The organism is Prauserella flavalba (assembly GCF_003202235.1).
Taxonomy (GTDB): Bacteria; Actinomycetota; Actinomycetes; order Mycobacteriales; family Pseudonocardiaceae; genus Prauserella_A; species Prauserella_A flavalba.
On the sequence record NZ_MASU01000036.1, the window covers coordinates 1 to 47191 of the forward strand.

Annotated in this window: 46 protein-coding genes and 3 pseudogenes; 29 read left to right on the forward strand and 20 right to left on the reverse strand. The window is 69.5% G+C overall.

The genetic code is table 11. The features are described 5' to 3' along the window. A partial coding sequence (locus BA062_RS39120; RefSeq protein WP_110344197.1) for a chromate resistance protein ChrB domain-containing protein occupies nucleotides 1-326 on the reverse strand: 326 nt, incomplete at its 3' end. Then, entirely contained in the window at nucleotides 323-829 is a 507-nt protein-coding gene (locus BA062_RS39125) for a Chromate resistance protein ChrB (protein WP_110344198.1), read from the reverse strand. The genes BA062_RS39125 and BA062_RS39120, both read right to left, overlap by 4 nt. Before the next feature lie 96 nt (nucleotides 830-925). On the opposite strand from BA062_RS39125, the gene BA062_RS39130 reads away from it, so the two are divergent. Next, nucleotides 926-1966, forward strand: coding sequence for a YncE family protein (locus BA062_RS39130; RefSeq protein WP_110344164.1), 1041 nt, complete (start codon nucleotides 926-928; stop codon nucleotides 1964-1966). A 21-nt stretch (nucleotides 1967-1987) separates the two neighbouring features. Here the strand turns inward: BA062_RS39130 and BA062_RS40395 are convergent, their stop codons facing one another. Both BA062_RS40395 and BA062_RS39145 read right to left on the reverse strand, forming a co-directional pair. Continuing rightward, nucleotides 1988-3499: a DUF1259 domain-containing protein gene (locus tag BA062_RS40395; protein ID WP_210407126.1), complete on the reverse strand. Its 1512-nt coding sequence runs from the start codon at nucleotides 3497-3499 to the stop codon at nucleotides 1988-1990. Between the two features lie 65 nt (nucleotides 3500-3564). Continuing rightward, entirely contained in the window at nucleotides 3565-3891 is a 327-nt protein-coding gene (locus tag BA062_RS39145) for a PepSY domain-containing protein (protein ID WP_210407127.1), read from the reverse strand. 149 nt (nucleotides 3892-4040) lie between these two features. Between BA062_RS39145 and BA062_RS39150 the strand changes: the two genes are divergently transcribed. The 6 genes from BA062_RS39150 to BA062_RS39175 all read left to right on the forward strand — a co-directional run bounded on the left by BA062_RS39150 (nucleotide 4041) and on the right by BA062_RS39175 (nucleotide 9958). Next, on the forward strand, nucleotides 4041-4736 hold the full coding sequence (locus BA062_RS39150) for a response regulator transcription factor (protein WP_110344166.1): 696 nt from the start codon (nucleotides 4041-4043) through the stop codon (nucleotides 4734-4736). A gap of 62 nt (nucleotides 4737-4798) precedes the next feature. Next, entirely contained in the window at nucleotides 4799-6130 is a 1332-nt protein-coding gene (locus tag BA062_RS39155) for a sensor histidine kinase (RefSeq protein ID WP_168214221.1), read from the forward strand. Further along, nucleotides 6127-6807 (forward strand): ABC transporter ATP-binding protein, encoded by a 681-nt coding sequence (locus BA062_RS39160; protein WP_110344168.1) that lies wholly within the window; start codon nucleotides 6127-6129, stop codon nucleotides 6805-6807. Before BA062_RS39155 ends, BA062_RS39160 begins: the two co-directional genes overlap by 4 nt. Next, nucleotides 6804-7583, forward strand: a complete 780-nt coding sequence (locus BA062_RS39165; RefSeq protein ID WP_110344169.1) for an ABC transporter permease — start codon at nucleotides 6804-6806, stop codon at nucleotides 7581-7583. The genes BA062_RS39160 and BA062_RS39165 overlap by 4 nt, the downstream gene beginning before the upstream one ends. A gap of 32 nt (nucleotides 7584-7615) precedes the next feature. Beyond that, nucleotides 7616-8833 (forward strand): chromate efflux transporter, encoded by a 1218-nt coding sequence (gene chrA / locus BA062_RS39170; protein WP_210407128.1) that lies wholly within the window; start codon nucleotides 7616-7618, stop codon nucleotides 8831-8833. 54 nt (nucleotides 8834-8887) lie between these two features. Beyond that, on the forward strand, nucleotides 8888-9958 hold the full coding sequence (locus BA062_RS39175) for a Cj0069 family protein (RefSeq protein WP_110344170.1): 1071 nt from the start codon (nucleotides 8888-8890) through the stop codon (nucleotides 9956-9958). Between the two features lie 146 nt (nucleotides 9959-10104). Here BA062_RS39175 and BA062_RS40155 read toward each other — a convergent pair whose 3' ends face one another. Then, entirely contained in the window at nucleotides 10105-10422 is a 318-nt protein-coding gene (locus BA062_RS40155) for a hypothetical protein (RefSeq protein WP_168214222.1), read from the reverse strand. Nucleotides 10423-10729: 307 nt separating this feature from the next. On the opposite strand from BA062_RS40155, the pseudogene BA062_RS39190 reads away from it, so the two are divergent. Further along, nucleotides 10730-11260: pseudogene (locus BA062_RS39190) on the forward strand (transposase); the annotation flags it as partial. Nucleotides 11261-11351: 91 nt separating this feature from the next. Beyond that, nucleotides 11352-11753, forward strand: coding sequence for a hypothetical protein (locus BA062_RS39195; protein ID WP_110344173.1), 402 nt, complete (start codon nucleotides 11352-11354; stop codon nucleotides 11751-11753). Here the strand turns inward: BA062_RS39195 and BA062_RS39200 are convergent. After that, on the reverse strand, nucleotides 11725-14097 hold the full coding sequence (locus BA062_RS39200; protein ID WP_110344174.1) for an MMPL family transporter: 2373 nt from the start codon (nucleotides 14095-14097) through the stop codon (nucleotides 11725-11727). The two genes, BA062_RS39195 and BA062_RS39200, sit on opposite strands and share 29 nt — an antisense overlap. A 104-nt stretch (nucleotides 14098-14201) precedes the next feature. Here BA062_RS39200 and BA062_RS41145 point away from each other — a divergent pair, with 104 nt between their 5' ends. Then, nucleotides 14202-14801 carry a TetR/AcrR family transcriptional regulator gene (locus BA062_RS41145; protein WP_281271684.1) on the forward strand — a complete coding sequence of 200 codons (600 nt, stop codon included), beginning with the start codon at nucleotides 14202-14204 and terminating at the stop codon, nucleotides 14799-14801. Between the two features lie 30 nt (nucleotides 14802-14831). Continuing rightward, nucleotides 14832-15590, forward strand: a complete 759-nt coding sequence (locus BA062_RS39210; protein ID WP_110344175.1) for a patatin-like phospholipase family protein — start codon at nucleotides 14832-14834, stop codon at nucleotides 15588-15590. 101 nt (nucleotides 15591-15691) lie between these two features. Here BA062_RS39210 and BA062_RS39215 read toward each other — a convergent pair whose 3' ends face one another. Together BA062_RS39215 and BA062_RS39220 are read right to left on the reverse strand one after the other, a co-directional pair. After that, nucleotides 15692-16192 (reverse strand): PaaI family thioesterase, encoded by a 501-nt coding sequence (locus BA062_RS39215; protein ID WP_110344176.1) that lies wholly within the window; start codon nucleotides 16190-16192, stop codon nucleotides 15692-15694. Continuing rightward, the gene (locus BA062_RS39220; protein ID WP_110344177.1) at nucleotides 16185-16865 is read right to left on the reverse strand and encodes a TetR/AcrR family transcriptional regulator; all 681 of its coding nucleotides are present in this window, start codon (nucleotides 16863-16865) and stop codon (nucleotides 16185-16187) included. The genes BA062_RS39215 and BA062_RS39220 overlap by 8 nt, the downstream gene beginning before the upstream one ends. A 130-nt stretch (nucleotides 16866-16995) precedes the next feature. Here BA062_RS39220 and BA062_RS39225 point away from each other — a divergent pair, with 130 nt between their 5' ends. From BA062_RS39225 to BA062_RS39235, 3 genes are read left to right on the forward strand one after another with little or no spacing between them, the layout of a single operon-like run. Then, nucleotides 16996-17862 (forward strand): SDR family oxidoreductase, encoded by an 867-nt coding sequence (locus BA062_RS39225; RefSeq protein ID WP_110344202.1) that lies wholly within the window; start codon nucleotides 16996-16998, stop codon nucleotides 17860-17862. Further along, the gene (locus BA062_RS39230; RefSeq protein ID WP_110344178.1) at nucleotides 17859-18908 is read left to right on the forward strand and encodes an LLM class flavin-dependent oxidoreductase; all 1050 of its coding nucleotides are present in this window, start codon (nucleotides 17859-17861) and stop codon (nucleotides 18906-18908) included. The genes BA062_RS39225 and BA062_RS39230 overlap by 4 nt, the downstream gene beginning before the upstream one ends. An 11-nt stretch (nucleotides 18909-18919) precedes the next feature. Further along, nucleotides 18920-20380 (forward strand): cytochrome P450, encoded by a 1461-nt coding sequence (locus BA062_RS39235; RefSeq protein WP_110344179.1) that lies wholly within the window; start codon nucleotides 18920-18922, stop codon nucleotides 20378-20380. 155 nt (nucleotides 20381-20535) lie between these two features. On the opposite strand, the gene BA062_RS39240 is transcribed toward BA062_RS39235, so the two are convergent. From BA062_RS39240 to BA062_RS39275, 8 genes are all read right to left on the reverse strand, one after another. Further along, nucleotides 20536-23304, reverse strand: a complete 2769-nt coding sequence (locus BA062_RS39240; protein WP_110344180.1) for a TetR/AcrR family transcriptional regulator — start codon at nucleotides 23302-23304, stop codon at nucleotides 20536-20538. A gap of 426 nt (nucleotides 23305-23730) precedes the next feature. Next, nucleotides 23731-24630 carry an LLM class flavin-dependent oxidoreductase gene (locus BA062_RS39245; RefSeq protein ID WP_210407129.1) on the reverse strand — a complete coding sequence of 300 codons (900 nt, stop codon included), beginning with the start codon at nucleotides 24628-24630 and terminating at the stop codon, nucleotides 23731-23733. Then, on the reverse strand, nucleotides 24624-25397 hold the full coding sequence (locus BA062_RS39250; RefSeq protein WP_168214223.1) for an SDR family NAD(P)-dependent oxidoreductase: 774 nt from the start codon (nucleotides 25395-25397) through the stop codon (nucleotides 24624-24626). The genes BA062_RS39245 and BA062_RS39250 overlap by 7 nt, the downstream gene beginning before the upstream one ends. Next, on the reverse strand, nucleotides 25394-26038 hold the full coding sequence (locus BA062_RS39255; protein WP_168214224.1) for a TetR/AcrR family transcriptional regulator: 645 nt from the start codon (nucleotides 26036-26038) through the stop codon (nucleotides 25394-25396). Before BA062_RS39255 ends, BA062_RS39250 begins: the two co-directional genes overlap by 4 nt. A 56-nt stretch (nucleotides 26039-26094) precedes the next feature. Then, nucleotides 26095-27282 carry an acyl-CoA dehydrogenase family protein gene (locus BA062_RS39260; RefSeq protein ID WP_110344183.1) on the reverse strand — a complete coding sequence of 396 codons (1188 nt, stop codon included), beginning with the start codon at nucleotides 27280-27282 and terminating at the stop codon, nucleotides 26095-26097. Further along, nucleotides 27279-27689 (reverse strand): Zn-ribbon domain-containing OB-fold protein, encoded by a 411-nt coding sequence (locus BA062_RS39265; protein ID WP_168214225.1) that lies wholly within the window; start codon nucleotides 27687-27689, stop codon nucleotides 27279-27281. The genes BA062_RS39260 and BA062_RS39265 overlap by 4 nt, the downstream gene beginning before the upstream one ends. Before the next feature lie 24 nt (nucleotides 27690-27713). Next, the gene (locus BA062_RS39270) at nucleotides 27714-28532 is read right to left on the reverse strand and encodes an enoyl-CoA hydratase/isomerase family protein (RefSeq protein WP_110344185.1); all 819 of its coding nucleotides are present in this window, start codon (nucleotides 28530-28532) and stop codon (nucleotides 27714-27716) included. Next, on the reverse strand, nucleotides 28532-29044 hold the full coding sequence (locus BA062_RS39275) for an acyl-CoA thioesterase (protein ID WP_146240153.1): 513 nt from the start codon (nucleotides 29042-29044) through the stop codon (nucleotides 28532-28534). The genes BA062_RS39270 and BA062_RS39275 overlap by 1 nt, the downstream gene beginning before the upstream one ends. Before the next feature lie 105 nt (nucleotides 29045-29149). On the opposite strand from BA062_RS39275, the gene BA062_RS39280 reads away from it, so the two are divergent. The 6 genes from BA062_RS39280 to BA062_RS39305 all read left to right on the forward strand — a co-directional run bounded on the left by BA062_RS39280 (nucleotide 29150) and on the right by BA062_RS39305 (nucleotide 36421). Further along, nucleotides 29150-30298 (forward strand): thiolase C-terminal domain-containing protein, encoded by a 1149-nt coding sequence (locus BA062_RS39280; RefSeq protein ID WP_110344187.1) that lies wholly within the window; start codon nucleotides 29150-29152, stop codon nucleotides 30296-30298. A 13-nt stretch (nucleotides 30299-30311) separates the two neighbouring features. Continuing rightward, a complete protein-coding gene (locus BA062_RS39285; RefSeq protein ID WP_110344188.1) occupies nucleotides 30312-31346 on the forward strand; it encodes an NAD(P)H-dependent flavin oxidoreductase in 1035 nt (344 codons plus the stop codon). Continuing rightward, a complete protein-coding gene (locus BA062_RS39290; RefSeq protein WP_210407130.1) occupies nucleotides 31343-32377 on the forward strand; it encodes an LLM class flavin-dependent oxidoreductase in 1035 nt (344 codons plus the stop codon). Before BA062_RS39285 ends, BA062_RS39290 begins: the two co-directional genes overlap by 4 nt. Nucleotides 32378-32461: 84 nt before the next feature. Further along, nucleotides 32462-33973 carry an alpha/beta hydrolase gene (locus BA062_RS39295; RefSeq protein ID WP_168214226.1) on the forward strand — a complete coding sequence of 504 codons (1512 nt, stop codon included), beginning with the start codon at nucleotides 32462-32464 and terminating at the stop codon, nucleotides 33971-33973. Between the two features lie 60 nt (nucleotides 33974-34033). After that, nucleotides 34034-35590: a class I adenylate-forming enzyme family protein gene (locus BA062_RS39300; RefSeq protein WP_110344190.1), complete on the forward strand. Its 1557-nt coding sequence runs from the start codon at nucleotides 34034-34036 to the stop codon at nucleotides 35588-35590. A 30-nt stretch (nucleotides 35591-35620) separates the two neighbouring features. Then, a complete protein-coding gene (locus tag BA062_RS39305) occupies nucleotides 35621-36421 on the forward strand; it encodes an enoyl-CoA hydratase-related protein (RefSeq protein WP_110344191.1) in 801 nt (266 codons plus the stop codon). Nucleotides 36422-36721: 300 nt separating this feature from the next. On the opposite strand, the gene BA062_RS39310 is transcribed toward BA062_RS39305, so the two are convergent. Beyond that, the gene (locus tag BA062_RS39310) at nucleotides 36722-36913 is read right to left on the reverse strand and encodes a hypothetical protein (protein ID WP_110344192.1); all 192 of its coding nucleotides are present in this window, start codon (nucleotides 36911-36913) and stop codon (nucleotides 36722-36724) included. A 406-nt stretch (nucleotides 36914-37319) separates the two neighbouring features. On the opposite strand from BA062_RS39310, the gene BA062_RS39315 reads away from it, so the two are divergent. The 7 genes and pseudogenes from BA062_RS39315 (at nucleotide 37320) to BA062_RS40935 (ending at nucleotide 43427) form a co-directional block, all read left to right on the forward strand. Beyond that, a complete protein-coding gene (locus BA062_RS39315) occupies nucleotides 37320-38150 on the forward strand; it encodes a transposase (protein ID WP_210407131.1) in 831 nt (276 codons plus the stop codon). Next, entirely contained in the window at nucleotides 38057-39049 is a 993-nt protein-coding gene (locus BA062_RS39320; protein ID WP_210407136.1) for a tyrosine-type recombinase/integrase, read from the forward strand. Before BA062_RS39315 ends, BA062_RS39320 begins: the two co-directional genes overlap by 94 nt. 35 nt (nucleotides 39050-39084) lie before the next feature. Continuing rightward, the gene (locus BA062_RS40405) at nucleotides 39085-39255 is read left to right on the forward strand and encodes a hypothetical protein (protein ID WP_210407132.1); all 171 of its coding nucleotides are present in this window, start codon (nucleotides 39085-39087) and stop codon (nucleotides 39253-39255) included. 39 nt (nucleotides 39256-39294) lie between these two features. Further along, the gene (locus tag BA062_RS39325; RefSeq protein ID WP_210407133.1) at nucleotides 39295-40866 is read left to right on the forward strand and encodes a tyrosine-type recombinase/integrase; all 1572 of its coding nucleotides are present in this window, start codon (nucleotides 39295-39297) and stop codon (nucleotides 40864-40866) included. 68 nt (nucleotides 40867-40934) lie between these two features. Further along, nucleotides 40935-41966 carry a Mu transposase domain-containing protein gene (locus BA062_RS39330; RefSeq protein ID WP_110344194.1) on the forward strand — a complete coding sequence of 344 codons (1032 nt, stop codon included), beginning with the start codon at nucleotides 40935-40937 and terminating at the stop codon, nucleotides 41964-41966. A 50-nt stretch (nucleotides 41967-42016) separates the two neighbouring features. Further along, nucleotides 42017-42532, forward strand: a pseudogene (locus tag BA062_RS40930) (ATP-binding protein); the annotation flags it as partial. A gap of 91 nt (nucleotides 42533-42623) precedes the next feature. Continuing rightward, nucleotides 42624-43427 (forward strand): NsdA family TPR-like regulatory protein, encoded by an 804-nt coding sequence (locus tag BA062_RS40935; protein ID WP_484266826.1) that lies wholly within the window; start codon nucleotides 42624-42626, stop codon nucleotides 43425-43427. Nucleotides 43428-43456: 29 nt separating this feature from the next. Here the strand turns inward: BA062_RS40935 and BA062_RS40940 are convergent, their stop codons facing one another. Further along, on the reverse strand, nucleotides 43457-43726 hold the full coding sequence (locus tag BA062_RS40940; RefSeq protein ID WP_245960250.1) for a hypothetical protein: 270 nt from the start codon (nucleotides 43724-43726) through the stop codon (nucleotides 43457-43459). Between the two features lie 115 nt (nucleotides 43727-43841). Here BA062_RS40940 and BA062_RS40945 point away from each other — a divergent pair, with 115 nt between their 5' ends. Next, complete coding sequence (locus BA062_RS40945; protein WP_245960252.1) at nucleotides 43842-44318, forward strand: phosphotransferase family protein; 477 nt, start codon at nucleotides 43842-43844, stop codon at nucleotides 44316-44318. A gap of 226 nt (nucleotides 44319-44544) precedes the next feature. On the opposite strand, the gene BA062_RS39350 is transcribed toward BA062_RS40945, so the two are convergent. Both BA062_RS39350 and BA062_RS39355 read right to left on the reverse strand, forming a co-directional pair. Continuing rightward, entirely contained in the window at nucleotides 44545-45123 is a 579-nt protein-coding gene (locus tag BA062_RS39350; RefSeq protein WP_110344195.1) for a kinase, read from the reverse strand. A gap of 57 nt (nucleotides 45124-45180) precedes the next feature. Beyond that, on the reverse strand, nucleotides 45181-45576 hold the full coding sequence (locus tag BA062_RS39355) for a hypothetical protein (protein WP_146240154.1): 396 nt from the start codon (nucleotides 45574-45576) through the stop codon (nucleotides 45181-45183). A gap of 342 nt (nucleotides 45577-45918) precedes the next feature. On the opposite strand from BA062_RS39355, the pseudogene BA062_RS39360 reads away from it, so the two are divergent. Continuing rightward, nucleotides 45919-47191: pseudogene (locus tag BA062_RS39360) on the forward strand (IS701 family transposase); the annotation flags it as partial.

Below are 47191 nucleotides of genomic sequence, written 5' to 3' on the forward strand. Positions count from 1 at the left end.
AATAGGCCCCGTAGGGCGACGTCGAGGCCGGGGGCTTCGGGTGCGTCGTAGCGTTCGTCGTCGAGGTCGGCTTCGTGGATGATCTGGGCGATGCGCCACAGCACGGGGTCGTCGAGGTGGTAATGGCGCAGGATCGTTTCGAAGCTGCAATCGCCCTGGTGGTGGCCAAGCTCGACGCCGCGCATGTCGAATGCGGTGGCGTTGGCGGGCACCTCGGCGGGATCGGTGACGAAGACGAACTCAGCGTCGGGATCGATGTGGCGGCGGATGAGCCAGGCGCAGGCGGCGCGGTCGATGTGGATGCTGGCGCGGGTGGCCCACTTCACGACGGTTGTTCCTCCGGGTGCGGGATGGGCTGGGTGAGTGCGTTGACGGCGGCGTTGGCCTGGTCACGCTCTGCGGGCGGAAAGTAGTCGCGGCGGTGGATGCGGCGCAGTTCGGCGCGTAGGCGCCGGGCCAGCGACAGCCGGGAGGTCTCGTCGCGGCCTGCCGCGGCGGTGGCTTCGGTGATGACTTTGGTGTATTCGGCGGCGCGGGCGGTGGCCATCGCGGTGGCCAGGTCGCGTTCGGTGGCGGTGGTGCCGGGGTGGGCGATCCAGACGGAGGCGTTGCCGCCGGCGTCGAGGATCTCGTCGGCGATCCAGTCCAGGTGCTCGCGGGTGCGGGCGTCGGCCGGCAGGGCAACCAGGCCGTCGGAGATCTGGGCGACGCCGAGCCGCTTGAGCTTGCGCCAGATCGTGATCCGGGGTGTCGAAGGCTCTCGAGGGATCCGGTAGGACAGCAGCACCCACTCGCCGGGCGCGCCCGGCCGGGATGGCTGGACCGTCATGACCACCACCTCCACGCAACACACCGGGACACCACCACATGCACTGTAACCTTGGTTGCTCTGAGTCTGGCGACCTTGGTAGGAGAGGCAGGTGCGATGCCGCTGTCCGCGCGGTCCCGCTGGCTGCTGGCAGCGGCAGGTGCCCTGGTCGTGGCGCTGGTGGTGACGCTCGTGGTGATCACCCGGAGCGGCGGTGGCCAGCCGTCGGCGGCGACATTGCCGTTGCGACTAGCTGGTGAGGTGGCGTTGCCGGGTGATTCCTCGCGGTTCGACTACGCGAGCCTGGACGCCGATCGCGGCCTGCTGTTCGTGGCGCACCTGGGCGCCGGCGAGGTCGTCGAAGTCGACATCCGCGCGCACCGGGTTGTGCGCACAATCCCGAACCTCGCGCAGGTGCACGGGGTGCTGGTGGTGCCCGCGCTGCACCTGGTGTTCGCGACCGCGACCGGCGCGAACCAGATGGTCGCACTGGACGAGGACACCGGCGCAGTGCTCACGCAGGCGGCGACGGGTGACTACCCGGACGGGCTGGCCTACGACCCGCGGCGGGGCGCGATCTGGACAACGAATGAGTCCGGCGGTTCGGAGACCGTGATCGACGCCACCACCGGCGCGGTGCGCGGCACCGTGACGTTGGGTGGCGAGGTCGGCAACGTCGTCTACGACCCGACGAGCGACCGGATACTGGTGGCGGTCCAGGGCCACAATGAACTCGCCGTGATCGACCCAGCCTACCTGGTCGTCGAGCGACGGGTGCCGTTGCCGGGCTGCGAGCACGATCACGGCCTCGCCCTGGACGCGACTGACCGGCTGGCGTTCGTCGCGTGCGACGGCAACGCGACCCTGTTGACGATCGACCTGACCGGCTGGCAGGTGACCGGGACCGATCGGGTCGGTGAGGATCCGGATGTGCTGGCCTACGACCAGAGCGCGCATCGGTTGTATGTCGCCGCGGAGAGCGGCACAGTGACTCTGTTGGACCTGAGCGAGCGCCGGTTGACCGTGGCGGGCTCGACGCACCTGGCCGACGGCGCCCACGTGGTGGCGGTCGACCCGACCACACACCACAGCTTCTACCCAGTGCCGACGGGCACGGGCGGTCGTCCCGCGCTGCTGGAGCGAGAACCCGCCCCGTAGGTGCCGGGCTGGGTTGTCGGCTCAGTAGAGGTAGATGTCGACGAGGAGCGCGACGGCTCCAGTGGCCATCGACAGGTTGGCCACGTCACGCGCGGGCTGGTTGCGCATCGGACCGAAGGTGAGCAGGAGCGAGCGCACCGTGTAGGTGGCGATGCCGCTGCCGGTGTCCTGCCAGCTGATCGGGAATATCTTCAAGGGCAGGTCGGTGTAGAACTCGTAGGAGTGGGTGAGTTTCAGCACGATCTGCCAGCCGGCCGGGACCAGGAATCCGATGGCCGCGGTGGTCGCGATGAGACCGGGCCGGCGCCATTTGGGTACGGCCAGCATGAGCAGGACTTCGAGGACCGCGGTCATGGTTGCGCCGCCGAGCAGTTCGGGGTAGCTGAGCGGGGTGAGCACGCGACGGGCCTTTCGTGGGGTTCCGTACGGGTGGCGGCCGGTACGGTGCGGACGGTTCGCGCGGAGGTTCCGCACAGCTGACCTGAGCTGATATCGCGGCGACTGCCCGGTTCCCGCTGTGGCACGGGCAGCCGCCGCGGGGACCGTGAGATCAGCTGGGGGGTTGGAGATTGGTGGCGTCCAGCGCGGGCCGCAGCGCCTTGGCCAGCGTGACACCGTCGTCGACGGCCCAGAAGTGGGCGTAGAGAAGTGGGCGTAGAACAGCCGGGGTTGTTCGGTGAAGCTGTGGTTGTGCACCTCGACCAGGGAAATGCCGCCCTTGCGCAATGCCTGGATCACCTGCTGCACCTCGGGTGCGGTCATGACGAAGTCGCCGTTGATCGCCGCTTTGCCGCCGCCGACGGGCTGGAAGTTGATGCCGGTGGTCACGCCGAACGTGGGCGGCAGGACGTGCCCGTCGTCGGTGATGGTCTCCTTGCGGGCGACGGTGAACTTGTAGAGCCCACCGTCGGCAGTTCCCTTGCGCCCCAACACTTTGTCGATACCGGCGGTGTCCAGGTCGACCGGCGGCTGCTGACCCGGTGGCGCGGCGGCGGGCGGGATCGCAGTGGCATCCAGCGCGGCCTTCACCCCTTGGGCAAGCGCTGCGGGGTTGTCGCCCATGGCGTGGATGTGGGTCCACCAGATCGGCGGGTCCTGCTGCAGCAGGTGCTTGTGCAGCGCGGTCTGCTCGATCCCGTGCGCCTGCAGCGCGTCGGTGACCTTGGGCAGCTCGGCCTCGGTGACGACCAGGTCGCCCATGAGCATGACCCCGTCGTGGTACTTGGCGAAGGCGGCGTACCCGCCGAGCGACAGGCCGGGTTTGATCGCGACCCCGCCGGAGGTGACCCGCAGATCGTTGCGGGGCAACGGGATCCGGTACACGGTGTTGCCGTCGCCGAACTTCCCGGTCCGGCCCAGGGCGTCGGTGACTGGTTTCCAGTCCGCCTCGGTGGTGGGAATCGGCTGGTGACGGCCATGGGTGGTGTCACTGTCGGTGTCTGCGCCGGGGCCGGCCGCGCTGGTGGGGGTACCACAGGCGGCCAACGCCACCAGCAGCAGCGCAGCCAGCGGCGCGACCGCGCGCCGGGCCACGCCGGCGGTGATGAACGGCATGTCTGGTGTGCTCCTCGGATGTCGTCGGTCAGATGATCGTGGGGTCAGCCGTCGTCGCCGTCGCGGTCCTGGTCTGGGGCTTGGGTGCCCAGGACGTGGAAGTCCTTGTCCAGGTGGACCTCGACCGCGCTGCCGTCGGGCTTGGTGACGGTGACGCCGTAGACGGCGGCGCCCTCGTTGGTTTCGGCGTCGACGGCGCCGGCCTTTCCGCCGGGAACCGCTTGCACGGCGGCGGCGCGTGCCTGGTCGGCGGTGCTACCGCTGACCTCGTCGCCGTCACCACCGACGGCGGAGGCGATGCCGATCGCGCCGCCGGACAGGACCAGGACGCCGGCGGCGATCCCGATCCCGATCTTCGTCTTGTGGTTCACCGGTCTCTCCTGTTCAACTAGCGTGTAACCGTGGTTGCCTGAGCATGAGTAGTCCGTGGAGATGAAGCCACGATGAAGACGCCGCGGAATTCACCCGCCGGTGGTGCGACGCTGCCGCTGGCGGGTGCCGGATCGGAGGTGTCGGACGGGTGCGGGTGCTGGTGGTGGAGGACGAGCCGAAGATGGCCGGCCTGCTGCGCCGCGGCCTGGAAGAGGAGGGCTACGCCGTCGACATCGCGACTGACGGGGCCGAGGGGTTCGGGGCGGCCATCAGCCGGGACTACGACGCGGTGGTGCTGGACGTGATGCTGCCCAGGCTGTCGGGATTCGAGGTGTGCCGACGGCTGCGCCGAGACGGGGTGTGGGTGCCGGTGCTGATGCTCACCGCCCGTGACGCCGTCCCCGACCGGATCGCCGGCCTCGATGGCGGCGCGGACGACTACTTGACCAAGCCCTTCCATCTCGACGAGCTGTTCGCCCGGCTGCGCGCCCTGACCCGCCGCGGCCCCCTCGCGCGTCCCACTGTGCTGGGCGCTGGGGATCTGCGGGCGGATCCGGCGAGCCGCCGGTGCTGGCGCGGTGAGACCGAGATCGTGCTGACGGCCAAGGAGTACGCGCTGCTGGAGATGTTCCTGCGCCGGCCGGGAGCGGTGCTCACTCGCGAGATGTTGCTGGAGCACTGCTGGGACTTCGCCTACGAGTCCCATTCCAATGTGGTCGAGGTCCACATCCGCGCGTTGCGGGAGAAGATCGACCGGGCGTTCGGCGTGGTGTCGCTGGAGACCGTGCGCGGGGCCGGCTACCGGCTGCGCGCCGAGGGCGGACGAACGGACCCGCGGCCGTGAGGCCGTGGCGCTGGCCGACGCGGATCCGGCTCACGACGGCGTTCATCGTGTTGATGGCGGTGGTGCTGCTCGGCGTCGGGTTCGCGACGGTGTCCCACACGCGGTCCTCACTGGACGCCTCGATCACCGAAGCACTGACCTACCGGCTGAGCGACCTGCAGCCGATTGCGGCTACGGCCACGCCGGTGCTGTCCGGGGTCAGCCGCGACACCGGCCAGCAGGTGCTTGACCTGACCGGTCACCTCGTCGCCGCGTCGCCGGAAGTCCCAGAGCCGCTGCTGACTCCGGCGGAGCTGGCCTCGGCCCAGCGCGGCCGCGTGCTGGTGGATCACGCGGCAGCCGGGATGCTGGACGGGCCGGTGCGCATCGGCGCCGCCCCCACCGGCGATGGCAGCCGGATCGCGGTCGTCGCGGTCACCCTGTCCGACCGGGACGCCGCGGTAGCGGACTTGCGCCAGGAACTGCTGATCGGGCTCCCGCTTGCGCTGCTGGCTTCGGCCGTCGGGGCCTACCTGCTGGCCGCCGCCGCCCTGCGTCCGGTAGAACGGATGCGGGCCCGCGCCGCCGCGATCACCGCCGAAGCACCGGACCAGCGACTGCCCGTGCCCGCCGCGCGAGACGAGATCTCCCGCCTGGGGATCACCTTCAACGATCTGCTCGACCGGCTGCACGCCGCTCTGGAACGGGAACGGCAGTTCGTCGCCGACGCCAGTCACGACCTACGCACCCCGCTGAGCTTGCTGACCACCGAACTCGAACTCGCGCTGCGCCGCCCCCGCACCGCACGAGAGCTGACCGCCGCGCTTGGCTCGGCGTTGGAGGAAACCGGGCGCCTGTCCCGCCTGGCGCAAGACCTCCTCCTGCTGGCCCGCACCGACCAGGCGAGCATCGATCATGTCGGCATCACGAGCCGCTCGCCCGAGGTCGTCGAGGTGCGGCCAGTAATCGAATCGGTGATCGCCCGCTACCGCACCAGCACGGGTGAGCGCGAGGTGATCCTGGACAGCGCGCCGGGGCTCTCCGTGCGTACCGACGCGGACGATCTCGACCGCGCCATGGCCAACCTGATCGACAACGCCGTGCAGCACGGCCGGCCACCGATCATCATCACGGTCCAGCCCGCCGCCACGACCAGGTCGCAGGGCACGATGACCGTCGAAGTCCGCGACCACGGTCCGGGCTTCGACCCTGACTTCCTGCCCCGCGCCTTCGACCGTTTCACCCGCGCCGACGACGCCCGCACCCGCGGCGGCACCGGCCTCGGCTTGGCCATCGTCGCCGCACTCGCCCGCCGCAACGGCGGCCGGGTCACTGCCACCAACCACCCCGACGGCGGCACCACCGTCACCCTCACCCTGCGCGCCGCACCCACACCGATTCCGGCTTCCGGGTGACCACGAACAGCGGCTTTCTCCTCGACCAGGTCACGGTGACCCGCGGCGAGACCCGGCTGCTCGACGCGGTCAGCGCCCACCTGCCCGTCGGCCATTGCACGGCAGTGGTCGGTCCCAGCGGGGCTGGCAAATCCACCCTGCTGCGCCTGCTCAACCGGCTGGACGACCCCGGCAGCGGCCAGATCCTGCTCGACGGCATCCCCATCTCCGACCTTGACGTGCTCGACCTGCGCCGCCGCGTCGGCCTGGTCGCCCAACAACCCGTCCTGCTCACCGACCGCGTGGCCGGCGACCTGCGCCTCGGACAGCCCACACTCGGCGACCACCGCATGTGCGAGCTTCTGGAACGCGTCGGGCTGCCCGCCGGTTTCGCGCAGCGCCGCACGAGTGAACTGTCCGGCGGCGAGGCACAACGGGTGTGCCTCGCGCGGGCGCTGGCCGTCGAACCCGAGGTGCTGTTGCTGGACGAACCCACCTCTGGGCTGGACGGCGTGAGCAGCGGCGTGATCGTCGAGGCCGCCCGCGATCACGTCGCCGCAGGCGGGACCGTGGTGCTGGTCAGCCACGACCTCGCCGTCGTGCGCGGCATCGCCGACACCGTGCTGGTCCTCGAGCACGGCCACCTGATCGCGCACGGGCACCCCGACGAGATCGACTACCTGGAGGCCGGGCGATGACCGGACTGGCCGAACTGGGTTGGGGCGGTGTCGCCGCTTCCCTGGTCCTCGTGGCCCTCGCCGCCGCAGTCGCTTGCCGGCAGCGCCTGCACCTGACCCGCGAGCTGATCATCGCGTCCATGCGCGCCGGGGTGCAGTTGATCGCGGTCGGCGCGCTGCTGCTGGTGATCTTCGCCCACGCCGGGCTGCCCGGCGGGTTCGCCTGGGTCGTCATCATGATCCTCGTCGCCGGGCAGGTCGCCGGCCACCGTGGCACCGGCCTGCCCCGCGCTCGGATAGCGGCCACCGCCGGAGTCGCCACCGGCAGCGTCGTGACCCTCGGCGCGCTGCTGGCTCTCGGCGTGATCTCCGCCGAAGCCCGTGTGGTGGTCCCGGTCGGCGGCATGATCGTCTCCGGCGCGATGCAGGCCGCCGGGGTGGCTCTCCGCCGGCTGTGCGAGGACGTCCAGCAGGCCCGCCCGGCCATCGAGGCCCGGCTCTGCCTCGGGTTGCCCGCCCGCGAGGCGTTCCTGCCGCACCAGCGCTCCGCGTTGCGCACCGCGCTGCTGCCCGCGATCGACTCGACCAAGGTCGTCGGACTAATCAGCCTGCCCGGCGCGATGACCGGGCTGATTCTGGCCGGGGTCGACCCGCTCACCGCGATCCGCTACCAGATCGTCGTGATGTACATGCTGCTCGCCGCCACCGCCCTCGCCGCGCTGGCCACCGCCCGCCTGGCCGAACACGCCCTGTTCGACCACGCCCACCGGCTCGTCCCACTCCCCGAACCCACCTAGCCAGACGATGTAACCATGGTTACAGTGCAGATGTGAGCCAGGTGCGACCCGAACACTCCGACAACGCGGACACCCCAGCACCGGTGGGGTTCGCGCGAGTCCTGGGCTACTTCCTGCGACTGGGCACCATCGGGTTCGGCGGGCCGATCGCCACCGTCGGCTACATGCAACGCGACCTCGTCGAACAGCGGAACTGGATGGCCCGCCAAGACTTCCTCGACGGCGTCGCACTCGGCCAGACCATGCCCGGCCCGCTCGCCGCCCAGGTCGCCATGTGGGTCGGCTACCTGCGCCGCGGCCCTCTCGGCGCGCTCGCCGTCGCGGTGGCGTTCATTGCCCCGTCGTTCCTGATCGTCGTCACCGTCGGGTTTCTGTACTCCCGCTACGCCGGCCTGCCGGTGGTGCAGGCGCTGTTCTACGGCATCGCCCCGGCCGTGATGGCGATCATCACCATCGCCGCGGTGAAACTCGTGCGGCTGACCGACCGCCGCGATTGGCGCCTGTGGGCTATCAGCGCGCTGGTGTTCGTGCTCACCGCCCTCACCGGGACCGAACCCGTGCTGGTCATCATCGGCGCCGGGCTGCTGATGATCCTGCTCGACGCCCGGCCGCGCCTGCGCTGGCCGCACCGGCGCGGAAAGGACGGCGAGCAACCGCCCGCACGGGACGACGGCCCGTCCCGGTCTCTCCCATTCGCGTTGCCCTACGGTGCGCTCGGTGCCGTCGTGGGTGGCGGAACGCTGCTCGCGCTCGGCCTGTTCTTCCTCAAAACCGGTGCCGTCGTGTTCGGCTCGGGCCTGGCCATCGTGCCGTTCCTGCGCGACGGGGTCGTCAACCAGCACCACTGGCTCACCCAGGCCCAGTTCCTCGACGCCGTCGCGATGGGCCTGATCACCCCCGGACCAGTCGTGATCACCGCCGGATTCATCGGCTACCTCGTCGCCGGCCTGCCCGGCGCGATCGTCGCCACCGTGGCGATCTTCACCCCGATCTACCTCGGCGTCATCGTCCCCGGACCCTGGTTCCTGCGCCACCGCGACAACAAACAGGTCAAAGCCTTCGTCACCGGCGCGACCGCCGCCGCGGCCGGTGCCCTCTGCGGTGCCGTTGTTGTCCTCACCCGCCAGGCCGTCACCGACTGGACCACCGCCGCCATCGCGATCGTCACCCTCGGCCTGTTGTGGCGCTTCAAAATCGGCGAACCGTACATCGTGGTCGCCGCAGGAGCGCTGGGAATCCTGCTGCATTGATTCACCGAGCCGCCACGACCAGCGGCGCCGTGGCATCCACACGAAGGAGGTTGTGTGTCTCACTCGGTTTCGGCGCCCAGGATCGGGCTGCTGTCGCGTGGTGACCGATCATCGGGCCGCCAGTCCGCTTGTGCCGAGGCCAGGCTCGCGCCGCTCGTCACGGCGTTCGCCGAACGGGACGTGACCGTCGAACCCGTCGTGTACGGGGACGACCAGATCGACGATGTTCGCCGGCAGATGCTCGGCCTGGACGGCGTGCTGGTGTGGGTCAACCCGCTGCAGGACGGCGCGGACCGCTCCCACCTGGACGCCCTCTTACGCGAGGTGTCCGCCTGCGGGGTCTGGATATCCGCACACCCCGACGTCATCATGCGGATGGGCACCAAGGAAGTCCTGTACTCCACCCGCGATCTGGGCTGGGGCACCGACACCGCGCTCTACCGATCCCCGGACGAGTTCGCCCTGCGCAACCCGCGGCTGGCCGCACACCGTGTCCTGGTGCTCAAACAGGGCCGCGGCACCGGCGGCACCGGCGTCTGGAAAGTCGAACTGACCGACACCTCCACCCCGGACGCGGTGGTGCGCGTCCAGCACGCCGAAACCCGCGACAGCACCACCGAGCAGATGACCTTGACCGCGTTCCTGCGACACAGCCGCAGCTACTTCACCTGGTCCGGCTTCCTCGTGGACCAGCCGTTTCAACAGCGACTGGCCGACGGCATGATCCGCGCCTACTTCGTGCACGGCCAACTGGTCGGATTCCAACACCAATGGCCAACCGCCCTGCTCAATGCCGGCCAGATAGTTCGGCCAGACCCACGCGGCATGGAAGACCCGGACACCCCCACGTACCAACCGCTGCGCGAGTCCCTGGAGACCGAATGGATCCCACGGCTACCGAGCCTGCTCGGCCTCGACACGGCCGCGCTGCCGGTGATCTGGGACGCCGACTTCCTCTACGGCCCCAAAACCGACACCGGCATCGACACCTACGTTTTGTGTGAGATCAACGTCAGTTGCGTCTGGCCCTACCCCGAACAGGCGGCAGCCACGATCGCTCAAGCCGCACTCGACCAAGTTCTGCGCACGATCACCACACGCAGCCGAACCACGCTCACCGAATGACGGCTGGCAGACCGACGCCGAGGACACCGGAGGCGGGACACCTTAGGGGAACAAGCGAAAAGTTGACGAAAACGCCGACACCAGCGCCACCCCCTACGAGCCGCTGACCTGCGGTTTTGCGGTGTCTAGGGGGTGGCGCTGGGGGTTCATCTGTGGACCTTGGGGGAACTTACTACAACACAAAAACCCAGGTAGAAGCCCTGAAGACCCTGCTCAGGAAGCTTCCAGACCCCACCGAGCCGGCTCCACCGCCTGTAGTCCGGCCCAAACCACGACGGGCACGCCAGCTCGACGCTGGCCAGGTCCAGGAACTCATCGCCGGATACCAGGCCGGAGCAACCGTTTACGAACTCGGTGCGCGGTTCGGCATCGAGCGGCGGACAGTCAGCAACATCCTTCGCCGACATCAAGTGCCGATGCGGCGGCGCGGTCTCTCCCCCGAGCAGGTTGACGACGCCATCCACCTTTACAACCTTGGCTGGTCGTTGGCACGAGTCGGCGGACATCTGGGAGTCGACCACACCACTGTGCTGACCAAACTCCGCCAGCGCGGCGTCCCCACTCGAGACAGTCACGGCCGACCACGAGCGTGAACGTCACCGAGGCGGTCGCGCAGAGGCAAGGTCGTCGTCAGCCTGGGTATCGCGGAGGCTGCTGGCACGCGCTTGGCGACGACCAGGTGGTCGGCCGTCGAGAGGTTTCCCGACAGCCCGATGGACGGCCATTCCTGAGCATCGACGTCTGGTACGACGACGCGTTCTGCCGCCTGCCGGGCTGGTGGCCGCGATCGGCGCGACCCTGCCCGGCGCGTCCTGGCAACGCTGCCGCACGCATTACACGGTGAACCTGATGTCGGTGTGCCCCAAGGCATCCTGGCCATGGGTGCGGACTCTGCTGCACTCGGTGTTCGACCAAGCCGACGCCGAATCCGTTGCCGCTCAGTACGACCGGACGCTCGACGCGTTGAGCCACAAGCTACCGAAGGTGGCCGAGCACCTGGACGCGGCCCGCGCGGACCTGCTGGCGTTCACCGCTTTCCCCAAGCAGATCTGGCGTCAGATCTGGAGCAATAACCCGCAGGAGGGGCTGAACAAGGAGATCCGCAGGCGCACCGACGTGGTCGGCATCTTCCCCGACCGCCAAGCCATCATCCGGCTCGTCGGCGCGGTCCTGGCCGAACAACACGACGAATGGATCGAAGGCCGCCGCTACCTCGGCCTGGACGTCCTGACCCGCTGCCGCACCACCACCCAGCCCACCAACCCCGAGGAGGACACCACCCCAGCAGCCCTCACCGCATAACCCGACCACGGATTACGCGGTGACCTTCGATACACCACGTCTCTGGACTTGACCCGGTGCCGATCGGGTCAACGACGCCTGCCGGCGGGCGTTGGAGGCCGAGGCGGTCAACGTCGGGCTGATCGATCGCATGCTCGAACGGGGCCTGACCGATACGCCACCACAAGTCGGCCAACCGGGCAGGGCGAACCGGTTCATCAGCGACACCACCGCCATCACCGACCTCACCACCCGCATGGACACCGCCGCCCGCCACATCACCATCCCCACCCTGCTCATCCGGGGACGCTTCAGGTCCCGGCGGGGCCAAGGGTGTGCCGCCGGGACAGCGCCTGCACCGTTGCTGTTCCGGACTTTGTTCCGGTGGCGTTGCGCCGCTGTCGGACTGCCCGTCCGCGGCTTTCGCGAGGGGAACGCCGACCTGTCCGGCGGCGGCTGTTCGGGTGGGTGGGTTCGCTACCGTTTCACGGACGGTCGTCGCGGGGTGCGGTGATCATCGTGGCTGCCGCTGGCTGGTCACGGCTCTGGGTGCGCAGAGCCTCGTGCAGACGGTCGCCTTCGATGTCGAGGTTGGGCAGGACGCGGGAGAGCCACCGGGGCAGCCACCAGGCGCGGTCGCCGAAGAGGGCCATGACGGCGGGGACGAGCGTCATCCGGACGACGAACGCGTCGATGAGGATACCGACGGTGAGGGCGAACCCGATCTGGGCGATCATCGGTTCGGGGCTGAACACGAACCCGGCGAACACGGCGGACATGATCACCGCGGCGGCCACGACCACGCGGCTGGCCTGTTCGAAACCGTGCACGACCGCGTCGCGGCCGTGGTCGTGGTGGAGGGTGGCCTCGCGCATGGAGGAGACGAGGAACATCTCGTAGTCCATGGCCAGCCCGTACAGCACGCCCGCGACGATGATCGGCAGCATGCTCAGCACGGGAGAGGTCGCGTCCATCCCCAGGGCCTGCTGCAGCCAGCCCCACTGGAACACCGCGGTCGTCGCACCGAGCGCGGCGCCGATGCTGAGCAGGAAACCGAGGGTGGCCTTGACCGGCACGAGGATCGACCGGAACACCAGCAGCAGCACGATCAGCGAGAGCGCGAGCACGACCGCCACATAGATAGGCAGCACGTCGGCGAGCCGGTCGGACACGTCGATACCCAGCGCGGAGAACCCGGTGACCCCCACAGTGATCCCATCGGTGACGCCATCGTGGGCGGCCAGTCGCGCGGTCTGGTCGCGTAGGGTCCGGACGAGGGTGGCGGTGGCCTCGTCGGTGGGGCCGGTGGCGGGGATGACGGACAGGATCGCGGTCGTGCCGGCGTCGTTGAGCGCGCCGAGGTTCACCGCGGCCACCCCGTGCGTCGCAGAGAGGTCCTGGTAGAGGCCGGCGAGCCGCTCGGGTGGGATCGCGGTGTCGTCGGTGCTGGTGACCGCGAGGATCAGCGGGCCGTTGTAGCCGTCACCGAACGCGCGGGCCACGGTGTCGTAGCTGTCGCGTTGCGGCGTGCCGGTGTCGTAGCTGGAACCCGCGGGCAGGCCGAGGTTCATGGCCAGGGCTGGTATGGCCAGCACGGCGGCGACCGCGATGGCCGCGGCCCCGCCCACGATCGGCCTGCGGGTCAGCGTGGTGGCCCAGGCGTGGGCCACCGGGTGGCGGGTCCGCTTTCCGGTCCGCCGCTCGGCGCTGCGCCGGGCCGCCGGCGAGCAGATCCGTTCCCCGACCAGACCGAGCAGCGCGGGCAGTGCGGTCAGCGCGGCGAGCACAGCGATCGCGACGGTGGCGGCGGCGACCAGCGCCATCGTGGTGAGGATCTGGATGTTCACCACGAGCAGACCGACCAGCGCGATAATGACCGTGCTGCCGGCGAAGAACACCGCGTTACCCGCGGTGCCCATCGCCCGGCCGGCCGCCTCGTGCGCGGTCAGGCCCTGGTCCAGGACCAGCCGCCGCTGCCGGTTGACGATGAACAACGCGTAGTCGATCCCGACCGCGAGACCGAGCATCAGCGCCAGCACCACCGTCACCGAGTGCATCGAGAACACCGCGGACAGGGCGAACGCGCCACCGACCCCGACCCCCACCCCCAGCAACGCGGTCACCAGCGGAAGCCCGGCCGCGATCACGGAGCCGAGGGTCAGCAGCAACACCAAGGCCGCCACCACCACGCCCACGAACTCACCGACCCCCAGCACGTCCGGCACCTGCAGCATGACCGACGACGGCAACACCTCGATGTGCGCACCGGCGACCGCGTCCTCGGCGACGCCCACGACCCGGTCGACCGTGCCCGCCGGCAATTCGAAGGTCTGCCGGTCGAACTGGAACTGAACCAACGCGACGCTACGATCGGCCGACACGACCACCCCGGGAACGGGCCGGCCGTCCATCACCAGCGGTACCGGCGCGCCCGGCGGTGGTGCGCTCGCCGACCGCACCCGCTCGATCGCGCCGGCCGCACGCAGCAGCGGGCTGTCCGCACCTTTCGCGGCCTCCTCGGCCAGCATCCGCCGGGCGTCCACGACATGGTCGGCGCCATAGATCCCGTCGACCGCGGCCAGCACCGCCGCCCGGTTGCCCCCCTCGTCGACGCGCTGCCCGTCCTCGGCGGCGAACGCGATCACACCCTGCCCACCCGAGGCCGCCGGCAGCGACCTCGCCAGCTGGTCGATGGTCTCCTGCGCCGGAGTCCCGTCGATCCGGATCTCGTTGGTCAGCCGCACAGGCTGCACCACCAGCGCGACCGCGATCACCGCCAGCAGCAACAACCACGCGCCCAGCACCCGCCACGGCCGGCCGAAGGCGAACCGTCCCACCCGATACAGCAACGTCGACACGTACACTCCCCGGCAACAAGTGATAGCGAACTCTCGAACCGAGAGTAAGCTATCACCCATAGGGTGGCGGGTGCGCCCAGGAACCGGGAGGACGATGCGGCGATATGGCCTCACAGTCGATGTCGTCACGGTCGCTGTCGTCACGCGCGGACGCGCTGTCCAACATCGCACGAATCCTCGACGCCGCGCGCCGGGTATTCGCCACCGGCGACGGCACCGGGCCCCTCACCCACATCGCGCGCGAGGCCGGTGTGGGCATCGCGACCCTCTACCGGCACTTCCCCAACCGGGAATCCCTCGCCTGCGCCGTGTACGACCAGATCTTCGCCACCGAGATCGAACCCGCACTCGCCACCTTCGCCGACACCGGCGCATCCCGGCAGGCCCTGCTTGACGTCGCCGAACGAATCAGCGACCTCATCCTGCGAGAACCCGGCCTGGTCGCGGCGATCGGGCAGCTCACGGAGGTCACCGGCGAACTGCTCCGCCGCAGCATGCAGACCTTCACCCCCATCCTGCGCGCCGCCCAGCAAGCAGGCAACATCCGCCCCGACATCACCCCCGAAGACATCCCCGTGCTGCTCGCCCTCGCCACCACCGCCTTCAGCACCACCAACCTCGACCGTCGTACCCGCCGCCGCTACCTGAGCCTGCTGCTCGACGCGCTCAACCCGTCGCGGTCCACCCCGATGCCGCCACGCTGAACGTCTCGATCAACAGTACGGAGTCGCGTCATGCCCACCCCGCGGGTTGGTCTCGCCCTGGGCGGCGGTGCCGCACTGGGCGCCGCCCACATTGGTGTCCTGCATGCACTCGCCGAGCGGGGCATCGAACCGCGGATCGTCACGGGCACGAGCGCCGGAGCGCTCGTCGGCGCGGCGTTCGCGGCCGGGTTGCCGCTGGATCTCATCGAGGAGCGGGTCCGCGTGGCGGGCTGGGCGACCTTCGGCAAGTTCACCCTCACGCCACGCCTGGCCCTGCTCGACAGCTCCGTCCTGTCGGTCTCCGTCGGTGTGCTCGGCCCAGAGCCGAGGATCGAGCATTTGCCACGTCGGTTCGGCGCGGTAGCCACCGACCTGCGCACACGGTCGGCCGTCGTGCTCACCAACGGCCCCCTCGACCTGGCGCTGCGCGCGAGCATCGCCGTCCCCGGACTGTTCCCCCCGGTCTCCTGGAACGGTCGTCTCCTGGTCGACGGCGCGCTCGCGGACAACCTGCCCATCACACCCGCCCGAGATCTCGGCGCGGACCTCGTCATCGCCGTGCGGCTACGCCCAGGCTGGCAGTGGCCCGGCACCGGCCGCGTCACCGCCGCGACCGTCGCCGCTGCACGCGACGACACGGGGATCCTGGTCGTCGAACCCGACCTGCGACGATATTCCCCATGGTCACGAACGGACGTTCCCCACATCATCGACGCGGGACGACGCGCCGCCGATACCGCGCTGGCCCGGTTCGCCTGGGAGATCGGTGACCAGGACCAGGCATCCTGAGACCGGTTCGAGGCGAGTTCGTGCCGGCGGAACCGACGGACCAGATCACCGAACCCATCAAGATCATCGGTCGTCCGCCGGCCGCGGTGTCCGCGCGGCTTTCAGTGGTGGTGTTCGCGGTCGTGTGGTTGGTGGTGGGTGAACATGGCCTGCACCTCGGTGTCGGCGCCGTGGGGGGCGAAGTGGTTGTGGTCGACGGTGAGGAACAGGGCTTCGGCGGTGAACCGGGTGAGGCCGTCGGGGCCGGTGCCGGTGGCTTCCAGGTGCAGTCGCCGGCCATGGCGGTGCTGCAGGCGTGCGGTGATGCGGTGTGGCTGGCCGAGCGGCACCGGTGCGAGGTAGTTGACGGTCAAGGTGCGGGTGACGGCGACTTCTTCCACGAGGTAGAGGACGAACCCGAACAGGTCGTCGCAGGCCGCCGAGATCGCGCCGCCGTGTGCCAAGCCGGGGGCGCCGCGGTGCCGCGGGTCGAAGGTGATGTCGGTGACCACGGTGTCCCCGTCGCGGTGGACGTCCAGGTGCAGACCGGCCGGGTTGTCCGGTCCGCACCCCAGGCACTGAGGGTGGTGCGGTGGCAGCGAGATGGGCATGGGGTCAGCCATTGCGTGTCGATCCTTCGGTAGCGGCCGGCATGGCCGGGTCGCGGGGTTGAGATGGGCTTCGCCGGGTGGCGGCGGCGAACAGGGTGGCGGCGACATCGATGATGTTCTGGCGGTCGACCGGGAGTTCGCCGCTGAGCCAGGCCATGAGCAGTTCGGCGAGGCCGCCGGTGAGCAGGAGACCCGCGATCTGGTCATGGGGTGGGGAGAGTGCGTCGGCGCCGTGCAGAGCCTGGGCCTGGGTGGCGATCAGCTGGGCGAACTCGCGCAGCAGTTCGTGGCGTCGGGTGCGCAGCGGCTCGGCGGCGGCGGATTCCAGCATGGCCACACGGCCGATGCGCGGATCGCCGGTGAGCAGGTCGACGAACGCGCTGATCGCCGCCGTGGCCTTCCGGTAGGGATCACCGCCGGGGGTCGCCAGGGCGCGCAGCCCGACATCACGGATCCGCTCGGCGACCCGGTCGAGCACCGCCAGCAGCAGCTCGTCACGGTGGGCGAAACTCTCGTAGAAGTACCGCTCGGTCAGTCCTGCCCGCGCGCACACCGCGGTCATCGTGGTCTGCTGCCACCCTTCGGTGCCCAGCAGATCCAAGCCGGCTTCCAACAGCTGCTCGCGCCGCTGGTCGCGGCGTTGCTGAGAACTGACGCCTCGATAGCTGCGCTTCGGCATCGACATGCACCCATCTTGACATACGTTCCTGTCAGAACCATTCTGACTGTAGTTCCTGTCAGAATTCGGTGGTCGGCAACGGAGGCGATACGACGTGACGCAGCGAGGCAGGAAGGTCCGACGGCACGCGGAGACCGTGCCGGCACTTGCCGGTGTGGTGGTGGCGATCACCGGGGGTTCACGCGGAATCGGGCTGGCGACCGCTCAGGCCCTTGCCGCGGCGGGGGCCACGGTCGCGATCGGTGACCTCGATGTCCCACCGGGGTGGCTGGCGGACCAGCACCCCGCCGTCCGTGCCTGGCGGGTGGATGTGACCGACCAGGATGCGTTCGCCGGGTTCCTGGACGAGGTCGAGTCGACCTGCGGACCGCTGGATGTGCTGATCAACAATGCGGGGATCATGCCGTTGGGGTCGCTCGGTGACGAGCCGGCGTCGGTGGCGGCCCGGCAGTTGGCGATCAACCTCCATGCCGTGATCCACGGCAGCCGTGACGCTCTGCGCCGGATGCTTCCGCGTGGGCGGGGACACATCGTCAACGTGGCCTCGCAGGCGGGCAAAGTTGGCTTCCCCGGCGCGGCCACCTATTGCGCCACCAAACACGGTGTCGTGGGCTTGTCCGAGGCGTTGCGCGCCGAACTGCGGGGCAGTGGGGTGGCGGTGTCGTGTGTGATGCCCACGGTGGTAAGGACCGAATTGGCCACTGGGCTGGGTGAGTCCCCGCTGGTGCGGCCGGTCACGCCGCAGCAAGTGGCCGACGCGATCACGGCTGTGCTGCGTCGGCCGCGGTTCGACGTGTACGTGCCGCGGTCGCTGGCGGTGGTCAACCGGCTGCTCGTGCTGGCGCCCCGTGCGCTGCGCGACGCCCTGCTGCGGATCTCGGGCGCGGATCGGGTCCTCGCCGGCGCTGACCCGGTCGCCCGGGCTGGTTACGACGCCCGTGCTGTGCCCGAGCGCGGGCAGGACGCGATGGCCGACCGGCCGAGGGAACGGGAACGTCGATGACGAGCGACGCGGCCACTCCTGCGGCGGTGCATCGTGGACTGTCGCTCGTGTGCACCGGTGGGAATGTGCACGAGGTGGCGGCGATGGCCGCGGACGCCGAACGAGCGGGGTTCGAGTCGGTGTGGGCGGCGGAGTTCTACGACCGCTCGGCGGTGGTCGCGGTGGCGGCGATGGCCGCGGTGACCGAGTCGATCACACTGGGCACCGGAATCGCCTACGCGTTCGGGCGCAGCCCCCTGGTGCTGGCCATCGAGGCGCGGGATCTGGACGCACTGTGCGGCGGTCGGCTGATCCTCGGACTGGGCACGGGAACACGGCGCATGCAGCAGGACTGGCACAGCCTGTCCGGAGAACATCCCGCACCCCGGGTCGAGGAACTGGTGCCGCTGCTGCGCAGGCTGTCGCGGCTGGACGAGGGGCCGGTGCGGCACGAGGGCCGGTTCTACCGCGCACACGTGATCCCAACCGCGCCCGTCGCGGTCCCGACGCGGCCAGCGGTGCCGGTGTATCTGGCCGGGGTGAACACGCGCATGGTGCGCGCTGCCGGGGCGGTGGCCGACGGATTGGTGGGTCATCCACTGTTCACCCCGGAGTACCTGCGCCACACCGTGCGGCCTGCGCTGCAGGCGGGCGCCGACCGCGCCGGACGCACCGGGCCAGTGCCGGTGGCCGGGTATGTGATCTGCGCGGTGGATCCCGACGAAGACCGTGCTCGCAGGATGGCCGCCGCGCAAATCGCGTTCTACGCCTCGGTGAAAACCTACGACTCCATCCTCACTCTGCACGGCTTCACCGACGAAGCGGGCGCCATCCGGGCGGCGCGTCGCGCTGGTGACCTGGAGGCGATGGTGGCCGCAGTGTCGGACGGGATGATCGACACCATCGCCGTGGCCGGCAGTCCTGAGCAGGTCCGCAGCCAGTTCGCCGCACGGTGGGCGGGTCTGTACGAGCGGACCCTGCTGTATCCGCCTTCCTTCGCCGGCCCGTCGGCCACCACCGCCGTGCTCGACGCCTTCGCACCACTCACCCGCACCCCTACCACATAAGGAGAGCCGTCATGGTCCACATCATCGAGCGCACCACCCAGGCGGCGCGGCAGCGCCTGTCCTCGGTGCTGGTCGCACCAGCACCCCGGGCGGTCGACGAGGCGTGGCGCCGGTTCAGCCGCCGCTGGCCCACCACTGACCTGGCCACCCCACCCGAGGGCAGCGGCCTGCGGGCGGTCCGCGGCGACTACGGCCCGCCCGTGGTGGGGCACCTGCTCGACTACATCCGCTTCGGCACCGAGTTCGGCCGCGAACGCTACGACCGCTACGGCCCGGTCACCTGGATGGGCGCGTTCGGCACCCGCGTCGCCGTGGTGGCAGGCCCCGAGGCGACCCAGCGCGTGTTCACCAACGCCGACAAAGCCTTCTCCCAAGCCGGCTGGCAGTTCCTCATCGACCGGTTCTTCCACCGCGGGCTGATGCTGCTCGATTTCGACGAGCACAAGATGCACCGCCGCATCATGCAGCACGCCTTCACCCGCGACCGCCTCGCCGGCTACACCCACCAGATCAGCCCGCGTGTGCGCGCCACCATCCCCAACTGGCCGACCCAACGACCGGTACGGCTGTACTGGCTGCTCAAACGCCTCACCCTGGACATCGCGACCCAGGTGTTCATGGGCGGCCGCGGCGGCTCCACCGACACCGAACGGATCAACCAGGCGTTCGTCGCCACCGTCCGCGCCGCCAGCGCGCTGGTGCGCGCCCCGCTGCCCGGCACCCGCTGGCGCGCCGGCGTACGCGGCCGCCGAGTCCTCGAAGACTACTTCGCCCAGCACCTGCCAGCCGCCCGCGCCAGCACCGGGGAGGACCTGTTCGCCGCGCTGTGCCAGGCCACCACCCCCGAAGGCGAGCACTTCAGCGACGACGACGTCATCAACCACATGATCTTTCTGATGATGGCCGCCCACGACACCGCCACCATCACCACCACCGCCGCCGCCTACTACCTCGCCACCCACCCCGACTGGCAAGACCGCGCCCGGCAGGAATCCCTCGCCCTCGGCGACGCCCCCCTCGACATCGACGCCCTGGACAACCTCGACACCCTCGACCGCGTCATCAAAGAAGCCCTCCGGCTACTGGCCCCCGTGCCCCTCGTGATGCGCAAAACCGTCACCGACACCGACATCCTCGGCCACTACCTGCCCGCCGACACCCTCGTCGCCCTCGCCCCCGCCATCAACCACTACGTGCCCGAATACTGGACCGACCCCGACACCTTCGACCCCGACCGCTTCGCCCCACACCGCCGCGAAGACCACCGTCATCGCTTCGCCTGGCTCCCCTTCGGCGGCGGCGTGCACAAATGCATCGGCATGCACTTCGGCACCCTCGAAGTCAAAACCATCCTGCACGAAATGCTGCGCACCACCCACTGGACCATTCCCCACGGCTACCACATCCGCTGGGACAACACCTCCCTCCCCGTGCCCTCCGACGGACTCCCCGTACACCTCAACCCACTCTGAGCCCCCAACCGCGACACCTGCACCGTGCCAGCAACCACGAGGACACGGACACCCCCGGCCGGTGGCCAACTCGAAAGGGGACCGTCTCAGGCAAGCACGATCCCCAACGATAGGTGCACCGCAACGAACAGCACTCCGGCCGGCACCCAGCTCGGTTACTCGGGGCCGGCGGTGCGCTGTCCTTGGCGCAGGCGGCTGGCGACGTAGCTGGCGCGGTCGCCACCGTTTTCGCGGTGCCAGGCGCTGGCGGTGGTGTCGGCGACGCCGAGCAGGTCGGCGAGCATCTTCCAGTGGACCGAGCCGACCAGCGAGAGCCACGCGCCGTTGCGGGCGGTGCGGACACTGGGGACACCGAGCTTGCGCAGTCGAGTCTGCAGCGTGGCTGAGGTGATCGGCCGGTCGGGGCGCAGCCCGGGGAACAGGTAGGGCGTCGGGCGGTCCCGCAGCGCGCCAGCGAGCGGGCGGCGGTTGGTGACGAGCCGGTGCAGCAGCGCGGAGAGCCGGGGCCGCAGCCACAAGGAATCGCGACCGAGACGCAGGCCGAGGATGCCGGGTTCGTCGGGATGGGCGAGGACATCGTCGGCGGTGAGGTTGACCAGGCGCCAGCAGCTTTGGCCGTACTGCAGGACCAGGCAGCCGGCGACCCGGTCCGCCAGCGGCAGCGTGTCGTCGGTCTCCAGCGTGACGGCGAGCAGGACACGGTCGGTGTCGCTCATGATCTCCCGGTCGCCGGTGTGGCGCGAGGTGCCGATCGCGACGTGGGCCGGGGCCAGGCCGTTGGTCGCGGCCCACAGCAGGAACGAGCGGGCATGGTGCTGGCGGGGCCGATTGCGGATCAGCCAGCGGTCCACCACGGGTTGGGTGAGAGTGGCCAGGCTTGTGCCGCGGGTGCCGAGGTAGCTCAACAGCAGGCGGGCGCCGTCCAGCTTCCGGCGGAGGTGTTCACGCTGGTAGTACGTGAAGCAGGCGTCCTGCTCGGCGTGTTGGTGGACCAGCGGCATCAGGTGCCATCGGGCGTAGCGGGCCAGGATGGTCTTGTCGTGCGGGGTGGTCGCCCGCTCCAACAGGGTCTGGACGTCGCGGGTGAGCTGGGCGAGTTCTTCCTCGCGGGGTTCGAGGAGTTCGGCGAGCACCAGCAGGCCGCGCAGGTGCTGCACGGCGGTGGTCTGCCGCAACTCGTCGAGCGCTTGGTGGGTGCAGGCCAGTTCGCCGGTGACCAGCCGGCGGATGAGTTGCCCGCCGGGCCGGCGCAGGTACAGGCACAGCGAGTAGGGGTTGTCGTAGTTCTCCAGCAGCTCGGCCAGCGGCGCCAACCAGGCGGCCGGTTGCCCGTCGGGTTGGGTGAACACCTCGCCCAGGTCGCGGCGTGCGGTGCAGGACGGGCACTGGCCGCGGAGCAGACGGCCCATCGCTCCGCAGGTTGGGCACTGGTAGGAGAACGTGACGCCCGCGCAGTCCGGGCACAACGGTCCGGCAGCCTCGCGGCGGAACACCCCGGCCAGCTCACCGCAGCGGTGGCAGCGCGCGTGCGTGAGTCGTACGGCGTCCACACAGGACAGGCAGACCGGGCCTTCCGGCCAGTGCCGTTCGGCGCGGGCTGTGGTTCCGCACCGGGCGCACGGGACCTGGGCGGCCAGGTGGCACGGCACGCACCTGGCCACACCGTCCGCACCGGGCATCGGCATCGACGGTCGTTGCCCGCAGTCGTCGCACGGTGGCCCGGGCCTTACCACTTCCCAGCACGCTTTGCACCACGGTCCATTGTGGTCGCGAGAGCACACGACCTTGCGAGCGCCGCAGCCCGAGCACGGTTCGGCCTGCGCCCGGCGGCGGCAGCGGTCACACCACGGTTCGCCGTCGGCGTCGCGATAGACCACCAACCGGGTCCGGCCGCAGTTACAGCACGGCTGACGCGGAATAGCCCGCTGAGCGCAGGCCCGGCAGCCGCCGGTGCTCACGATCCCGACCTTGCGGGTCTTGCCGCAGCGCGGGCACAGCACCTTCGGCGCACGCCGGTTATCGCACCTCTCGCACAGCGGGCCCTCGTCGGTGAGCCGAGCCGCCGGCTTGTCCTCACCGCAGTCGACGCAGCGGCGCAATGGCCGTTGATGCTCGCGCTGGTAGCACGCCTTGCACACCGGCCATCCCTCGTCGCGGATGGCGACCGGTGCCGTCCGGCCGCACCGCGAGCAGGGTTCGGCCAAGTGCGCCTGGCGGCACCGCTCGCACCACGCTCCCTCCTCGGTGTGAACGGCGGCCAAGACGACCTTGCCACAGACCCAGCACGGCTCGCGGGGAAGTGAGCCCGCCAGGATGGCTCGGGCAACCGCCGCCCAGTCCGTGATCAGCCGCTCGGTACCGCGCCGCTCACCGCGCAGCACATTGGAAATCGCCAGGCCGCGCAGGAACTGCACGGTCAGCGACGCCACCATGGGGTAGCGTTCGTCGGCCACCACATCCTCGCCGAACACCTCGGCGACCACCCGGTAGAGATCCCTGCGTGCCCGCTTCTCCTCGCAGCGCAGCACCTCGCGCAGCGCGCTGTCCGTGCGTGCGGCCGCCCACAATTCCAGTTCGGCAATGAATGCTGGGCGCACCACCGACGCGCACAGCACCCGAACAGCACGCTCCACACGATCGAGGTTCGCCGGCGCCGCGGCATCGACCTCGACCTCGGCCTGCCGTACTGCCGCCTCATTGCGCTCCATCAGCGCGCGGATCGTGGCTCCCAGCATCGCCTCCCGAGTGGGGAAGTGATGTAGCAACGCGCCCCGGCTGAACCCACCAGCGCGTTGCACCCGCACGGTTGTGGTCGCCGCAAGTCCGCGCGTGGTCAGCAACTCCACCGCGATCTGGACGATCCGCTGCCGTGTCGCCTCACGCTGCGCGGCCCGTATGCCCGAGGGCCTGCTGTCCGGCGGCATGACCGAACCATTTCACAGTCACATGTGACTGTCAATGTTCGAGGAGTGGGCGTCTGGCAGTGTGGGGTTACGGGTTCAAGTCCCGCCAGTGTGACCGAGGCGTGGCCGGACCGTGTAGCCGCCGTCAGGGGCGTCGCGGCTGGTCCCCATGCCGGCACACCCAGCGCATCGCTGATGAGATCGGCCAGGCCGACGACGTCGCCTGCGATCTCGTCGCCGTCGCGCGATGCAGCACACCATGGACGAACGACGTTCGATCGGAGTGCGAAGTCGAGTTGCGCAGGATCAACCGCGTGCCACGCGGCCAGGCGGGTAGTTGCTGATGTAGGCGAACACCGCCCGGCGAGCCCGGACGCGGGTGACCCAGACCCGGGTGCCGATCTCGGCCTTGAGGACCGGCGAAGAACGACCGTGACTACACCGTGACTACTCGTTGCCGAGCACGTCGGCGAGCGCCTCGTACTGCGCGTGGTGATCGGCGGCCGCCGGGAACAGGACGAACTCCTCGACTCCGGCCGAGGCCAACTCGCGCAACCTGGCCGCGACCTCGGACGCCGAGCCGATGAGGGCATACCGCTCGATCTTGCCGAACGGTATCCGGTACTGCCCTTCGATGAACCGTGCCGTCTCGGCGCGCCCCGCGTCATTCTGTCCGATGTGGACGAATGCGAGCAGACCGATGCGGGGGACAGGCCGGGCGACCTCGTCGCTCAGCGCGCGCAGCCGATCCCGCGCGCCGGCGATGCGCCCTGCGTCGGCCCACATGCCGAGCCACCCGTCGCCGAACAGCGTCGCCCGCCGGAGCGCCGCCTCGCTGCGCCCGCCGATCCAGATGGGTGGTGGTTTCGCGTGCGGCGACAGGGTCGGGACGGTGACGTGATACGGCGCGTCAACCGTGGCCGGCTTGCCGGACAACAGATCCGGCAGCGCGCGCAACACGGTGTCGGTGCGCCGGGCACGCTCGCCGACCGGCACGCCCGCCGCCGCCCACTCGTCCGGATTCTCGCCGCCCACGCCGATACCGAGGTCGACCCGCTCGTTGCTGAGCACCTGCAGCGAGGTGATCTGCTTCGCCGTCCACGCCGGATGACGCAACGCCAGCAGCAGCACACCGAAGCCGAGCCGCACCCGTTCGGTGACGGCCGCGGCCGTGGCCAGTGCCACGGTGGCCTCCACCACCGGCGTGTGGAACGCGAGGTGGTCGCCGACCCACACCGAGTCGGCGCCGACGCGCTCAAGATGTTGTGCGGCACCGGCGATATCGGCCACGCCGGTGCCGAACGGATCGGAGATCGGCAGCATGACCCCGATGCGCGGCCTCACCATCCGGCCACCAGCCCACCGTCGACCACGATCGCCTGGCCGGTGAGGTACGCCGATGCGGGCGAGACCAGCAGGAGCAACGCGCCGTCCAGGTCTTCCGGCACCCCCCACCGCCGGGCGGCGATCCGGCGCATCGCGCGCCGGTGGAACCTCGGATCCTCGCGCAGGTGCGTGACCATGTCGGTGTCCACCCAGCCGGGGCACAGCGCGTTGACCGTGACGCCGCTCGATGCCCATTCCACGGCGAGCGAGCGGGTCAGGCCGAGCACGCCGGACTTGGACGCGACATACGGTGCCGCATACGGCTCGCCGACCAGGCCGAGCGCGCTGGCCACCGTCACGATCCGGCCCCAGCCGCGGGCGAGCATCCCGGGCGCGAGGCACCGGGTCAGCGTGAACACGCTGCGCAGGTTCACCGCCAGCACGTCGTCCCAGTCCGTTGTGGACATTTCTACCGCTGGTGCGGTCCTGGACAGTCCAGCGTTGTTCACCAGGATGTCCGCGCCGCCCCAGCGCTGCTCGATCCGCTCGGCAAGTCGCTCACCGGCGTCGGGTTCACCCAGATCCGTGGGCAGCACGATGGTGTCGTTGCGCAGCGTGGCCGCTACCTCGTCCAGCCGGGCCTCGTCCCGCGCGACGAGCGCCACGCTCGCACCTGCCGCGTCGAGCACCTGGGCGGCTCGCGCGCCGATTCCCCGGCTCGCGCCGGTGATCACGGCGCGGCGCCCGTCGAGGGCGAACAGTTCCGCCGGGCTCGCCGCCGCGGTCACGTCGCCGCCCCGGGCGACATGAACAGCCGGAGCAGGCTGTCGACCACGGCCTGGGACATCTGGCTGAAGTCCTTCTTCCGCGTCGGCCGGAGCCACACCGGTACGTAGTTCATGCCGCCGTACAGGTTGTGAATCGCGGCGGCCTCATCGTCCACATGGAACTCACCGTTCTTGACGCCCTCGCGCACCACGGAACGGAAAATCGAGTAGTGCTCGCGCTGAAGCTCCCGGATACGCTCCCGGTACGCCTCCGGCCAGTCCAGCGGTTGCCGGAACAGTGAGGCCATGTGCGGGGACCGGTGCACAATCGTGTCCAGTTGATACTTGATGAGCGCGATCAGCCGGTCGCGCGCCGGTACCGACCGGTCGGCGGCGATGGCCCGCAATTTCCCGTTGACCTCGGTCCCGACCGCCTCCATGCACGCCATGACCAGCGTTTCCTTGCTCGGAAAGTAGTGGTACAGCGTGGCTTTGCTGAGGTCGATCCGTTCGGCGATCTCGTCGAGGTTGGTGTCGTGGTAGCCACGTTCGGCCAGCACTTCGGAGGCGGCGGCGAGAATGTCGGCCACCTTGCGGTCGCGGCGACGGGCCACCCGATTCGATTTCGGCGGTGAGCCCGTGTCCGATGCCGGCACTGGCACTGCTGTCCTCCTTGTCCGCGCTGTCCGGTATCGGAGCGCGCCACGTCCGGTCGTGATCACGACAACCCCGCAGTCGTACTCCATGACCGATGCTGCCGCAATTGTCCGGCGATAATCTTTCGCTGGATCTCGCTCGTCCCGCCACCGATGGTGAACAATCGGGCATCCCGGTACAGGCGCTCGACTTCGAACTCCCTGGTGTAGCCGTAGCCGCCGTGCACCTGCACAGCGAGGTCGACCACCGAGTTGGCCAGCCGACCGCCCGTTAGCTTACCAATCGAGCCATCGAGAACCGCGGGCCGCTCCGCGTCCACGAGGTCGGCGATATGCCGGTAGAGCAACCGGCACTCCAGCAGCGCGGACGCCATGTCCGCGAGCATCGCCTGCACCGTGCCGAGCTGGTCGAGCCGGCCGCCGAACGCGGTCCGGCTGGCCGCGTACGCCGAGCTGAGATCGAGCGCCCTGGCGGACATTCCCGCGGCGATGGCGGGCACCGCGAGACGCTCGTAGTTCAGCACGTCCATCGCCAGGGCCCAGCCCTGCCCGACGCCCGCGATCCGGTGGTCGTCGGGCACGCGGACGTCGTCGAGCACGAGTTCGCACGTCGGGGACGAGCGCAGGCCCATCTTGTCCAGGGTGCGGGCCACCGTGATGCCGGGGGTGTCCATCGGCAGCACGAACGCCGTCAACGTGCCATCGATCCCGGTGCCGCCGGAGCGGCAGAGCAGCAGCAGTGCGTCGGCGATCGCCGCGTTGGTGATGAACATCTTGCGGCCGTTGATGCGCCACCCGTCCGCGGTGCGCTCGGCCTTCGTGGTGATCGCGGCGACGTCCGACCCGGCATGCGGTTCGGTGACCGCCCAGGAGCCGAGTATGCGGCCCTCGGCGATCGGCCCGAGCCATCGCTGCCGCTGTTCAGGCGCACCGTGCCGGGCGACCGCGCGGGCGAGCAGGTAGGTCGGCATCGTGGACATGGCGAGCCCGGCGTTGCCGTAGGCCAACGCCTCGATTCCCTCATGCATCGCAACGGAGTTCGGCCCGGTGCCGCCGTACTCCTCGCCGATCACCGCGCCGTACAGGCCGATGCGGCCGACTCCGAGCAGCAGTTCCCTGATGAGGTCCAGGTCCGGCGGATGGCGGTCGAGTTCGTCGGCCACCGGGATGACCCGCTTGGCAGTGAAATCGCGGATCGCCTCGCCGAACGGCGAAACCCGTTGGGCCGGCGACGAACCAGGTGCGGTCATCGGTCCTCCGTGCGGAAGCGCAGTTCGACCCAGCCGTCGTGATCGACGAACATCCCGGTGACGCGCGTGCCGATGGCGGGCGTGCCGGCCAGTCGCGCGACGATCCGAGCGCCCGCGTCCAGGTCGACCGTGGCGATCGGGTAGGGCACCTCGCCAGCGAACGCGGGGTCGAACGTGCGGTGCACGACGATGAACGAGTAGACGGTGCCGGTCGCCGGGACCTCCACCCAGTCCGAACCGGGGTGCGCGCAGTACGGGCAGGCCGGCGTCGGCGGGAAGCGGCGGCGCGCGCAGCCCCGGCATTCCTGCACCCGAAGCCGGTGCTGGCGCAGCGCCGCCCAGTAGGGGGCGCTGTCCTCGTCGGGAGCCGGTGCGATCGGCGGTGTGGTGACGGGTTCGGCGGTCATCGCCATCCTTTCCTCAGCCGTTGCTCAGCGTCCGGTGAAATTCGGCCGGCGTTTCTCCGCGAATGCCAGCAATCCCTCGTGGGCGTCGTCGCTGGTCACGCAGTACCGGGCGGTTGTCTCCCGTTCCAGCCGAAGCCCGGCGGCGATCCCGGTGCCGTCCCAGAACGCCGCGTTGAGCACCTGCTTGGCGTTGGCGACGGCCAGTGGCGACTTCTTCGCGACGTCGGTGGCGAACTCGATGCCGGCCGGGATCAGTTCGTCGTCCGCGACCACCCTGGAGACCAGGCCCCAGTCCGCCGCCTCCTCTGGGGCGAGCATGCGGCCGGAGAAGATCAGCTCACGGGCCCGCGCCGGTCCGACCGCCCTCGGCAGCAGGGTGAGCACGCCGCCCCCGCCCATCTGCCCGAACGGAAGGTGCGCGTCCCCGATGCGGGCGGATGCCGAGGCGATGGCGAGGTCGCAGGACAGTATCAGTTCGATGCCGCCGGCGACGGCGACCCCGTTGACCAGCGCGACAAACGGCTTGGGGTACTCGGAGATGCGGGCGAACACCCCGTGCAGGTCGGCCAAGAACCGCGGGAAGTCGCGCGGATCCCGTTGCAGGGCCTGATATTTCTTCATGTCGCCGCCCGCCGAGAACGCGCGGCCCGCCCCGGTGACGGCGACGACCCTGACCCGCTCATCGGCGGCGAGTTGGTCGAAGACGGTGCCCAGCCGCAGCCCGGTGTCCCAGTCGATCGGGTTCATGTCCTGCGGCCGGTTCAGGGTGACCAGGCCGAGTTGGGCGGCTCCGCCCAAGAGGTCGATCCGGTCGACGATGATGGTGTCGTCCTTGTCGGACATCAGTCGGTTCCTCGCAATCCGGGCAACTCGTTGGGGCTCGGTGATCGATGGGGGGCAGCGGGATCGGTCAGCGGCGCGGCGGCCAAGGCCGTCCGCAGCCAGTCCGGCAGTGGTCGCGCCTGGATTCCGCCCGGAGATCGGGGGTCGCCGAAGCTGGACCAGACGTGCCACGAACTCGCCTCGACGGCGACGGCTCCGTCGTCGATCCTGGTGACCACGGCGGTCACGGCGAAGGACGTACGACCGATCAACGAGGGATACAGCGCCAGCGCGATCTCGTCGTCGACCGTCAGTGGCCGCGAGTAACGCGCCGCCGACGCCACTGAAGGGCAGCCGCTGCCCGACCGCAGCATCTCACTCAGCGGATGCCCGGTCGCCTTCCACCAGCCGGTGAGCAGTTCCTCAAGCCAGCGGTACGGCGCGGCGAAGTACAGGATGCCGGCGGCGTCCACATCGCCCATCGTGACCCTCCGCCGGGAACTGGCGAGCGGTCCGCCCATGGTGGTCTCCACGCGCAGAGCCTAACACTGAGTTGGAACCCGACCACAAGAACGAAATTCGACGTACAAGTTGACACTTTTCGCAACGGCTACTTATCCTCCCTGGCAGGAGGTGCGATGAGAGCGACCGCGATAGCCGGTGTTGCCTACACCGAGCTCAGCAAGAAGTCGGGCCGGACGGTGCTTGACCTGGCGACCGAGGCGACCCGGGGTGCCGCCGCGGATGCCGGAGTTCCGCTGTCCGATGTGGATGGCGTGGTGAGCTTCAGTGTCCTCGACGACTCGGTGTCCAGCGAGGCCGTCGCCACCACCCTCGCCCTGCCGGGACTGCGCTTCGTCATGGACTTTCAGCAGGGCGGGCAGTCGCCGTGCTTCATGGTCCAGCAGGCGGCGATGGCGGTCAGCCTCGGTTATGCGGAGAACGTCCTGGTGTTCCGCGCGCTCAACGGGCGTTCCGGTGTGCGCGTGGGCAGCACATCGTTCGCCGGTGGCGGCGGCCAGTACCGGTACCCGATCGGCTACAACGCCTACCTGATGTACATCGCCATGTGGGCGCGCCGGTACATGCACGAGACCGGTGCGACGGCGGAGGATCTCGCCGCCGTGGCGATCGCGCAGCGCGACTACGCGATGCGCAACACGCGAGCGGTGGTCCGTAAGCCGCTCGACCTCCAGTCCTATCTGGACTCGCCGATGGTCGCCGATCCGTTCCGGGTGGCCGACTGCACGAGTGAAGTGGACGGCGCCTGCGCGGTGCTGGTGACCTCGCTCGAACGGGCCCGCGATCTGCGGCAGCGGCCGGCCGTCATCGCCTCGGCGGCCTACCGGGCCGGCGCGCGGCCCGGCCTGGACATCGGCGACCAGCTCCTGTACGACGACTACACCCGCAACTTCACCGGCCTGCTGCGCGACGAGCTGTTCGGCCGCGCCGGCATCGGCCCGGCGGATGTCGACTTCGCCGAGATCTACGACTGTTTCACCAGTACAGTCCTCTTCGGACTCGAAGGGCTCGGATTCTGCGAGCGCGGGGAGGCGGGCGCGTTCGTCCGGTCCGGCGCGACCGCCCAGCACGGGCAGCTGCCGGTCAACACGAACGGCGGCCTGCTGGCCGAGGGATACCTGCACGGCATGAACACCGTCGCCGAGGCGGTGCTGCAGATCCAGGGCAGGGGCGGTGACCGGCAGGTGCCGAGGCATGACGTCGGCGTGGTCACGTCGGGAGCCCTGGTTGACGGTTCGGCGCTGGTCCTGACCTCGGATCGCTGACGGAAGGAACCCGATGAGCGTGTTGTCCAATCGGCTCACCGAGCTGTTGGGAATCGAGTACCCGATCATCCAGGAGGGCATGGGGCCCTACCAGACTGATCGGATCGCGGCCGCGGTGTCCGCGGCCGGTGGGCTGGGCACCGTGAGCATGCCGGGGATGACCAAGGACCCGGCGGCCGGCGCGAAACTGCTGAGGGAACACATCGACCGTGTCGCGTCGCTGACGGACCGGCCGTTCGCGGTGAATGTCCCGGTCGGGCGGGACAGCACGAACCGCGTGCTTCCGGTCAGTGAGGCCTACATCCGTGCCGTCGTACAGGCGCGGGCGAGCGATTCCGCGCTGGCCAAGCAGTTGCGGGTGCTCACCACCAGCGCGGGCTTCCCCGGCGAGTTCCGGCCGCTGATCGCGGACAGCGGGCTGGTGCACATGCACAAGGTCGGCGCGACCGCGCATGCGCGCAAGGCGGAGGAGGCCGGCGTTGACGTGGTGATCGCGTCCGGCTACGAGATGGGTGGGCACACGCACGCCCGGCCGGTACATACGTTCGTGCTGGTGCCGAATGTCACCGAGACGGTGTCGGTGCCGGTGGTCCTGTCCGGCGGGGCGCGGGACGGCCGCACGCTCGCGGCGGCGCTGGCGCTCGGTGCGAGCGGGGTCGCGATGGGCACCCGGTTCATCGCGACCGAGGACAACACCGACTGGCACCCCGCATACGCCGCGCGGATCATCGCGGCCGGCGAGGGAGACGACACCGTCGCGCCAGGGGTCTACGGCCCGGCGCGCGTGCTGCGCAACGGCGCCGTGGACCAACTGGAGCAGATGATCCGGACGAATGAGCTGGATACCGGCGAGATCACTAAATGGAAGGACGAGGCGCTGATCCGTGCACAGTCCACAGGGGACGTCGACGGCGGGCTGATGGCCGCCGGCCAGGTTTCCAGCGGGATCGCGGATCTGGTCCGCATCGCCGATTTCGTGCCGAGAATCGCGCAGGACGCCGCGGCAATCCTGCGCAACCTGGCCGGAATCGCGGAGCCGGTGCCGTGACCGGGCCGGGAGGTCAACCGCGGCCCGGCGGGATCGTCCTGCTCGGTGGCGACCTGGCCACGGTGACGGATCTGACCGCGCGCGCCGAGGCCGCCGGGTTCAACTCCGTGTGGACCACCGAGTTCTACGAGCGGTCCGCGATAGTGTCGCTCGCGACCATGGCCACGGCGACGACACGGGTGACGCTTGGCAGCGCGATCGCCTACGCGGTTGGGCGTTCCCCGCTAGTGCTGGCCACCGAGGCCCGCGATCTGGACGAGCTGTCCGGCGGCCGGCTGGTATTGGGCCTCGGCACCGGCACCCGCACGATGCAGCGCGACTGGCACGGCGCCGATCCGGACGCACCCGCGCTCCGGATGGAAGAACTCGTCCCGCTGCTGCGGCGCTTCTGGGCGATGGACGAGCGGGGCATCGACCACGACGGCCGGTTCTATTCCGTGCATCTCCGGCCGACCGCCGACATCCGGCCGCCGCTGCGGCCCGATATCCCGGTGCATCTGGCCGGTGTCAACCGCAGGATGATCCGGGCGGCCGGTGCCGTCGCCGACGGCCTCGTCGGGCATCCGGTGTTCAGCAGGAAGTACGTGGACGCGGTGGTCCGGCCGGCGCTGGAGGACGGCGCCGAACGGGCGGGCCGGCCGTCGGGCCAGGTGACGCTCAGCGGCTATCTCATCTGCTCGGTCCACGACGACGTGTCGATCGCGCGGCAGGAAGCCAAGGCGCAGATCGCCTTCTACGCCATGGTCCGCACCTACGCGGCGGCATTCGAACTGCTCGGCTTCGGCGCGGCCATCGCCGAGATCCGCGCGGCCTGGCAACGCAGGGACCGCGCGGCCATGATCGCGGCGGTTCCCGACGACCTGGTGGACCTCCTGGCCGTCGCGGGCCCTCCGGACGAAGTGCGGCAACGGTTCGCCACGAACTTCGCCGATGTCTACGACCACACCATGTTGTATTCCCCGAGTTTCGGCCTTTCTGAGGAGCGATTCGCGGAAAACGTCCTGGCGACCATCGAGACGTTTGCCGGCTGACTTTCCGTCGCCGGTCGCCAAACACCCAACCAACGATGGTCTTTCTTTCTCGGCCCAATGAGGTGCAGGAAAGGATCCGTTCCCATGCGAATTGGCGGCAAAGGGTTGACCCTGTTGGGCATCCTCGCGCTACTGATCGGCAATGCGCTCGCCGGTTCGGCGGCGGCGACGGCCGAGCCCCCGCTCACCCGACCGCTGTCGGCGCCCTACGCCCAGTGGGATGTCTCGGTGGCGCCGTTCCAGGGCAACGCCAGGACACTTGAGGTCGATTTCAACAGCCCGCTGATGCATCGCCGGGTGACCAACCTGGTCTACCTCCCCGACTCGTACGCGCCGGACGGAGTGCCGTCCCCGGTGCTGTACTACCTGCACGGCACCGTGTTGCAGGAACTCGACAATCCGGTGCTCGATCCGGTCACCAAGCAGGAGTCGTTGCTGTACATGGTGTCCGCCGGCGGCGGCTACCGGCAGACCCAGCTGATGGGTTTCCAGTCCCAGCTGAGCAGGGCACGATTCGTCGTGGTGGCACCGGATGCCAACCCGGCCGCGTCCTGGTGCCACAACTGCGGCTGGATCGACGGTCGGTCCCACCTGCTGCCGAACCTGCCGCCGGTGACCGGCGAGCAGGTCCCCGGAGACACCTTCCTGCACCAGGAACTCTACCCACTCATCGAGCACCTGTTCAACGTGCGCACCGACCGGGCCGGCCGGGGCGTGTCCGGATTCTCGATGGGCGGCTACGCGGCCATGATCCAGGGTATGAAACACCCCGACGACTACGCGTTCGTCGGATCGGTCAGCGGTGTCTACGAGATCCTGACCGAGCCACGGCTGCGCGCGATCTGGGAAGCGCTCGGTTACCTGCGTGATCAGGGTTACGGCACCGGGCTCACCGAAGAGGTGTGGTGGCGCAACTATGATCCGAGCCAGCTAGCCACCAACCTGGCCGGTACCGGCACGAAGTTCCTGCTCAGTTACGGGGATGCCTGCCTGTCGCGCGCCGCTGTCGGTAACGCGGCCTACCCGCCGCTGCGTAATCCGGCAGCGGCCTCGATCGAGTTCGTACTGAACGCCAACAACAGCCTCGGAGTGCGGGACCTGGCGGCCAAGGGCATCCCGGTTCAGGTCGTGACGCTGCCCGGCGTGCACGGCGCCAACGACCACCGGGTGTACTCCGACTACCTGGTGGCGGCGGCGAACGACACCTTCACGCACAGCGTGCCGGACCCGGCGACGTTCAGCTACCGCACGGTGAATCCCACCTTCTCGGTGTGGGGATACGACGTGTCGGTGCACCGGTCGGCCGACGAGTTCCTCAGCCTCGACAACGCGCGGCGGGACGGTACGTCGTTCACCGTAACCGGTACCGGACAGGCCGAAGGGGACACTCCCGCGACTTTCGCGCCCGGCAGCACCCATCAGGTGGTGCTCACCGCAGGCGACGGAAGCACAGTGACGCGCGCCGTGACCGCGGACGGCAGCGGCAGGCTGCCGGTGTCCGTCGACCTCGGCCCGTCGAATCTCCTTCCACAGCAGACACTCACCGACGCGCTGGCGCTGTCGTCGGCGCGCACCGTGACTGTCCGGATCGACTAAGGCGCATATTGGCGGTGGCCGGCCGCGCGTGCCGACCACCGCCTGCCAAAGGAGAGAGAAATGGCTCAACTGGTTCACGAGTTCGTCGGCTCCTCCGTCCGCCGGTTCGGCCCTCGCCCGGCGCTGGTGGACGCGCGGGGAACGCTGACCTACCAGGAAATGTGGGATCGCAGCAGGCGGTTGGCCTCGGCGTTGCGCGGGCTGGGCGTCCAGCGGGGCGATCGGGTGGTCGCCCTCATGCACAACCGCAACGAGTGGGTCGAGGTGGACAACGCGGTCGCCATGATCGGCGCGGTCCGGGGCCGGCTCAACGCCCGTGACTCGGTCCGGGAGTTCGCCTGGGTGCTGAACGACCTGCGGCCCTCGGTGGTGGTGGCCGGTGAGGAATTCACCGGGCAGATCCAGGGGATCATCGAATCCGGCAAGGCACCGAGTGCCCGCGTCGTCGGCCTCGGGGACAAGGGTGACTACGAGAAGCTGATCGCCGAGTCGGCACCGTTCGACGCGGAGCCCTTCGGCGACGACGAGCGGTATCTGATCTTCCACACCTCCGGCACGACGGGCAACTACAAGGGCGCGGTGTACCTGCACCGGCACTGGGTGAACATCTACCGCAACATTCTCGCGACGATGATGAACGACGTCGGACCGGATTCCGCGCTACTGCACGTCGGTCCGCTCTCGCATCAGTCCGGCATCCTGACGGTGCCCGCGCTCTACCATGGTGCGCGCTCGGTGATGATGAGCCATTTCGATCCGGTGGCCTTCTTCGACGTCGTCGAGCGGGAGCGGATCACCCACATGATTCTCGCGCCGGCCATCATCAACGCCCTGGCGCATCACCCGCAGGCCCGCAGCCGGGACGTGAGCAGCCTGCGGCGCATCTACTACTCCGGTTCGCCCATCGCGCCCTCGGTGCTCCGGACCGCGATGGAGGTGTTCGGTCCGATCTTCTTCCAGGGCTACGGATCGACCGAAGGTGGGACGATCTACAACACGATCATGTTCCCGGATGAGCACGTGGACGCGCTGGAACATCATCCGGAGCGGCTCGCGTCCTGCGGCCGGCCGGCACCGTTCTTCGACGTGAAGATCGCCGGCGACGACGGCCGGGATGTCGGCGTCGGCGAGATCGGTGAACTGTGGGTCCGGGGCGACGCCGTGTCCGTCGAGTACTGGAATCAACCGGAGGCCACCGCGCAGGCGTATGTGGACGGCTGGTTCCGGATGGGAGACCTGGCGACCCGGGACGACGAGGGCTACATCACGATCGTGGACCGCAAGAACGACATGATCATCAGCGGTGGCCTGAACGTGTACCCGCGCGAGGTCGAAGATGTCATCGCGGCCCATCCAGATGTCAACGAGGTCGCGGTGATCGGCATACCGCACGACAAGTGGGGCGAGGCGGTCCACGCCTGCGTCTCGCTGCGGCCGGGCGCGTCGTTGACGCTCGAACAGCTCCAGCAGCACTGCCGGGACAGCGGACTCGCGACGTACAAGAAGCCGCTGTCCCTCGAACAGGTCGAGGAAATCCCGAAGACGGCCGTCGGCAAGGTGTTCCGCCGGGCGTTGCGGGACAAGCACTGGGAGGGGCAGGGCCGCCGGGTCGGCTGACCGGCCGGCGAACAGGTAGGAGGACCGCACATGCCCAGAACCACGGATTTCCAGGACATCCGCTACCAGATCGACGGGCCGGTCGCGGTCGTCACCATCAATCGGCCCGAGCGGTACAACGCCATGCGGGCCAGGACCGTCGAGGAGTTGGTGCACGCCTTCCGCGCCGCGTGGGCGGATCACGCGGTGCGCTGCGTGATCCTCACCGGTGCCGGGGGCAAGGCGTTCAGCACCGGCGGAGACGTCAAGCAGCGCGCGGAAACCGGTGACTACGGGCCGAGCGAAAGCGGCCTGTTCGAGCTGGACCACCTGCACCGGCTGATCCGTGAGCTGCCCAAACCGGTGATCGCGGCGGTGAACGGGCTCGCCATCGGCGGTGGCCACGTCCTGCACGTGCTGTGCGATATCTCCATCGCCAGCGAGACCGCCCGGTTCGGCCAGGCCGGTCCCCGGGTCGGCTCGTTCGACGCCGGATTCGGCACCAACTACCTGGCCCGGGTGATCGGCGAGAAACGCGCCAGGGAGATGTGGTTTTTCTGCCGCCAGTACGACGCGGCCACGGCCGAGCGGTGGGGGCTGGTCAATGCGGTGGTGCCACCGGACCAGCTCATGCCGGAGGCGATGAACTGGGCGACCGAGGTCGCCAGGATGAGCCCGACGGCCATCAGGTTCCTCAAGCACTCGTTCAACACCGACACCGAACACCAGGCCGGGGTGGCCAACCTCGCCACAGCCGCACTGGACATGTTCGTCGACACCGCGGAGGGACAGGAGGGCGCCGCGGCGTTCGCCGAGAAACGCAAGCCTGACTTCACCCGGTTCTCACTCTGAGCTCGGCCTGGGCCGCCGACGTCGGTCCGGTCATCGACGTGCCGGCAAGCCGTCGGGGACGATGATGACCTTGATGTTGTTGGGGGAGGCGGTGAACGCCTCAGGCGTTGTCCGCTTGCGTGCCGGTGCCCGGAACATTGACCACCACGGTGCGACCCACCGCCATAGACATGCTGACCACGGTCACGGTGAGGCGCGTCCATCGCGTCACGACCACTTGATCGCAGCGTTCGGGCCCTTCGTTGTCCCGGCTGTGCCGCGCACCGCGTACCAGGCGGAGCGCACGCCGGTCGCGACGAATCAGGTGCGTTCTTCGGTGTCGGCTGGTGGCAGGCCACGCATTTCGCGGATCTTCGCTTCGATCTCGTCGACCGAGGGACCACCCGAGTACCAGGCCGCCTCAGCGGCAAGACGGGGCGGCAGGGCGTCGGGCTCGGCGCAGGCCAAGGCGAAGATGTGTGCGGCTTTCTCGATCGCCTCGCGATTGATCATGACGCGCCCTCCCCGGACTTCTCGCGGCGAGCACGAGCTTGTGCGGCACGCTCCTCGGGGATCACCACTGCCCGTTTCGCTTCTGTGCGTCGTCGGCTGCGAGTTGCGCGCATCGGCGTTCCCAGACGGGACCAAACATGGCCCAGAGGCCGCGGATCTGCTCGTCACTGAAGGGCGGCAACTTGGCCGCTGTTGCCTTTGCCTGTCAGCGCTCACGTATTTCCCCAGCTAGAGCCGGGTTTCGCTCACGTAATTGGGCAGGTGGTGCGCTCACGTAATTCCCCACCGGGAAGGTGAGCGTGTCGCCGGGCGTGTGAGTCCTCGCAGAGTTGATCATGCTCCTGTTGGCTGTCTGGCAACGGCGGCAGGAGCCGGTGTGGCGAGGAGAACCTTCAGCGTGGTTGACGTGACGGAAATCTTGATCCACTGGCATGCCGGCCGGTCCCAGGCGGAGATCGCGACCAGCCTGGGCGTGGACCGCAAGACGGTGAAGAAGTACGTGTCCCCGGCCATCGCGGCCGGGCTGGCGCCCGGCGGGGCGGCGAAGCCGCCCCGGGAATGGGAGGCGCTGGTGCGGGAGTGGTTCCCGCAGCTGGACGACACCCGGTTGCGGCAGACGACCTGGCCGGAGATCGAAACCCACCGGGACTACATTGTGGCGCAGCTGCGGGCCGGGGTCACCAAGGCGACCATCCACCAGCGGCTGCGCGACGAGCACGGCCTGGCCGCGTCGCTGGCCTCGCTCAAGCGGTTCATCGCCGCGAACCTGCCCGAGGAGTCGATGCGCGAGCGGGTCACCGTCCTGCGCGATGATCCACCGCCGGGCGAGGAAGCCCAGATCGACTACGGGTTCCTCGGGACCTGGATCGACCCGGTCGGCGGCCAGAAACGCCGGATCTGGGCGTTCGTGATGGTGCTGGCCTGCTCGCGGCACCTGTTCGTCCGGCCGGTGATCTCGATGAACCAGCAGGTCCTGGACCGAGGCCCATGTCGCGGCGTTCGCGTTCTTCGACGGTTATGCGGGTGTCGATACCGCGATCTCGAAGGCGTACCCGCGAGGATGGGTGTCCATCCGGCCGAGGAGTGCGGGTGCCCTGGCAACCGAGTTTGCTGCGCCGTGTCGACGCCGCGGGCCAGCCCGCGGTGTCGCTGGGTCATGCGCTTGTTGACGACTACTTGGCGTTCGTTGCGGCTCGGGGCCGCCCGAACACGCTGCTGGCGGCGGCCTACGACCTGAAGGTGTTCTTCATGGTCGTGCGGAAGGAGCCGACCGAGGTGGTGACGGCGGATGTCTTCGCGTTCATCACAGCGCAGCGGGCTCCTCGCCGCGGGTCGAGGGTTGTGCGGTTAGAGGACGGGGAGGCCGGGCTGTCGGCGAGGACGATCAAGAGGCGGCTCTCCAGCGTGTCAGGGCTGTTCGGCTACCTGATCACACGCGATGACGTCGCGTTGGACCGCAACCCGGTGCCGTCGGGCCTGGCCGGGCGCCGTCGGGGCACCCGTGGGGCACCGCTGCTACGGACGCCGCGCACCCTGCCGAGAGTGCTGGGCCCGGACGAGGTCGACGCCGTGCTGGGAGTCTTGAACACCCACCGGGACCGGGCGATGGTCTTGGCGATGCTGTTAGGCGGGCTGCGGCGCTGCGAGGTGCTGGCCTTGCGGCTGCCCGACTTGAGGCCGGGCGAGCGGCGAGTGTTCATCACGGAGGGCAAGGGAGGGCATCAGCGGCTCGTCCCGGTCTCCGCGCGGTTCTTCGCGGCGGTCGGGGAATACCTGGACCGCGAGCGGCCCGCGGCTGACCACGACCGGCTGTTCGTGGTCCTGCGCGGCCCGACACGCGGCCGGCCGCTGACGGCGGCGGGGCTGGACGAGATCGTCGCCGGCGCGCGCAAGCGGGCCGGCCTGCCGAAGCTGACCTGCCACCAGCTGCGGCACACTTGCCTGACCCGCCTGAGGGAGGCGGGAATGGCGCTGGAGGCGGTGCAGGCTCAGGCCGGGCACCGCTCGATCGAGTCGACCCGGATCTACCTCCACCTGGCCAACGCCTGGTTGGTCGAGCAATATCTCAGCGCGTCCGCAGCCATCGACGCGGACCTCGCCGAACCGGGATCCATAGCGGCGGAAGGGGAATCCTGATGCCCCGGCCGCTTCCGCTTGCGCAGCCTGATCTCGTGGCGTCCTATTTGGAGCATCGGGCCGCCCAGGGCATGGGCACCGACCACAAGGTCCGCTGGGGTGCACGAACGCTGCTGGCGAGGGTGCCCGACCTGGACTCGTTCCGCGGGCTTCCGCTGGACGAGCAGTTGGCGTTCAACCACGAGACGCACCGATTCATCGGCTAGCTCGCGGTCACCGCCCGGCTGCGCCCGGGAGCGGAGTACTTGGTCGCACGCCGTCCCAGGCTGGGCATCATCCTGGCGCGAATCGACCCGGAGCTGCACCTTCTGTTCACTGAGACCGCGAGGATGCTGGGCTTCCGCGACCACGGCGCGAACGCGCAGTTCAACCTTCTGGCGCACCTCGCAGCGCTGGCGGGCAAGCGGGCGCAGGAGCTGGTCCAGGCCGATTGGGACGAGGGACGTCGTCTGTTGTTGGAGGCCGCGGCGCGGATCCCCAACCGGGGTGTCAAAGAGCTGTCGACGTCGCTGTTCAACCTGGAGGCCACCCTCTTCCACGCCGGGTTGACCGATTCGCTGCCGCGCCGCCGCAATCCGGACCGGGCCGACATACGCGAGCGGGAGTGGGCGCAGATCCCACCCACGATGGCGGCGACGATGCGGGGTTACGTGGGGCAGATCGCGACCACGTTGCGGCCGGGGACGGTGAAAAACGCCGAGGCTACGCTGCGGGAGTTCGCGTTGCTGGTCTGCGCCGAGGATCCAGACACCACACGGGTCGCCGACCTGCGACGGGCCCACATCGAGCGCTACAAGGCCTGGCTGCTGGAACGCCCCGCCGCTCGAGGCGGTCCCCTGCACCGCCACACAGTCCGGGACCGGCTGAGCAAGCTGCGGGGGTTCTTCCGCCGGCTGGACGAGTGGGACACCCCGGACCGCCCGGCGCGGCAGTTGGTGTTCGACAGCGACTTCCCGATCGCCGACGAGCCTCTGCCCCGGTTCCTCGATGACGCTGCCGCCGCGAAGTTGCTGGCCGCGGCCCGCCAGGATCCGGACCCGTTCGCACGGCTGGCGATCGAAATCCTTGCGCGCACAGGGATGCGCCGATCCGAGATGCTGGGTCTGACGATGGACGCGGTCGTGCTGATCGGCTCGGCCTACTGGCTGCGCGTCCCGGTCGGCAAGATGCACACCGACCGCTACGTCCCCCTGCACCCACAGCTGAAAGCGCTGATCGACGACTGGCTGGCCCGGCGGCCGGAGGGCCTGCGCTCCAACCTCCTGTTCACCGACCACGGTCGGCCGGTCAGCGCCTCCCGGATCGAGGCCGCCGTCCGCAACGCCGCCCAGCGAGCCGGTTTGGGCAGGGTCACACCGCACCAGCTCCGACACACCCTGGCCACCCAGGCCATCAACCGCGGCATGTCCCTGGAGGCCATCGCGGCCTTGCTTGGCCATCGATCTTTGTCCATGACGCGCGTTTACGCCCGCATCGCTGACCGCACCGTGGCCGATGAGTACTTCGCCGTCTCCGAGCGCGTCGAGGCCCTCTACGACGCGCCCAAACACCTACCCGCCGACGCGGAAGGCTCCGAGATGCGCAAACTTCGGGCCGAGGTGCACCGGAGGATGCTCGGCAACGGCTACTGCGCCCGCCCGGTAGAGATGGACTGCCACTTCGAATCCATCTGCGAGTCCTGCACCTTCTTCGTCACCACCATCGAGTTCCGCCCCACCCTGGAGCGCCAACGCGATGACGCGGACGCCAAGGGCCAGGTCGCTCGCAAACAGATCTTCGACGGTCTCATCGCCCGCCTCGACGATCAGGCATCCTGACCCGCAGGCCAAGAAATCCACAGAATCTGAGCCCGAAGGCTTGACAACGAGACCCGCATATTAGAGGGGTGCCGCGCCGGCTGGTGCCGGACAACCTGCGCACCGGCGTCGAACGCACCGACCTCTACGATCCGAAGATCAACCGCTCCTATGCCGAGCTCGCCGCGCACTACGCGACGCTGGTCGACCCGGCCCGGCGCGGCAAGCCGAAGGACAAACCCCGGGTCGAGCGGCCGATGCCCTACATCCGGGACAGCTTCTGGCGCGGCCGGGAGTTCACCTCGCTGCAGCAGATGCAGCAGGCCGCGCTGGCCTGGTGCACCACGGTCGCCGGCCGCCGCTCGTCACGGGCATTGCAGGGCGCCTCACCGCTGAGCGTGTTCGCCGAACGCGAGGCCGCGGCGCTGGCGCCGTTGCCGCGGCGGCCGTTCGAGCTGGCGACCTGGTCGCGCGGCACCATCGGACCCGACATCCACCTCAAGGTCGGCAAGACGCTCTACTCGGTGCCCTGGCGGCACATGGGCCGCAAGGTCGACGCCCGCACCACCGCGGCCACGGTCCAGATCTTCGACAACGGCGAGCTGATCGCCACCCACCCGTTCCAGGCGGTCGGCAAACGTACCGAGCCCGGGCACTATCCGCCGGAAAAGGTCGCCTTCCAGCTGCGGAACCCGGACTGGTGTCGCACCCGCGCCACCGAACTCGGCGAGCACGTCGCCGCCATCATCGAGGACCTGTTGCAGGTCAACGCGATCTTCCGGCTGCGGGCCGCGCAGAAGATCATCGCGCTGGCCGACACCTACGACCCCGTCCGGCTCGATGCGGCCTGCGCCAAGGCGACCGCGGTCGGCGACCTGACCCTGCGCACGGTCAAGGGCCTGCTGGCCGCGGGCCTGGAAACCGACCCCGTCGACGACGACACCCGCCCAGGTGACGGGGGCGCGGCCGCGTTCCTGCACGGCCCCTCGCGGTTGTTCGTGAACGTCGTGGCCATGCCCACCGCGGACGAAGCGTCCGTCGCGGACACCGCCACCACGGACGCCGCTCACCCCGGACCGGGCCAGCCCGGCCGCGGCAGCGATGCGGGGGTGTCCGCGTGATCATCGACGCCGCGCTCGAGCAGGCCCTGCGCAAGCTCAAGCTGTCCGGGATGCTGCAAACCCTCGACGCTCGCCTGGCCCAGGCCCGCGCCGGCGAACTCGGCCACATCGAGTTCCTGCAGGTCCTCTGCCACGACGAGATCGCCCGTCGCGACTCCCAGGCCATCGCCCGGCGGATCAAGGCCGCCGACTTCGAGGAGATCGTCACCATCGAGGAGTTCGACTTCTCCATCAACCCGAAGATCCCGGCCGCGCAGATCCGCGACCTCGGCGCGCTGCGCTGGCTGGCCGGAGGCGAGTCGGTGATCCTCTACGGCCCGGTCGGGGTCGGCAAGACCCACATCGCCCAGGCGCTGGGGCACAACGTCATCCGCCAGGGCGGCGACGTCCGGTTCTTCAAGCTGCGCAAGGTCTTGGCCACCCTGGCCGGCGGGCACGCCGACAAGACCTGGGAGAAGCGGATGCGGGAGCTGATCAAACCCGCGGTGCTCATCCTGGACGACTTCGGGATGCGGGATCTGACCGCCACCCAGGCCGACGATCTGTTCGAGCTGATCTCCGAACGGGGCCGGGCCGAACGCTCGTTGGTTCTGACCAGCAACCGTTCGCCGGTCCACCTACGGCGGTGGCCTCGCGCGCGAAGCCGTCCAAGCCCAGCTGCACTGGTCGGCAGGGCTGCTCGACGCAAGTTGCGACGAGGCGCTGCGCGGCCCGTTGCGCAGCGCGATCGGCTACCTGGCCCACACCTGCGGGTTCATGGCCTTCGACGCCTACGCCCACGACGACGCCACCCACGCGTTCCAGTTCGGCCTCGCCTGTGCCGAAGAGGCGGGCGACTGGCACCTGCGCGCCAAGATCCTCTCCTCGATGGCGCGGCACGCGATCTGGATCGGCAAACCCGACGAGGGGCTGACCTGGATCGAGCACGCCCTGGTGCGCGCCGACCGGCTCACCGCAACCGAGCGGGCGATGCTGCACACCGCCCACGCCCGCGCGCTGGCAAAGATGCGGCGCACCCACGACGCCCTCGCCGCCGTCGGCCGCGCCGACGACGAATTCGCCCACGCCACCCCGGCCAACGATCCACCCTGGATGGCCTACTACGACCACGCCCAGCACGTCGGCGACACCGGCCACGCCCTGTTCGACGTCGCCGTACACGGGCACCGGCCGCTCGACGCCACCGCGCGGCTCTCGGACGCCGTCACCGGACACACCGACGCCTACGCCCGCTCCCGCGCGATCTCCCAGATCAAGCTGGCCACCTTGACCATGGCCACCGGTGATCCCGCCGAGGCTGCCGTCATCGGCCAGGCCGCGCTCGACATCGCGGGCACCGTGCGCTCACGCCGGGCCGCCGACGACCTGCGCGAGCTGTCCCGCTACGCCCACCGCCACAGCCGCACCCCCGAGGTCGCCGCCTTGCGCCAGCGCATCCACACGGTGGTCGCCGCATCGTGACCACGACCGGAACCGAGGAAGCCGAAGAGCTACTGCGCGACGCCTGTAACCAGGCAGGTATCGACGCGCGGGGCGCTGAGCCCATCCGGCTCGGCGAGAACGCGATCTTCCGGCTCCCCAGCGGCATCGTCGCCCGCATCGCCCGACCCGGCCAGCTCGACGCCGCCGCCCGGGAAGTCCGCATCGCCCGATGGCTCGCCGACCACGACATCCCCGCCGTCCGCGCGCTCGACGACCTCGACCACCACATCGAGGCGCACGGGCGTGCGGTGACCTTCTGGCACGAACTTCCCGAGCATCACAAGGGCACCCCCGCTCAAGTCGCGACGGCTCTGCGCCGCCTGCACGACCTGCCGGTCACCGGGGCAGCACCCGTTCTCCGCGCTGGAGCCGTTCGTCCGGCTCGACGAGCGCATCGCCGCCGCCACCAGCCTCACCGACGACGACCGCGCCTGGCTGCACCAGCACCTCGCCACCCTGCGAGAGAGCTACGACAACCTCCCCGCCGGCCTGCCGCACACTGTGCTGCACGGCGACGCCTGGGTCGGCAACGTCGTCGCCACCACCGACAACCAGGTCGTGCTGCTGGACCTCGAACGCGCCTCCATCGGCCCACCCGAATGGGACCTCGTCTCCACCGCCATCAAACACACCAGCTTCGCCTGGATCAGTGCCGCCGACTACCGCGACTTCTGCCACCGCTACGGCCACGACGTCACCACCTGGGACGGATTCGCGCTCCTGCGCGACATCCGCGAACTCCGCATGACCTGCTACCTCGCCCAACACGCCGCCGAGAACCCCCGCACGCACCGCGAAGCCGCACTCCGTGTCTCCTGCCTACGCGGCCTGAACGGGCCTCGTCCCTGGTCCTGGTCGCCCGCGTCCTAACCTCCCGCCGGACACCGAAATAGCTTGTCCGGGCCCAAAAGATGTTGCGGTGAATGGATCTCATCGGATGGACGGGCCGTGAACAGGGTGGTCCGCAGATGCGACGCGTACTGCGGCAGGGACTCGGCGGGCACCCATTCCTCGATCGAACGGCACTCGCAATGAGCATGGTTGCCCAGCATCTACACCGCCGCCCGCTGAGCGAGCCGGAGTGCAACCGCGGTGATCACTCGCGCACAGCACTGCCCAAGACGACGGGATCGATCGGATCGGGTTCTCGTTCGTACCGCTGCTCGAAGACCTCGGCAAGGATGCGCGCGACGGTGTTCTGCAGGCTGGATGCCGACGGGATGAGCTGCTCGCCAGCCAGTCCGAGCAAGTCCCGTTCGCGGTACCACTCACGCATGTGCTCGGCGCCGAACTCGCCTGATTGCGGCCGGGCCTCGTGCCGGCGCAGGGACTCCTCGAACGAGACATCCAGATAGTAGACGCCGGTACGACCGCGGTGATCGGCGGCGAGTTCGGCGAGCATGTCGCCGTAACGCTCGGCGTGCAGGATGCCTTCCACGATCACATGAAAGCCGTTGTCGAGGGCGTAGCGAGCCACGGTCGAGAGCAAACCGATGTTCACGCCGCCGGGCACGTCGCGTTCTTTTAGGATGGTCCGGCGGATGACGTCCTGGGCCGCCACTGCGCAGGTCCGCCCGAGGTGTGAACGGACGGCCAGCGCCACGGAACTTTTGCCCGATCCCGAATTGCCGCGCACGATCGCCAGGCGTGTGGACTCCGATCCGGTGGGCGTCATCGGCAGCAGTCTAGGCGGCGGGACCGTCATGACGTGCCCGCCGCACGCGGTGTGTCGTTATGGCTGGGTGTCCTCGCGTGGCCACCAGCGCACGGCACCGTCGATGAGGTCAGCGGTGTGTTCGGGCGCGTCGTCTGGGCAGTTCTCCCAGCGAGATTCGCCCGGCCCGTCGTGGACGCGGATGCCTTCGGTGTAGACGCCGAACAAGAAGGCTCCGGCGGTGCTGTGGGGGCGCTGGTGGACCCAGTCCGGCATCGCGGCGGTCGGCAGGGTCTGCTCGATCCAACGGCGGGCCTCATCCTCGGTGGCGGCATCGTGTTCGGCGACGCAGGCGACGTTGTCGTCATCGCCGACGCCCAGCAGAATCGCCGCACCGAATCCGGTGCGGACCTCCGTGGTGGTCGCAGTGCTCAATGCAGTTCCCCCTTGTGCTTCCGGCAGGAACTTCAGCATGCGCCCGTTCCGGCGATCTCGCTAGTCACCCACTGACCTTTGTTCTCGGCATCGTGGCCGGTCAACGCGGGCGCGGTGTGGCACTGCAGTGGTACTTCGCCCCCGCCGTACCGCGGCATTCTGTCGATTCCCCGTGCGCTCGACCGCGCACGAAAACAGCCTTCCGAGAACGACCTAGTACGGCAGCCGCACAGTGTGATCTTGGTCGGCGTGTCGTGATCACGAGGGCGGCCACCGCGTGATCAACTTCAAGGTGTGTTGGATCTTGAAACTGACGCGGTGGCCGCGTCGTGGACTGTAGTTGGTGATCCGCTTGCGCGCTGGCAGGCGGGGTTCGGTGAGGTGTTTGGGCTGGTGGCGGGCCGGTTCGCGCAGGTGCAGTCGCGGCGCCGGGCGCGGCTGTACCTGCTGGGGCTGCTGTCGGGGGCCGAGCGCAAGAACTCCTGGACGCTCGCCGAGCAGGCCGGCGAACTGAGCCCGGATGGCATGCAGCGGCTGCTGAACTGTCTACGCCTGGGACGCCGAGGCGGTGCGCGATGACCTGCGCGGCTACGTGCTGGACCGGCTGGGTGATGCGGCCGGTGTGCTGGCCGCCGACGAGACCGGATTCCTGAAGAAAGGCACCCGCTCCGCTGGCGTTCAGCGGCAGTACTCCGGCACGGCGGGCCGGATCGAGAACTGTCAGCTCGGGGTGTTCCTGGCCTACGTGTCACCGCGGGGGCGGGCGCTGGTCGACCGGGAGCTGTACCTGCCGCGCTCCTGGACCGACGATCCGCAGCGCTGCGCCGAGGCCGGGATCGGCGACGAGGTCGGCTTCGCCACCAAGCCGGAGCTGGCGCGGCGGATGCTGCAGCGGCTGCTGGCCGCGCACGGGCACCAGGCGGTGCCGTGGTTCACCGCCGATGAGGCCTACGGCGACAACCCCGGACTGCGCGCCTGGCTGGACGAGCAGAACCTCAACTACGTGATGGCCGTGTCCTGCGACCAGCGGTTCGCCACCCCGACCGGCCCGCAACGCGCCGACCAGCTGGCCGCCGCGGCACCCAGACGCGGCTGGCAGCGGCTCTCGGCCGGCGACGGGAGCAAGGGCCAGCGACTCTACGACTGGTTGCTGCTCGACCCCGGAGCCGACCAGCACCACCTGCTGGTCCGTCGCTCGATCAGCAAGCCCAGCGAGCTGGCCTACTACATCTGCCACGCCAACCAGCCGGTCCCGGTCGCCGAGCTGGTCCGGGTCGCCGGGTCCCGGTGGGGCATCGAGGAAACATTCCAGTTCGCCAAGAACGAGACCGGCCTGGACCACTACCAGGTCCGCCGCTACGACGCCTGGTACCGGCACATCACGCTCTCGATGCTCGCCGCGGCGTTCCTCGCCGTCACCGCCCACACCGAGCGCGCACGAACCGCGTCAAAGGGGGCACCACAGGCGGCATCGACCAGCTGATCCCGTTGTCCTGCAACGAAATCCGGCGCCTCTGGGCCAAGCTGACCCACCCCGATCACCCCCGAGCCCATGCCGACCACTGGTCAGCCTGGCGCCGACTCCACCAAACCCGCGCCAAGCGCAGCCACTACCAGCGACAACGCCTCAAACATCACAGCCTGCGGCTGCCGT

What these genes read in the sequence shown, in the direction of transcription:
- BA062_RS39125 (WP_110344198.1), bottom strand. Translation starts at nt 829, where the DNA reads ATGACGGTCCAGCCATCCCGGCCGGGCGCGCCCGGCGAGTGGGTGCTG.
- BA062_RS39130 (WP_110344164.1), top strand. Translation starts at nt 926, where the DNA reads ATGCCGCTGTCCGCGCGGTCCCGCTGGCTGCTGGCAGCGGCAGGTGCC.
- BA062_RS39165 (WP_110344169.1), top strand. Translation starts at nt 6,804, where the DNA reads ATGACCGGACTGGCCGAACTGGGTTGGGGCGGTGTCGCCGCTTCCCTG.
- BA062_RS41145 (WP_281271684.1), top strand. Translation starts at nt 14,202, where the DNA reads ATGGCCTCACAGTCGATGTCGTCACGGTCGCTGTCGTCACGCGCGGAC.
- BA062_RS39210 (WP_110344175.1), top strand. Translation starts at nt 14,832, where the DNA reads ATGCCCACCCCGCGGGTTGGTCTCGCCCTGGGCGGCGGTGCCGCACTG.
- BA062_RS39215 (WP_110344176.1), bottom strand. Translation starts at nt 16,192, where the DNA reads ATGGCTGACCCCATGCCCATCTCGCTGCCACCGCACCACCCTCAGTGC.
- BA062_RS39220 (WP_110344177.1), bottom strand. Translation starts at nt 16,865, where the DNA reads ATGTCGATGCCGAAGCGCAGCTATCGAGGCGTCAGTTCTCAGCAACGC.
- BA062_RS39230 (WP_110344178.1), top strand. Translation starts at nt 17,859, where the DNA reads ATGACGAGCGACGCGGCCACTCCTGCGGCGGTGCATCGTGGACTGTCG.
- BA062_RS39235 (WP_110344179.1), top strand. Translation starts at nt 18,920, where the DNA reads ATGGTCCACATCATCGAGCGCACCACCCAGGCGGCGCGGCAGCGCCTG.
- BA062_RS39240 (WP_110344180.1), bottom strand. Translation starts at nt 23,304, where the DNA reads ATGCCGCCGGACAGCAGGCCCTCGGGCATACGGGCCGCGCAGCGTGAG.
- BA062_RS39245 (WP_210407129.1), bottom strand. Translation starts at nt 24,630, where the DNA reads ATGGTGAGGCCGCGCATCGGGGTCATGCTGCCGATCTCCGATCCGTTC.
- BA062_RS39260 (WP_110344183.1), bottom strand. Translation starts at nt 27,282, where the DNA reads ATGACCGCACCTGGTTCGTCGCCGGCCCAACGGGTTTCGCCGTTCGGC.
- BA062_RS39265 (WP_168214225.1), bottom strand. Translation starts at nt 27,689, where the DNA reads ATGACCGCCGAACCCGTCACCACACCGCCGATCGCACCGGCTCCCGAC.
- BA062_RS39270 (WP_110344185.1), bottom strand. Translation starts at nt 28,532, where the DNA reads ATGTCCGACAAGGACGACACCATCATCGTCGACCGGATCGACCTCTTG.
- BA062_RS39280 (WP_110344187.1), top strand. Translation starts at nt 29,150, where the DNA reads ATGAGAGCGACCGCGATAGCCGGTGTTGCCTACACCGAGCTCAGCAAG.
- BA062_RS39285 (WP_110344188.1), top strand. Translation starts at nt 30,312, where the DNA reads ATGAGCGTGTTGTCCAATCGGCTCACCGAGCTGTTGGGAATCGAGTAC.
- BA062_RS39295 (WP_168214226.1), top strand. Translation starts at nt 32,462, where the DNA reads ATGCGAATTGGCGGCAAAGGGTTGACCCTGTTGGGCATCCTCGCGCTA.
- BA062_RS39300 (WP_110344190.1), top strand. Translation starts at nt 34,034, where the DNA reads ATGGCTCAACTGGTTCACGAGTTCGTCGGCTCCTCCGTCCGCCGGTTC.
- BA062_RS39305 (WP_110344191.1), top strand. Translation starts at nt 35,621, where the DNA reads ATGCCCAGAACCACGGATTTCCAGGACATCCGCTACCAGATCGACGGG.
- BA062_RS39310 (WP_110344192.1), bottom strand. Translation starts at nt 36,913, where the DNA reads ATGATCAATCGCGAGGCGATCGAGAAAGCCGCACACATCTTCGCCTTG.
- BA062_RS40940 (WP_245960250.1), bottom strand. Translation starts at nt 43,726, where the DNA reads ATGCTCGGGAAGTTCGTGCCAGAAGGTCACCGCACGCCCGTGCGCCTC.
- BA062_RS39350 (WP_110344195.1), bottom strand. Translation starts at nt 45,123, where the DNA reads ATGACGCCCACCGGATCGGAGTCCACACGCCTGGCGATCGTGCGCGGC.
- BA062_RS39355 (WP_146240154.1), bottom strand. Translation starts at nt 45,576, where the DNA reads ATGCTGAAGTTCCTGCCGGAAGCACAAGGGGGAACTGCATTGAGCACT.